The sequence below is a fragment of the Streptomyces sp. NPDC039609 genome, assembly GCF_055596705.1.
In genome coordinates this window covers 1-55994 of record NZ_JBVIUJ010000014.1, presented here as the reverse complement: position 1 = coordinate 55994, position 55994 = coordinate 1, and the positions used below count along the sequence as shown (strand labels likewise).

General features: G+C 70.3%; 53 protein-coding genes. 27 read left to right on the top strand and 26 right to left on the bottom strand.

What is annotated here, in order from left to right:
• Positions 1–28 precede the first annotated feature (28 nt).
• The 5 genes from atpA to ACZ561_RS33020 all read left to right on the top strand — a co-directional run bounded on the left by atpA (position 29) and on the right by ACZ561_RS33020 (position 5084).
• Positions 29–1627 (top strand): F0F1 ATP synthase subunit alpha, encoded by a 1599-nt coding sequence (atpA, locus tag ACZ561_RS33040; RefSeq protein WP_376433466.1) that lies wholly within the window; start codon positions 29–31, stop codon positions 1625–1627.
• 20 nt (positions 1628–1647) lie between these two features.
• On the top strand, positions 1648–2565 hold the full coding sequence (locus tag ACZ561_RS33035) for a F0F1 ATP synthase subunit gamma (protein ID WP_471002204.1): 918 nt from the start codon (positions 1648–1650) through the stop codon (positions 2563–2565).
• Positions 2565–4007 (top strand): F0F1 ATP synthase subunit beta, encoded by a 1443-nt coding sequence (atpD, locus tag ACZ561_RS33030; protein WP_471002201.1) that lies wholly within the window; start codon positions 2565–2567, stop codon positions 4005–4007. The genes ACZ561_RS33035 and atpD overlap by 1 nt, the downstream gene beginning before the upstream one ends.
• Before the next feature lie 111 nt (positions 4008–4118).
• A complete protein-coding gene (locus tag ACZ561_RS33025) occupies positions 4119–4493 on the top strand; it encodes a F0F1 ATP synthase subunit epsilon (RefSeq protein WP_352188973.1) in 375 nt (124 codons plus the stop codon).
• Between the two features lie 144 nt (positions 4494–4637).
• Positions 4638–5084, top strand: coding sequence for a DUF2550 domain-containing protein (locus ACZ561_RS33020; RefSeq protein ID WP_471002198.1), 447 nt, complete (start codon positions 4638–4640; stop codon positions 5082–5084).
• 114 nt (positions 5085–5198) lie between these two features.
• On the opposite strand, the gene ACZ561_RS33015 is transcribed toward ACZ561_RS33020, so the two are convergent.
• From ACZ561_RS33015 to ACZ561_RS33005, 3 genes are all read right to left on the bottom strand, one after another.
• Entirely contained in the window at positions 5199–7046 is a 1848-nt protein-coding gene (locus tag ACZ561_RS33015) for a glycosyl hydrolase family 18 protein (RefSeq protein ID WP_471002195.1), read from the bottom strand.
• A gap of 125 nt (positions 7047–7171) precedes the next feature.
• Positions 7172–7822 carry a response regulator gene (locus ACZ561_RS33010; RefSeq protein ID WP_471002192.1) on the bottom strand — a complete coding sequence of 217 codons (651 nt, stop codon included), beginning with the start codon at positions 7820–7822 and terminating at the stop codon, positions 7172–7174.
• Positions 7810–9027: a sensor histidine kinase gene (locus tag ACZ561_RS33005; RefSeq protein ID WP_471002189.1), complete on the bottom strand. Its 1218-nt coding sequence runs from the start codon at positions 9025–9027 to the stop codon at positions 7810–7812. The genes ACZ561_RS33010 and ACZ561_RS33005 overlap by 13 nt, the downstream gene beginning before the upstream one ends.
• Before the next feature lie 154 nt (positions 9028–9181).
• On the opposite strand from ACZ561_RS33005, the gene ACZ561_RS33000 reads away from it, so the two are divergent.
• Positions 9182–9808, top strand: coding sequence for a hypothetical protein (locus ACZ561_RS33000; RefSeq protein ID WP_471002186.1), 627 nt, complete (start codon positions 9182–9184; stop codon positions 9806–9808).
• Here ACZ561_RS33000 and ACZ561_RS32995 read toward each other — a convergent pair.
• Genes ACZ561_RS32995 through ACZ561_RS32985 form a run of 3 tightly spaced genes read right to left on the bottom strand, consistent with a single transcriptional unit; the run spans position 9728 to position 11845 of the window.
• Positions 9728–10300: a cob(I)yrinic acid a,c-diamide adenosyltransferase gene (locus tag ACZ561_RS32995; protein WP_376433482.1), complete on the bottom strand. Its 573-nt coding sequence runs from the start codon at positions 10298–10300 to the stop codon at positions 9728–9730. The two genes, ACZ561_RS33000 and ACZ561_RS32995, sit on opposite strands and share 81 nt — an antisense overlap.
• Positions 10301–10313: 13 nt before the next feature.
• Positions 10314–11063, bottom strand: a complete 750-nt coding sequence (locus ACZ561_RS32990; RefSeq protein ID WP_471002182.1) for an ABC transporter permease — start codon at positions 11061–11063, stop codon at positions 10314–10316.
• An 8-nt stretch (positions 11064–11071) separates the two neighbouring features.
• Entirely contained in the window at positions 11072–11845 is a 774-nt protein-coding gene (locus ACZ561_RS32985) for an ABC transporter ATP-binding protein (RefSeq protein ID WP_471002179.1), read from the bottom strand.
• A gap of 71 nt (positions 11846–11916) precedes the next feature.
• Between ACZ561_RS32985 and ACZ561_RS32980 the strand changes: the two genes are divergently transcribed.
• The 4 genes from ACZ561_RS32980 to ACZ561_RS32965 all read left to right on the top strand — a co-directional run bounded on the left by ACZ561_RS32980 (position 11917) and on the right by ACZ561_RS32965 (position 16864).
• Positions 11917–12552 carry a TetR/AcrR family transcriptional regulator gene (locus ACZ561_RS32980; protein ID WP_471002176.1) on the top strand — a complete coding sequence of 212 codons (636 nt, stop codon included), beginning with the start codon at positions 11917–11919 and terminating at the stop codon, positions 12550–12552.
• Positions 12553–12706: 154 nt separating this feature from the next.
• Entirely contained in the window at positions 12707–13555 is an 849-nt protein-coding gene (locus tag ACZ561_RS32975) for a 3-hydroxyacyl-CoA dehydrogenase family protein (RefSeq protein WP_384521828.1), read from the top strand.
• A gap of 127 nt (positions 13556–13682) precedes the next feature.
• Complete coding sequence (locus ACZ561_RS32970; RefSeq protein WP_024761898.1) at positions 13683–14006, top strand: STAS domain-containing protein; 324 nt, start codon at positions 13683–13685, stop codon at positions 14004–14006.
• Positions 14007–14290: 284 nt separating this feature from the next.
• Positions 14291–16864 (top strand): P-loop NTPase family protein, encoded by a 2574-nt coding sequence (locus ACZ561_RS32965; RefSeq protein WP_471002172.1) that lies wholly within the window; start codon positions 14291–14293, stop codon positions 16862–16864.
• 73 nt (positions 16865–16937) lie between these two features.
• Here the strand turns inward: ACZ561_RS32965 and nucS are convergent, their stop codons facing one another.
• Positions 16938–17609 (bottom strand): endonuclease NucS, encoded by a 672-nt coding sequence (gene nucS / locus ACZ561_RS32960; protein WP_329115828.1) that lies wholly within the window; start codon positions 17607–17609, stop codon positions 16938–16940.
• Between the two features lie 229 nt (positions 17610–17838).
• On the opposite strand from nucS, the gene ACZ561_RS32955 reads away from it, so the two are divergent.
• Positions 17839–18231 (top strand): SCO5389 family protein, encoded by a 393-nt coding sequence (locus ACZ561_RS32955; protein WP_017236120.1) that lies wholly within the window; start codon positions 17839–17841, stop codon positions 18229–18231.
• A gap of 89 nt (positions 18232–18320) precedes the next feature.
• Here ACZ561_RS32955 and ACZ561_RS32950 read toward each other — a convergent pair whose 3' ends face one another.
• Positions 18321–19355, bottom strand: a complete 1035-nt coding sequence (locus tag ACZ561_RS32950; protein WP_471002167.1) for an LLM class flavin-dependent oxidoreductase — start codon at positions 19353–19355, stop codon at positions 18321–18323.
• Between the two features lie 205 nt (positions 19356–19560).
• On the opposite strand from ACZ561_RS32950, the gene ACZ561_RS32945 reads away from it, so the two are divergent.
• Positions 19561–19887 (top strand): ATP/GTP-binding protein, encoded by a 327-nt coding sequence (locus ACZ561_RS32945; RefSeq protein WP_471002164.1) that lies wholly within the window; start codon positions 19561–19563, stop codon positions 19885–19887.
• Between the two features lie 10 nt (positions 19888–19897).
• Here ACZ561_RS32945 and ACZ561_RS32940 read toward each other — a convergent pair whose 3' ends face one another.
• From ACZ561_RS32940 to ACZ561_RS32930, 3 genes are all read right to left on the bottom strand, one after another.
• The gene (locus ACZ561_RS32940) at positions 19898–20716 is read right to left on the bottom strand and encodes an ABC-2 transporter permease (protein WP_471002161.1); all 819 of its coding nucleotides are present in this window, start codon (positions 20714–20716) and stop codon (positions 19898–19900) included.
• The gene (locus ACZ561_RS32935; RefSeq protein ID WP_471002158.1) at positions 20713–21807 is read right to left on the bottom strand and encodes an ATP-binding cassette domain-containing protein; all 1095 of its coding nucleotides are present in this window, start codon (positions 21805–21807) and stop codon (positions 20713–20715) included. The genes ACZ561_RS32940 and ACZ561_RS32935 overlap by 4 nt, the downstream gene beginning before the upstream one ends.
• A gap of 108 nt (positions 21808–21915) precedes the next feature.
• Positions 21916–22794: a hypothetical protein gene (locus ACZ561_RS32930; RefSeq protein WP_471002155.1), complete on the bottom strand. Its 879-nt coding sequence runs from the start codon at positions 22792–22794 to the stop codon at positions 21916–21918.
• A 222-nt stretch (positions 22795–23016) separates the two neighbouring features.
• On the opposite strand from ACZ561_RS32930, the gene ACZ561_RS32925 reads away from it, so the two are divergent.
• Positions 23017–23961 (top strand): hypothetical protein, encoded by a 945-nt coding sequence (locus ACZ561_RS32925; RefSeq protein WP_471002152.1) that lies wholly within the window; start codon positions 23017–23019, stop codon positions 23959–23961.
• A gap of 37 nt (positions 23962–23998) precedes the next feature.
• Here the strand turns inward: ACZ561_RS32925 and ACZ561_RS32920 are convergent, their stop codons facing one another.
• From ACZ561_RS32920 to mce, 5 genes are all read right to left on the bottom strand, one after another.
• Positions 23999–24778, bottom strand: coding sequence for an ABC transporter permease (locus tag ACZ561_RS32920; RefSeq protein ID WP_471002149.1), 780 nt, complete (start codon positions 24776–24778; stop codon positions 23999–24001).
• A gap of 3 nt (positions 24779–24781) precedes the next feature.
• Positions 24782–25753, bottom strand: coding sequence for an ATP-binding cassette domain-containing protein (locus ACZ561_RS32915; RefSeq protein ID WP_471002146.1), 972 nt, complete (start codon positions 25751–25753; stop codon positions 24782–24784).
• Between the two features lie 100 nt (positions 25754–25853).
• The gene (locus ACZ561_RS32910) at positions 25854–26792 is read right to left on the bottom strand and encodes a coiled-coil domain-containing protein (protein WP_329115809.1); all 939 of its coding nucleotides are present in this window, start codon (positions 26790–26792) and stop codon (positions 25854–25856) included.
• Between the two features lie 114 nt (positions 26793–26906).
• Positions 26907–31247 carry a polarized growth protein Scy gene (scy, locus tag ACZ561_RS32905; RefSeq protein ID WP_471002143.1) on the bottom strand — a complete coding sequence of 1447 codons (4341 nt, stop codon included), beginning with the start codon at positions 31245–31247 and terminating at the stop codon, positions 26907–26909.
• 174 nt (positions 31248–31421) lie between these two features.
• On the bottom strand, positions 31422–31862 hold the full coding sequence (mce, locus tag ACZ561_RS32900; RefSeq protein WP_471002140.1) for a methylmalonyl-CoA epimerase: 441 nt from the start codon (positions 31860–31862) through the stop codon (positions 31422–31424).
• A gap of 137 nt (positions 31863–31999) precedes the next feature.
• Between mce and ACZ561_RS32895 the strand changes: the two genes are divergently transcribed.
• Both ACZ561_RS32895 and meaB read left to right on the top strand, forming a co-directional pair.
• Positions 32000–33202: an acetyl-CoA C-acetyltransferase gene (locus tag ACZ561_RS32895; RefSeq protein WP_376439422.1), complete on the top strand. Its 1203-nt coding sequence runs from the start codon at positions 32000–32002 to the stop codon at positions 33200–33202.
• A gap of 25 nt (positions 33203–33227) precedes the next feature.
• Positions 33228–34184 carry a methylmalonyl Co-A mutase-associated GTPase MeaB gene (gene meaB / locus ACZ561_RS32890; RefSeq protein WP_329115802.1) on the top strand — a complete coding sequence of 319 codons (957 nt, stop codon included), beginning with the start codon at positions 33228–33230 and terminating at the stop codon, positions 34182–34184.
• Between the two features lie 58 nt (positions 34185–34242).
• On the opposite strand, the gene ACZ561_RS32885 is transcribed toward meaB, so the two are convergent.
• From ACZ561_RS32885 to ACZ561_RS32870, 4 genes are all read right to left on the bottom strand, one after another.
• Positions 34243–34719 (bottom strand): MarR family winged helix-turn-helix transcriptional regulator, encoded by a 477-nt coding sequence (locus ACZ561_RS32885; RefSeq protein ID WP_329115799.1) that lies wholly within the window; start codon positions 34717–34719, stop codon positions 34243–34245.
• A gap of 142 nt (positions 34720–34861) precedes the next feature.
• Positions 34862–35647, bottom strand: coding sequence for an AIM24 family protein (locus ACZ561_RS32880; protein WP_376439419.1), 786 nt, complete (start codon positions 35645–35647; stop codon positions 34862–34864).
• On the bottom strand, positions 35644–36294 hold the full coding sequence (locus tag ACZ561_RS32875; RefSeq protein WP_471002134.1) for an AIM24 family protein: 651 nt from the start codon (positions 36292–36294) through the stop codon (positions 35644–35646). The genes ACZ561_RS32880 and ACZ561_RS32875 overlap by 4 nt, the downstream gene beginning before the upstream one ends.
• Positions 36294–36932: an AIM24 family protein gene (locus tag ACZ561_RS32870; RefSeq protein ID WP_376439416.1), complete on the bottom strand. Its 639-nt coding sequence runs from the start codon at positions 36930–36932 to the stop codon at positions 36294–36296. Before ACZ561_RS32870 ends, ACZ561_RS32875 begins: the two co-directional genes overlap by 1 nt.
• A 118-nt stretch (positions 36933–37050) precedes the next feature.
• Here ACZ561_RS32870 and ACZ561_RS32865 point away from each other — a divergent pair, with 118 nt between their 5' ends.
• Both ACZ561_RS32865 and ACZ561_RS32860 read left to right on the top strand, forming a co-directional pair.
• Positions 37051–37395 carry a DUF3817 domain-containing protein gene (locus ACZ561_RS32865; RefSeq protein ID WP_471002131.1) on the top strand — a complete coding sequence of 115 codons (345 nt, stop codon included), beginning with the start codon at positions 37051–37053 and terminating at the stop codon, positions 37393–37395.
• A complete protein-coding gene (locus ACZ561_RS32860; protein ID WP_376439410.1) occupies positions 37392–37685 on the top strand; it encodes an MTH1187 family thiamine-binding protein in 294 nt (97 codons plus the stop codon). Before ACZ561_RS32865 ends, ACZ561_RS32860 begins: the two co-directional genes overlap by 4 nt.
• A gap of 45 nt (positions 37686–37730) precedes the next feature.
• On the opposite strand, the gene ACZ561_RS32855 is transcribed toward ACZ561_RS32860, so the two are convergent.
• Positions 37731–38729: an ArsR/SmtB family transcription factor gene (locus ACZ561_RS32855; protein ID WP_471002128.1), complete on the bottom strand. Its 999-nt coding sequence runs from the start codon at positions 38727–38729 to the stop codon at positions 37731–37733.
• A gap of 72 nt (positions 38730–38801) precedes the next feature.
• Between ACZ561_RS32855 and ACZ561_RS32850 the strand changes: the two genes are divergently transcribed.
• The 4 genes from ACZ561_RS32850 to ACZ561_RS32835 all read left to right on the top strand — a co-directional run bounded on the left by ACZ561_RS32850 (position 38802) and on the right by ACZ561_RS32835 (position 42773).
• On the top strand, positions 38802–40094 hold the full coding sequence (locus ACZ561_RS32850; RefSeq protein ID WP_471002125.1) for an MFS transporter: 1293 nt from the start codon (positions 38802–38804) through the stop codon (positions 40092–40094).
• A gap of 9 nt (positions 40095–40103) precedes the next feature.
• Positions 40104–40613: a MarR family winged helix-turn-helix transcriptional regulator gene (locus tag ACZ561_RS32845; RefSeq protein WP_376439401.1), complete on the top strand. Its 510-nt coding sequence runs from the start codon at positions 40104–40106 to the stop codon at positions 40611–40613.
• 55 nt (positions 40614–40668) lie between these two features.
• A complete protein-coding gene (locus ACZ561_RS32840) occupies positions 40669–41001 on the top strand; it encodes a DUF3817 domain-containing protein (RefSeq protein WP_471002121.1) in 333 nt (110 codons plus the stop codon).
• Between the two features lie 71 nt (positions 41002–41072).
• Positions 41073–42773 (top strand): acyl-CoA mutase large subunit family protein, encoded by a 1701-nt coding sequence (locus ACZ561_RS32835; RefSeq protein ID WP_384527704.1) that lies wholly within the window; start codon positions 41073–41075, stop codon positions 42771–42773.
• 52 nt (positions 42774–42825) lie between these two features.
• Here ACZ561_RS32835 and ACZ561_RS32830 read toward each other — a convergent pair whose 3' ends face one another.
• Both ACZ561_RS32830 and ACZ561_RS32825 read right to left on the bottom strand, forming a co-directional pair.
• Positions 42826–43236 carry a PPOX class F420-dependent oxidoreductase gene (locus tag ACZ561_RS32830; protein ID WP_471002118.1) on the bottom strand — a complete coding sequence of 137 codons (411 nt, stop codon included), beginning with the start codon at positions 43234–43236 and terminating at the stop codon, positions 42826–42828.
• Between the two features lie 5 nt (positions 43237–43241).
• Complete coding sequence (locus ACZ561_RS32825; protein WP_471002115.1) at positions 43242–43877, bottom strand: TetR/AcrR family transcriptional regulator; 636 nt, start codon at positions 43875–43877, stop codon at positions 43242–43244.
• A 253-nt stretch (positions 43878–44130) separates the two neighbouring features.
• Between ACZ561_RS32825 and ACZ561_RS32820 the strand changes: the two genes are divergently transcribed.
• From ACZ561_RS32820 to ACZ561_RS32805, 4 genes are all read left to right on the top strand, one after another.
• On the top strand, positions 44131–45105 hold the full coding sequence (locus ACZ561_RS32820) for a tetratricopeptide repeat protein (protein WP_471002112.1): 975 nt from the start codon (positions 44131–44133) through the stop codon (positions 45103–45105).
• A 584-nt stretch (positions 45106–45689) separates the two neighbouring features.
• Positions 45690–46343, top strand: coding sequence for a DUF6230 family protein (locus tag ACZ561_RS32815; RefSeq protein ID WP_376439386.1), 654 nt, complete (start codon positions 45690–45692; stop codon positions 46341–46343).
• A gap of 106 nt (positions 46344–46449) precedes the next feature.
• Positions 46450–47037: a DUF6114 domain-containing protein gene (locus ACZ561_RS32810; RefSeq protein ID WP_471002109.1), complete on the top strand. Its 588-nt coding sequence runs from the start codon at positions 46450–46452 to the stop codon at positions 47035–47037.
• A complete protein-coding gene (locus ACZ561_RS32805) occupies positions 47027–48328 on the top strand; it encodes a hypothetical protein (protein ID WP_471002106.1) in 1302 nt (433 codons plus the stop codon). Before ACZ561_RS32810 ends, ACZ561_RS32805 begins: the two co-directional genes overlap by 11 nt.
• A gap of 95 nt (positions 48329–48423) precedes the next feature.
• On the opposite strand, the gene pyk is transcribed toward ACZ561_RS32805, so the two are convergent.
• The 3 genes from pyk to pta form a co-directional block, all read right to left on the bottom strand.
• Positions 48424–49854: a pyruvate kinase gene (gene pyk / locus ACZ561_RS32800; RefSeq protein ID WP_384519989.1), complete on the bottom strand. Its 1431-nt coding sequence runs from the start codon at positions 49852–49854 to the stop codon at positions 48424–48426.
• A 74-nt stretch (positions 49855–49928) separates the two neighbouring features.
• A complete protein-coding gene (locus ACZ561_RS32795) occupies positions 49929–51173 on the bottom strand; it encodes an acetate kinase (RefSeq protein WP_471002103.1) in 1245 nt (414 codons plus the stop codon).
• Positions 51170–53257 carry a phosphate acetyltransferase gene (gene pta, locus ACZ561_RS32790; protein ID WP_471002100.1) on the bottom strand — a complete coding sequence of 696 codons (2088 nt, stop codon included), beginning with the start codon at positions 53255–53257 and terminating at the stop codon, positions 51170–51172. Before pta ends, ACZ561_RS32795 begins: the two co-directional genes overlap by 4 nt.
• Before the next feature lie 260 nt (positions 53258–53517).
• Here pta and ACZ561_RS32785 point away from each other — a divergent pair, with 260 nt between their 5' ends.
• The gene (locus ACZ561_RS32785) at positions 53518–54543 is read left to right on the top strand and encodes an ATP-dependent 6-phosphofructokinase (protein WP_471002097.1); all 1026 of its coding nucleotides are present in this window, start codon (positions 53518–53520) and stop codon (positions 54541–54543) included.
• Between the two features lie 366 nt (positions 54544–54909).
• Entirely contained in the window at positions 54910–55905 is a 996-nt protein-coding gene (locus ACZ561_RS32780; RefSeq protein ID WP_471002094.1) for an RICIN domain-containing protein, read from the top strand.
• Positions 55906–55994: the final 89 nt, after the last annotated feature.

The window sequence follows — 55994 nt, the reverse complement described above, 5'->3', positions numbered from 1 at the left end:
GGCCCAACAAGGAGAGCAGGGAACCCAGATGGCGGAGCTCACGATCCGGCCGGAGGAGATCCGGGACGCGCTGGAGACCTTTGTCCAGTCGTACCAGCCGGACGCGGCCTCGCGCGAGGAGGTCGGAACGGTCAGCCTGGCCGGCGACGGCATTGCCAAGGTGGAGGGTCTTCCCTCGGCCATGGCGAACGAGCTGCTGAAGTTCGAGGACGGCACCCTCGGTCTCGCCCTCAACCTCGAGGAGCGCGAGATCGGTGCGATCGTCCTCGGCGAGTTCAGCGGTATCGAGGAGGGCCAGCCGGTGCAGCGCACCGGTGAGGTTCTCTCCGTAGGTGTCGGCGAGGGCTACCTCGGCCGCGTCGTCGACCCGCTCGGCAACCCGATCGACGGCCTCGGCGAGATCGCGACCGAGGGCCGCCGCGCCCTCGAGCTGCAGGCCCCGGGCGTTATGGCCCGTAAGTCGGTCCACGAGCCGATGGAGACCGGCTACAAGGCCGTCGACGCCATGACGCCGGTCGGCCGTGGCCAGCGTCAGCTGATCATCGGCGACCGTCAGACCGGCAAGACCGCGCTGTGCGTCGACACGATCATCAACCAGCGTGACAACTGGCGCTCGGGCGACGTGAACAAGCAGGTCCGCTGCATCTACGTCGCCGTCGGCCAGAAGGGCTCGACCATCGCGTCCGTTCGTGGCGCCCTGGAAGAGGCCGGAGCCCTCGAGTACACGACGATCGTCGCCGCCCCGGCGTCCGACCCGGCCGGCTTCAAGTACCTGGCGCCGTACACCGGCTCCGCCATCGGTCAGCACTGGATGTACCAGGGCAAGCACGTCCTGATCGTCTTCGACGACCTGTCGAAGCAGGCCGACGCCTACCGCGCCGTGTCGCTGCTGCTGCGCCGCCCGCCGGGCCGTGAGGCCTACCCGGGTGACGTCTTCTACCTGCACTCCCGTCTGCTCGAGCGCTGCGCCAAGCTCTCGGACGAGCTGGGTGCCGGTTCGATGACCGGTCTGCCGATCGTCGAGACCAAGGCGAACGACGTGTCGGCGTTCATTCCGACCAACGTCATCTCCATCACCGACGGCCAGTGCTTCCTGGAGTCCGACCTGTTCAACGCCGGCCAGCGCCCGGCCCTGAACGTCGGTATCTCGGTGTCCCGTGTCGGTGGCTCCGCCCAGCACAAGGCGATGAAGCAGATCTCCGGTCGCCTCCGTGTCGACCTGGCCCAGTTCCGTGAGCTGGAGGCGTTCGCCGCCTTCGGTTCGGACCTGGACGCCGCGTCGAAGGCGCAGCTGGAGCGTGGTCAGCGCATGGTCGAGCTGCTCAAGCAGGCTCAGTACCAGCCGATGCCCACCGAGAACCAGGTCGTTTCCGTCTGGGCCGGCACCACCGGCAAGATGGACGACGTCCCGGTGGCCGACATCCGTCGCTTCGAGGCCGAGATGCTGGCGTACCTGCGCCAGAGCCACTCCGGTCTCATGGCCTCCATCCGTGAGGGCGGCAAGATGTCGGACGACACCCTGCAGTCCGTGGCCGACGCCATCGCGGAGTTCAAGAAGCAGTTCGAGACTTCTGACGGGAAGCTGCTGGGCGACGACGCTTCCGCTGCCGTCAACGTCTCGAAGTGACGACGGAAGGGACCTGACTCATGGGAGCGCAGCTCCGGGTCTACAAGCGTCGCATCAAATCCGTCACCGCGACGAAGAAGATCACCAAGGCGATGGAGATGATCGCCGCCTCGCGCGTCGTCAAGGCGCAGCGCAAGGTGCAGGCGTCGACCCCGTACGCGATCGAGCTGACCCGCGCGGTCACCGCGGTCGCCACGGGTGCGAACGACAAGCACCCGCTGACCACCGAGGCGGAGAACCCGACCCGTGCCGCGGTCCTGCTCCTCTCGAGCGACCGCGGTCTGGCCGGCGCCTTCAACTCCAACGCCATCAAGGCGGCGGAGAAGCTGACGAGGAAGCTGGAGAGCGAGGGCCGCGAGGTCGACATCTATGTCGTCGGCCGCCGTGGTATCTCGCACTACAACTTCCGTGAGCGCAAGCTGGCCGACACGTGGACCGGCTTCACGGATCAGCCGGAGTACGCGGACGCCAAGAAGATCGCGGCCCCGCTGATCGAGGCGATCGAGAAGGACACGGCCGAGGGCGGAGTGGACGAGCTCCACATCGTCTACACCGAGTTCGTCTCGATGATGACGCAGACGGCGGTCGAGGCCCGGCTGCTGCCCCTCAGCCTCGATGAGGTGGCGAAGGAGGCGGGCGAGCAGGACACGCTCCGTCCGCTGTACGACTTCGAGCCGTCGGCGGAGGACGTCCTCGACGCCCTTCTGCCGCGCTACGTCGAAAGCCGTATCTACAACGCGCTGCTCCAGTCGGCTGCCTCCAAGCACGCCGCCACGCGCCGCGCGATGAAGTCGGCGACCGACAACGCGGGAGACTTGATCAACAACCTCTCCCGACTTGCCAACGCGGCCCGCCAGGCCGAAATCACCCAGGAAATCAGCGAGATCGTCGGTGGCACCGCAGCCCTGGCCGACGCGACCGCGGGGAGTGACAAGTAATGACGACCACTGTTGAGACGGCCGCCGCCACGGGCCGCGTCGCCCGGGTCATCGGCCCGGTCGTCGACGTGGAGTTCCCCGTCGACGCGATGCCGGAGATCTACAACGCGCTGAACGTCCAGGTTCCGGACCCGGCCGAGGAGGGCGCGACCAAGACGCTGACCCTCGAGGTCGCCCAGCACCTCGGTGACGGCGTTGTCCGCACCATCTCGATGCAGCCCACCGACGGCCTGGTCCGCCAGGCCCCGGTGACCGACACCGGCACGGGCATCACGGTGCCCGTCGGTGACGTCACCAAGGGCCGCGTGTTCAACACGCTGGGTCAGGTGCTGAACGCGGACGAGTCCACCGTGGCCGACGCGCCGCGCTGGACCATCCACCGCAAGGCCCCGGCCTTCGACCAGCTCGAGTCCAAGACCGAGATGTTCGAGACCGGCCTGAAGGTCGTCGACCTTCTCACCCCGTACGTCAAGGGTGGAAAGATCGGTCTGTTCGGTGGTGCCGGTGTCGGCAAGACCGTTCTGATCCAGGAAATGATCGTCCGTGTGGCCAAGCTGCACGACGGTGTGTCGGTCTTCGCGGGCGTCGGCGAGCGCACCCGTGAGGGCAACGACCTCATGGTGGAGATGGACGAGGCCGGCGTTCTGGACAAGACCGCGCTGGTCTTCGGCCAGATGGACGAGCCCCCGGGCACCCGTCTGCGCGTGGCCCTGGCCGGTCTGACCATGGCGGAGTACTTCCGCGATGTGCAGAAGCAGGACGTGCTGTTCTTCATCGACAACATCTTCCGCTTCACGCAGGCCGGCTCCGAGGTCTCGACCCTGCTCGGCCGTATGCCCTCCGCCGTGGGTTACCAGCCGAACCTGGCCGACGAGATGGGTCTCCTCCAGGAGCGCATCACCTCGACCCGTGGTCACTCGATCACCTCGATGCAGGCGATCTACGTCCCCGCGGACGACCTGACCGACCCGGCTCCGGCCACCACCTTCGCCCACCTCGACGCGACGACGGTTCTCTCCCGTCCGATCTCCGAGAAGGGCATCTACCCGGCCGTGGACCCGCTGGACTCCACGTCCCGGATCCTGGACCCGCGTTACATCGCGCAGGACCACTACGACGCCGCCATGCGCGTCAAGGGCATCCTGCAGAAGTACAAGGACCTCCAGGACATCATCGCGATTCTCGGTATCGACGAGCTGAGCGAGGAGGACAAGCTCGTTGTCCACCGCGCCCGCCGTGTCGAGCGCTTCCTGTCCCAGAACACCCACGCGGCGAAGCAGTTCACCGGTGTGGACGGTTCGGACGTTCCGCTCGACGAGTCGATCGCCGCGTTCAACGCGATCTGCGACGGTGAGTACGACCACTTCCCCGAGCAGGCCTTCTTCATGTGTGGTGGCGTCGAGGACCTCAAGAAGAACGCCAAGGAGCTTGGCGTCTCCTGAGCCCCGTGCTCTCGTGAGGGGGGCGGGTGTGTCCCGTCCCCCTCGTCACGCCCATTAGAATTGACCCCAACACCCGGCACGACCGCCGGGTGGTGACCCGAGGAGCCACCCTTGGCTGCTGAGCTGCACGTCGAGCTGGTCGCCGCGGACCGGAGTGTCTGGTCCGGCGAGGCCACCTTGGTCATCGCACGCACCACCTCCGGCGACATCGGCGTCATGCCCGGCCACCAGCCGCTGCTCGGTGTGCTGGAGTCGGGCCCGGTGACCATCCGTACCAGCGAGGGCGAGACCGTCGTCGCCGCTGTGCACGGTGGATTCATCTCGTTCGCCGACGACAAGCTGTCTCTGCTCGCGGAGATCGTCGAGCTGGCGGACGAGATCGACGCCCAGCGCGCCGAGCGTGCGCTGGAGCGCGCCAAGTCGGAGTCGGACGCCGCCGCCGAGCGTCGCGCCGATGTCCGGTTGCGTGCGGTAGCGGTCCGCTAGCGGACCGCGCCGAGAGTTGTGCCCTCAGCCGCGGCACGGCTGGAATTCTCCAGACCGTGTCGCGGCTGAGGCGATGCATTTGCAGGTTGTATTCGGTTACGCCGGCGAAGCCGGTCACGGGACGCAGCGAGGAGGTCGGTGAAGATGTTCCTCGCTCTGCTCCTGTGCGGCCTGGTCGTCGCACTGGTGGTGATCGGGCTCTTCGTCTTCGGCTTGCGCCGCCGCCTGATCCAGCGTGCCGGCGGCACCTTCGACTGTTCCCTGCGCTGGAACGTCCCCGAGGAGCCGGATCTCTCCGGCAAGGGCTGGGTGTACGGCGTCGCCCGCTACAGCGGTGACCAGGTGTCCTGGTTCCGTGTCTTCTCCTACGCGCCCCGCCCGCGCCGCGTCCTGGAGCGCTCGGCGATCGAGGTCCTGGAGCGCCGGATGCCGGAGGGCGAGGAGGAGCTGGCACTGCTCTCCGACGCCGTGATCCAGGGCTGTATGCACCGGGGGATCCGTCTGGAGCTGGCGATGAGCGAGGACGCTCTCACCGGCTTCCTCGCCTGGCTGGAGGCGGCGCCTCCGGGCCAGCGGGTAAATGTGGCCTGATCGGCCCTGACTCGATGGGCCCCCGGACCAAGTCCGGCGGAGAATGTGGCCTGATACGGACATACGACGGCGGGGACGGTGTGCTGCACCGTCCCCGCCGCGTTTTCCGTCGGGCTAGTTCAGCCCGCTGTTGATGGCTCCGACCAGCTCGCCGTTGCCGCTGTCACCGCTGAACTCCCAGAAGAACGCGCCGCCCAGGCCCTGGTTCTTCGCCCAGCTCATCTTGGACGTGACCGTGGCCGGGGTGTCGTAGCTCCACCAGTTGGAGCCGCAGTGCGCGTACGCCGTACCGGCCACCGTGCCGTTGGCCGGGCAGGTGTTCCTCAGGACCTTGTAGTCCTCGATGCCCTGCTCATACGTGCCGGCCGCCGGGCCCGTCGCGCTGCCGCCCGGTGCGGACTGGGTGACGCCCGTCCAGCCGCGGCCGTAGAAGCCGATGCCGAGCAGCAGCTTGTTGGCCGGGACGCCCTTCGCCTTGAACTTGGCGATCGCCTCGGCGGAGTTGAAGCCCGCCTGCGGGATGCCGGTGTACGAGGTGAGCGGGGAGTGCGGGGCCGTCGGGCCCTGCGCCGCCCAGGCGCCGAAGAAGTCGTACGTCATCACGTTGAACCAGTTCATGTACTGCGCGGCGCCCGCGTAGTCCGCGGCGTCGATCTTGCCGCCGGAGGAGGCGTCGGCCGTCACGGCCGCCGTGACCAGGTTGTTCGCGCCGAACTTGGCACGCATCGCCTGCATCATGTTCTTGAACGAGGCCGGGCCGCTGGTGTCGCAGGACAGACCGCAGGCGTTCGGGTACTCCCAGTCCAGGTCGATGCCGTCGAAGACGTCGGCCCAGCGCGGGTCCTCCACCAGGTCGTAGCAGGACTGCGCGAAGGCGGTCGGGTTCTGCACGGCCTGGCCGAAGCCGCCGGACCAGGTCCAGCCGCCGAAGGACCACAGCACCTTGATGTTCGGGTACGCCTTCTTCAGCTTGCGCAGCTGGTTGAAGTTGCCGCGCAGCGGCTGGTCCCAGGTGTCGGCGACACCGTCGACGGACTGGTCGGCGGTGTAGGCCTTGTCGTAGTCCGCGTAGGCGTCACCGATCGTGCACCTGCCGCCGGTCACGTTGCCGAAGGCGTAGTTGATGTGCGTGATCTTGGAGGCGGAGCCGGACGTCACGATGTTCTTGACGTGGTAGTTCCGGCCGTAGACGCCCCAGTTGGTGAAGTAGCCCAGCTTCACGGTGGAGCCGGGGTTGGGGTTGCCCCCGCCGCCCGTGGTCCGGACGCTCGCGGCGCCGCTGGCCGGGCCGGTCTGGTCGATGGTGTCGCGGGCGACGACCGTGTAGCTGTAGTCGGTGCCGGCGGTCAGCCCGGAGTTGGTGTACGTGAGTCCGGTGACCGTGGCGATCGTGGTGCCGTCACGCTTGACGTCGTAGTTCTTGATGCCCTTGTCGTCCGTGGCCGCCGTCCAGGTCAGCTTGACCGAGGTGTTGGTGATGTCGGAGGCGACGGGGGTCCCGGGGGCGGAGGGCGCGTTGTCGCCGGGCTGGGTGCCTCCGTCGCAGGAGGCGCCGTTGATCTTGCAGCCGCTGGGGGCGCCGGAGCCGGAGCCGTTGAAGCCGAAGGAGACGGTGGCGCCGGGGGCGAGGGTGCCGTTCCAGCCGACGTTCTTGGCGGTCCAGTGGGTGCCGGAGCTGGTGACGGTGGCGTCCCAGGCGGAGGTGACGGCGGTGCCGGCGGGGTAGTCCCACTCGACGGTCCAGGAGGAGAGCGTGGTGGTGCCGGTGTTCTTCACCGTCCACTTGCCCTCGAAGCCGGAGCCCCAGTCGGAGACCTTGGTGTACGTGGCGGTGGCCGCGGCGGCGGCTTCGGCGGGTGCTGCGAGGCCGACCATGGCGGCCAGGGGCAGGATCAGGGCGGTCAGACCGGCGGCGGCCCGGTGTCTGAACCCTGTTCTGCGCGTCGGTGCTTGAGTGCTCAACGGTGCTCCTCAAGTTTGCGGACGGACAAGCTGGGGGTGGTCCGTGAACTGTGCGCGCGCCCCGAGAGCGTAGAAAGGTCTGGACCAACCGTCAAGAGGTCCAGACCAACGTCGGATCCGGTCCGTCAGACCCCCAACTCCTGTGCCAGCACGGCCGCTTGGACTCGGCTGCGCAGCTTCAGCTTCCCCAGCACCTTGCTGACATGGGTCTTCACCGTGGCTTCCGCCATGTCCAGGCGCACCGCGATCTCGGCGTTGGACAGACCCTTGCCCAGCGCGGAGAGCACCTCCCGCTCACGCGGGGTCAGTACGTCCAGTACGGACGGATCCGCCGCGCCCGGCGCACGCACCGGGGCGCGCGGCGCCGCGAACTCGGCGATCAGCCGCCGCGTCACGGCGGGGGCGATCAGACCCTCCCCGCGCGCCACCGTCCGTACCGCCTCGATCAGGTCCTTCGCGTCGGTGTTCTTCAGCAGAAAGCCCGACGCCCCCGCCCGCAGCGCCCCGAAGACGTACTCGTCGAGGTCGAAGGTCGTCAGGACGAGCACGTCGGCCAGGCCCTCGGAGACCACGAGCCGGGTCGCCGTCACCCCGTCCATCCGCGGCATCTGCACATCCATCAGGACCAGATCCGGGCGGAGTTCGCGGGCCAGTTCCACGGCGCGTTCGCCGTCCGCGGCCTCCCCGACCACCTCGATGTCCGGCGCGCTGCCCAGGATCAGGACAAGCCCCGCCCTGACCGCGCTCTGATCCTCGGCCACGATCACCCGTACCATGCCGGCGGCTCCCTGTCGCTCGTACCGACGGGCAGGACCGCCCGTACCCGCCATTCTTTCCGCCCCTCGTCCGCCGTCACCGGACCGGACTCGAACTCCCCGTCGAGCAGCGCCACCCGCTCCCGCATCCCGACCAGACCCGCCCCGGAACCAGGGGCCCGCGGGCCCGGCTGCCCGCCGAGCGGACTGGTCACCCCCACCGTGAGGGCGCCGTCCGGGCGGCGGACAGCAAGCTCCACCCGCACCTCGCCCGGGCCCGCGTGCTTGAGGGCGTTGGTCAGCGACTCCTGCACGATCCGGTACGCGGCGAGCTCGACCGGAGCCGGCAGCGCCCCGGCGTCCGGCTTCCGGCTGTCGTCGAGCGTGAACGTCAGCCCGCTCGACTCCCCGTTCGTCGCCGCCTGGGCCACCAACGAGTCCAGTCCGTCCAGGGTGGGGGCGGCCGCCGGCTCCGCGTCCCCGCTGCTGTCCCGCAGCAGCCCGATCAGCCGCCGCATCTCCGCGAGACCCTCCACGCTGTTCTCCCGGATCACGGTCAGCGCCTGCCGGGTGGTCCCGGGATCGTCGAGCGACAGCGCGGCCGTGGAGTGGATCGCGATGGCGGAGAGGTGGTTGGCGACCATGTCGTGCAGCTCCCGCGCCATCCGGGCGCGCTCGGCCACGACGGCCTGGCTGCGGTCCATCTCCGCGAGCAGCGCGGTCTGCTCCGCGCGGAGGCGGGCGGCGTCGGCGGCCTGGCGGTGATTGCGTACGACGGCTCCGGTGACGGCGGGCAGGAACGACACCATGCCGGTGATCAGGCCGACCAGCAGGGCGACCGCGTTCTGCCACCAGACGAGGAAGCCGATCGTCACACCGATCGTGATCAGCCCGGTCGTGTACGGGATGCGCCGGGCGGCGGCAGGCTTCCCGTAGACCACGGCCGCGTAGACCAAATCCGTGAACATCAGCGCGGTCACGAGGCTGCCGTAGGTGAACTGGTCCGCCACGAGAGCGACGGTGCCGACGGCCAGGGCGGTCTGCGGCATCGTGCGCCGCAGGGCCTCCATCGATGCCATCACGACGAGAGGGATCAGGGTCGCCCACCGCGCGGTGATCAGCCGGTCGGTCTGGGTGTGCAGCCCGAAGGACCACATCAGCAGGCCGATGGCGAGGCCGCCGGCGGCGATGAGCAGGTCGTCGCGGTGCGGTCGGGGGAGTGTCACGTTCCCATCCAACACGGCGGACGAACTCCGGGCCTCGCCGTCGGGGCCGATCCGTGTCTCCGTCGAAGGATGTAGTGGCACTTCGTCATCGGCGACGACGATCCGGCCGCATCGCCACGCGACGCTGGAGGGGAACCGAAAGGGGAGTACCGCCGTGATCGTCATGCTGATCGTGATCTGCGAAGTGGGCTTCTGGGTCCTGCTGGCCGCGGGTCTCGCCACCCGCTATCTGCTGAAGATGCCCCGGACGGGTCTCGCCCTGCTGCTCTGCGAGCCGCTCCTGGAAGTCCTGCTGCTCGTCGTCACCGCGATCGACCTCAAGAACGGGGCCGAGCCGAGCTGGCGGCACGGTCTCGCGGCGGTGTACATCGGCTACACCGTCGGCCATGGCCACCGCACCGTGAAGTGGCTGGACGGCCACGCCGCCCACCGGCTCGGCGGCGGGCCGCCGCCCGTGAAGCCGCCTCGCTACGGCATGGCGCGCGCCCGCCACGAGGGAAAGGTCTGGCTGGGCTCGGTGACGGCGGCGGCCGTCGCGTCCGGACTGCTGCTGCTCGCGACCTGGTACGTCGGCGACGACGGGAACACCGACTCGCTGCGCAGCTGGATCTACGTCGCCTGGCGGGCGGCCGGCATCCACGGCCTGATCGCGCTCAGCTACGCGATCTGGCCGAAGAAGACACCGGCCGGCAACCCGGAGTCAGCGGTCCCCGCCCGGGACCCAGAGCACGTCCCCGACCTCCTTGTTCGCGACGCGCGCAAGGATGAAGAGCAGGTCTGAGAGGCGGTTGAGGTACGTGGCGGTCAGCGGGTTCATGGTCTCGCCGTGGACCTCCATGGCCGCCCAGGTGGAGCGCTCCGCGCGCCGGACCACCGTGCACGCCTGGTGCAGCAGTGCCGCACCGGGCGTGCCGCCCGGCAGGATGAAGGAGCGCAGCTTCTCCAGCTCCTCCAGGAAGCGGTCGCAGTCCGCCTCCAGCTTGTCGATGTACGACTGCTCGACCCGCAGCGGCGGGTACTTCGGGTCCTCGACCACCGGGGTGGAGAGGTCGGCGCCCACGTCGAACAGGTCGTTCTGGACGCGGACGAGGACCTTCACGACCTCCTCGTCGAGCTGCCCGAGGGCGACGGCCGTGCCGAGGACGGCGTTGGCCTCGTTGGCGTCGGCGTACGCCGAGATCCGCAGATCGGTCTTGGCGGTCCGGCTCATGTCGCCCAGCGCGGTGGTGCCCTGGTCGCCGGTACGGGTGTAGATGCGCGTCAGATTGACCATGACCCCAGCGTAGTTACGCTCCGGCCCTCCGGAACGTCCGTGTGCCGACCGTCACGGCGAGCGCCGTGAGCGCGACCGCCACCAGGACGCCGTACAGCATGGTCGCCGTCGCGTATCGCCCCACGTACGCGTCCCGTACCGCGTCCACCAGATAGCGGAACGGCATGAAGTGCGAGAGCACGTCCAGCCAGCCGGGGGCGAGCGCCATCGGCAGCATCAGCCCGGACAGCAGCATCGCCGGCAGCGAGAGCGCGTTGATCGTCGGGCCGAACTCCTGCGGCGTACGGACCTTCATCGCCAGCGCGTACGAGAGCGAGGCGAGCGCGAAGGTGAGCAGGGCGACGAAGACGAAGCCGATCAGGATCCCGGCGAGCGGCGCCCGCAGCCCCATTGCCAGCGCGGCGATCACCAGCAGCACGGCCTGGAAGACGAAGAGCGAGGCGTCGCGCAGGACCCGGCCGAGGAGCAGCGCGAGCCGGCTGACCGGGGTGACGCGCATGCGCTCCACCACGCCCCAGTTCTTCTCCATGATGAGCGAGAAGCCGGCGAACGAAGCGCCGAAGAGGCCGAGTTGGAGCAGCAGGCCGGGAACGAGGATCTGCCAGGAGTCGCCCTCGCGGCCGAGCGGCAGGTCGGCGAGCAGCGGTCCGAAGAAGAGCAGGTACAGCAGCGGCATCAGTACGCCGAACAGCATCTGGAACTTGGAGCGCAGGGTCTGGCGGGCGTAGCGCCCGAAGATCAGCGCGGTGTCGTGGAAGAGCAAGGCGAGTCCTAAACGGCGACGGGGGAGAGGTCGGCGGGGGCCGGGCCGCGCCCGGTGATGGCGAGGAAGGCGTCCTGGAGGGTGGTGACGCTGTGCTCCGCCTTGAGGGCGGCCGGGCTGCCCTCGGCGACGACGACGCCCTTGTCCACGATCACCAGCCGGTCCGCGAGTGCGTCGGCCTCGTCGAGGTAGTGGGTGGTGAGGACGACGGTCGTGCCGAAGTCGTCGCGCAGCCTGCGCACCAGCGCCCACAGGTCGGCACGGCTCCCCGGGTCGAGACCGGTCGTCGGCTCGTCGAGGAAGAGCACATCGGGCCGGTGGGTGAGGCCCATCGCGATGTCGAGACGCCGCCGCTGGCCGCCGGAGAGCGCCGCGGTGGAGCGGTCCAGGAGGTCGGTGAGGCCCAGCTCGCCGGCCAGCTCCTCGGCGCGGGCCGTCGCGTCGGCCTTGGAGAGGCGGTAGAGCCGTCCCTGGGTGACGAGTTCGGAGCGCACGGTCTCCTGCGGGTCGACCCCGCCGGACTGGGCGACGTACCCGATCCGCTGTCGTACGCCGGCGGGGTCGGCGAGCAGGTCGTGGCCGGCGACGGTGGCCGCGCCGCCGGTGGGCGGGAGCAGCGTGGTGAGCATCCGCAGGGTGGTGGTCTTGCCGGCGCCGTTGGGCCCGAGGAGGCCGAGGATCTCGCCCGGCCGCACGGTCAGGTCGATCCCGCGCACGGCCTCCACGGGGCCGAGTTTCGTCTCGAAGGTCCGGGCGAGCCCGGCCGTACTGATGATTGGCATAGCGACTACAAAAACAGAGTCTCTGAAATTTTGCAACGACACCAAGTTTTCAGCGGCCCTAGGATGGGGGCATGGCTGAGGGGCTCAGGGAGCGCAAGAAGCGCGAGACGAAGCAGCGGATCTCGGACATCGCGACCGGGCTCTTCCTGGAGCACGGCTTCGTGACCGTGACCATCGCCGAGATCGCGGACGCCGCGGACGTCTCCGTCAACACGGTCTACAACTACTTCCCGGCCAAGGAGGACCTGTTCCTCGACCGGATGGAGGGCGTCACCCTCCGCCTCTCGCGGATGATCCGGGGCCGCGACCGCGGGGAGTCCGCCGCCCATGCCGTGCTGCGCGAGATGCGCGGGCAGATCGGCGCCGTCTCGCCCGCGTACGGACTCATGGACGGCTTCGACGCCTTCATGAACGTCATCGAGCACGCCCCCACGCTCAAGGCCCGGCTCTTCTACCTCCAGCAGCAGGTCCACGACGCGGTCGTCGCCACCCTGCGCGAGGAGACCGGGGCGGCCGAGGGCGACCCGCTGCCGCTACTCGTCGGCGGACAGATCGCCTGGATCGAGAACACCGCCGTCGGCTACATCACCCGTGAGATGACCGCCGGCCGCAAGGCCACCACCGTCTCCCGCGAGACCCTCGTCCTCCTCGACGAGATCGAGGAGCTGCTGAGCGAGCGGGTCCTGACATACGCGGTCCGCGGCTAGGGGGCGTCCGGTCACCCGGTCGGGGCCTGTCGTGAGTGTGACGTCCGTCAAACCGGGCGTGACGCGCATTACTTAGCGGTCACATGAAGCCTCACTCCCGCTAATCTCCGCCGGAGAGTCGGAGAAGTGAACAGGTGTTAAGGGGTGGAAGACCGTGGCCAGGAAGCTCGCCGTCATCGGAGCCGGACTCATGGGGTCCGGAATCGCGCAGGTCTCGGCCCAGGCGGGGTGGGACGTCGTTCTGCGTGACGTCACCGACGCCGCGCTGACCCGCGGCACCGACGGCATCAAGGCGTCGTACGACCGCTTCGTCGCGAAGGGCAAGCTCGACGCCGCCGACGCCGAGGCCGCCCTCGGCCGGATCACCGCCACCACCGAACTCGACGCGGTCGCCGACGCCGACATCGTCGTCGAGGCCGTCTTCGAGAAGCTGGAGGTGAAGCACGAGATCTTCCGCGCCCTCGACAAGACCGTCAAGGACGGGGCCGTTCTCGCCTCCAACACCTCCGCCATCCCGATCACCAAGATCGCCGCGGTGACGGAGCGCCCCGAGGCCGTCGTCGGCACCCACTTCTTCTCGCCGGTCCCGATGATGCAGCTCTGCGAGCTCGTCCGCGGCTACAAGACCAGCGACGCCACCCTCGCCACCGCGCGGGAGTTCGCCGAGTCCGTCGGCAAGACCTGCATCGTGGTCAACCGCGATGTCGCCGGCTTCGTCACCACCCGCCTCATCTCGGCGCTGGTCGTCGAGGCCGCGAAGCTCCAGGAGTCGGGGGTCGCCACCGCCGAGGACATCGACATCGCGTGCAAGCTCGGCTTCGGTCACGCCATGGGGCCGCTCGCCACCGCCGATCTGACCGGCATCGACATCCTGGTGAACGCCACGAGCAACATCTACACCGAGACCCAGGACGAGAAGTTCGCACCGCCGGAGCTGATGCGCCGGATGGTGGACGCGGGTGACATCGGCCGCAAGAGCGGGCAGGGGTTCTACAAGCACTGAGTTCCGACGGCCGTTTGGGCCATCACTCGACAGGGTGAATTCGGTATCAGTTCGCTTACAAGGCGCAACGCTTCTGCGCCGACGGCAGTCAGTTGATGAAAAGACGGAGCACTCCCGGGGAGCGCATATGCACATCAGGGGCGACCACGTCGAGCTGGTCGTCGGGGGCCGCCTCGACGTGCGCAGCGCGGCGGACGCCCGTACGGTCCTGCACTCGGCCGTCGACGACGGAGTCGGCGACCTGGTGCTCGACCTGACCGGTCTCGACTCCTGGGACGCCACCGGGCTCGGGGTCATCATGGGCGCACACCGCAGGGCCGGCCGCTGCGGCCGTCGGCTGGTGCTGCGCGGGGTCCCCCCGCAGATGCAGCGCCTGCTCGTGGCGACCCGGCTGCACCGGATCCTCGCCATCGAGGGCGGGCTCGCGGCGGAGTCCCTGCCCCGCGTCTGATCCTCGCCCCCGGCAGTGGGGCGGGGCGGACCATGGCATGAATCGACGCCGTACCGCCTGTGAAGCTGATGTGAGAAACCGGCGTCCCGGGTGAATCCTTAGCGGACCGTGACGTCTTGGGCGGGGTGGCACCCCACCTGTTCCCGGATACTCGAAGAACGTCTAGGGTTCGGTCGCCTGCCCATTGACGGACCCACCCGGCGGGCACCGGACCAGAAGCGACAGCGAGCGTGCAGATCGGCCGGAGGGGCTTCCGCACGCACCGCTTTTGGGGGGCTTGAACCATGGACCCGATGAACCGGGAGCCGGAAGAGTACGGCTTCGACCACGAGGGCGACGACGCCCGCGACACCCGTGGCGGTCTCCTGCCCGAGCGCGGCCCGTCCGCTCCCGCCCGGGTCCGCACCGCCCGGGTCGTCTCGGGCGACCTGCTGCTCACCGTCAACCCCGTCGACGGCAGCGAGATCGAGGCGTGCCCGCCGGGGGAGCAGCCCGCGCCGCCCCGCCGCCGTACCGCCCAGGAGCGCGTCGAGGCCGCCCGCGCGGTCGCCCCGCCCGTACCGCCGGGCCCCGCCGCCCCGCGACTGCCTCTCCTCGAAAGACAGGAGGAGCACGAGCGGCTCGTCCAGCTCCTCTCCCGCGGCCGCTCCGTCCGCCTCACCGGCCCCGCAGGCTCCGGACGCACCGTCCTGCTCGACGCCGCCGCCGCGGACTGCGCCGACCTCGCGCCCGACGGAGTCGTCCGGCTCTCCGGCCACCACCGGACCCCCACCGAGCTGCTGTACGAACTCTTCGCCATCGTCCAGCACGCCCCGGACCACCGGCCCGACCGCCCCGCCCTGCTCGAAGGGGTCCACGACATCGGCGCCGTCGTCGTCGTCGACGACCTCGAGTTCGGCGGCACCACCCTCGACGAGCTCCTCACCGCCGCCCCCGAGTGCGCGTTCCTGCTCGCGGCCACCCCCGACATCCCGGCGCCCTCGCCCGACGCCCATGTCGAAGAGGTCTCCCTCACCGGCCTCGGGCGGGCCACCGCCCTCGAACTTCTGGAGAGCGCCGTCGACCGGCCGCTCACCGACGACGAGGCCAACTGGGCGGGCGACCTCTGGTTCGAGTCCGAGGGCCTGCCGCTGCGGTTCGTCCAGGCCGGCGCCCTGCTCCGGCAGCGCGACCGGCTCCGGGTCACCCCCGCCGAGTTCGACGCCTTCGGAGCGCAGGAGGACGCCCCCTCGGAGTTCGACGCCTTCGGCGCCCTTGACGAAGCGTTCGGACCCACCGACGCGGCCCCCGTGGACGCCACCGACATCGAGCTGCGCGACATACCCCTGCCCAGCCTCGGCGAGGGCGCGGCCCCCGCCGCCCTGCTCGCCTCCCGGCTCAGCCGCTCCGCCCAGGAGACCCTGCGGTTCGCCGTCGCTCTCGGCGGCGAGGTGCCGCACCAGGCCCACCTCCCCGCCCTCGTCGGCGACACACACGCGGACGCCGCCCTCGGCGAGCTCATGACCTGCGGCCTGCTCACCCCGGTCGGCTCCCGCTACCGCCTCGCCGCCGGAGTCCTCACCCAGCTCCGCGCCCAGGGGTACGCAGGGACCGAGGAGGAGACCGCCGCCCGGGCCCACACCGTCGCCCAGCACTACGCCTGGTGGGCCGGACACCCCTCCGTGACCCCCGCCCGCGCCGTCGCCGAGTCCGAGGCCCTTCTCGCCGCCCTGACCGCGCTGCGACCCGGCACGAACCCCGACCACCCCGCCACCGCCGCGCAGCTCGCCCGCAGCGCCGCACCGGCCTTCGCAGCCGGACTCCACTGGGGCGCCTGGGAGCGTGCCCTGCGCAGCGGCCTGGAGGGCGCCCGGATCGCCGGTGAGGTGGCCGAAGAGGCGTACTTCCACCATGAGTTGGGCGTTCTCGCGCTCTGCTCCGGCAACCTGGAGCGGGCCCGCGCCGAACTCGAGGCGTCCATCGGGATGCGTGGGGTCCTCGCCGACAAGCGCGGCACCGTCGCCGGCCGCCGGGCCCTCGCCCTGGTCGCCGACCGCGCCGGCGGCCCCCTCGGCGGTGACCGCACCCCTGCGGGTGACGAACTGCCCGCCGCCCGGTACGAGGAGTCCGCCTCCCCGCCCCGCGGCATCCCGAAGCCCATCGTCCCCCTCCGGGCAGCCGCACCCAGGACCGCGCCGATCCCGGCGTTCCCGGACTTCGCCGACGAGGGCCCGACCCTCATCACCCGTTCCGACACCCCGCCCGGCGGCGGTACGAAGCCCGGCGGTACGAAGGCCGGCCGCTTCGGCATCATCGCCGGGGCCCGCCGCAATCTCGTCGCGGTCGGTACGGGAGCGCTCCTGGCCGCCGTGCTCGGCACCGTGGTGACGATCGGGGCCACCTCCGGCAACGCCGAGGACCCGGGCTCCAACCGCGTCACCTCCGACCGGACGGCCAGCGAGGACGGCGGCGACGACGGCCTGGAAGCGGACGAGCCGACCGACGACGCGACCGGCGACCCCTCGGACACCCCGAGCTCCCCGGGCCCCTCGGGCTCGGCGACGACCCCGGGCACGTCCGGCACCTCGGGCACCCCGTCGTCCCCGGACGGCTCGACGAGCCCGGCGGCCACGACGACGGGGGCGCCGTCGACGACGACTCCGGGCACACGACCGACGCCGACTCAGCCGACGAAGCCGACGCCCACCAAGTCGCCGTCAGGGACACCGTCGCAGAGCCCCACCGGGACTCCTTCGACGTCGACCTCACCGACCCCCACGCCCTCGGCGACGACGCAGGACCCCTCGAACTCCGCCTCGGCCACACTCAGCGGTGGGCCCAGCACCGGAGCCGCCACCACCGAAGGCACCCCCGCCTGACCGGCGACGACAACGGCCCCGGGTGCGTTCACCGCACCCGGGGCCGTTGACGTACATCCACAACGCGTTCGTACTAGAACAGCCTCAGCTTGTCGTCCTCGATGCCCCGCATCGCGTCGTAGTCGAGCACCACGCAGTCGATGCCCCGGTCCGTGGCCAGCACGCGCGCCTGCGGCTTGATCTCCTGCGCCGCGAAGACGCCCTTCACCGGGGCGAGGTGCGGATCGCGGTTCAGCAGTTCGAGGTAGCGGGTCAGCTGCTCCACGCCGTCGATCTCGCCGCGCCGCTTGATCTCCACCGCGACCGTCGCCCCGTCGGCGTCCCGGCACAGGATGTCCACCGGGCCGATCGCCGTCGGGTACTCGCGGCGGATCAGCGTGTGGCCCTCGCCGAGGGTCTCGATCCGGTCGGCGAGCAGCTCCTGGAGGTGCGCTTCCACGCCGTCCTTGATGAGACCAGGGTCCACCCCGAGCTCGTGCGAGGAGTCGTGCAGGATCTCCTCCATCGTGATGATCAGTTTCTCGCCCGCTTTGTTCACCACGGTCCAGATGCCGGCCTCACCGTCGACACCCTCCTTGAGGGTGCACGGCGGGGACATCCAGTTGAGCGGTTTGTACGCCCGGTCGTCCGCGTGGATGGAGACGCTGCCGTCTGCCTTGACCAGGATCAGACGGGGGGCGGAGGGCAGGTGGGCGGTGAGCCGGCCCGCGTAGTCCACGGAACAACGGGCGATGACGAGACGCATGGTCGGCAACGCTACAAGACGCACGCTCTTCCGCGCGATTCGGCTCTTAACGCCCGCCCAACCTCCGTCGGTTATTGGCCGGTTGTGTTCCCAATCTCCTGGTGCGCTCCGAAGGACGCGCTTACCGTGGAAGCAGGAGGTCGCCGTCCGTGCACGCAGCGTGTCGTGCGGGGGGCCCTTCATCCCTGCCCGTAAGACCCCGCCCGTCGGGGTCGCGAGAGGAGAACCCATGTCGCTCGACGTCTCACCGGCGCTGTTGGAACAGGCCGAGCGAGGCGAGGTCGACGAAGCCGACTTCGTCGACTGCGTCCGGACCTCCCTGCCCTACGCATGGGAGATGATCAGTTCTCTGGTGGCTCAGCTGAAGGTGGACGGTGGAGAGTTCGCCGACAACCAGACGCCGCCGCCGAACGAGCAGGCACGTGGTCAGCTGTTGCGTGCACTCGCGAGTGATGCGATCCGTGGTGCGCTGCAACGGCACTTCGGGGTGCGTCTGGCCTTCCAGAACTGCCACCGCGTGGCGGTGTTCCCGCTGGACCCCGCGGTGGACGAGCGGCTCGCCCGCTTCACCTCCGTACGGGGTCAGCTGCTCAACCAGTCGCCGGAACTGCGCGACTGCTGACACACGGTGCTGCCGCTCCGCATCGCGGGAGACGCGAACCATGCGAGAGGTGCCGGAGCGGCGGCATCACACCCGAACCACCCATGAACTCAGACCAGCAGGGGGAGCACCTCGGCCCCCAGCCGCCGTACGTTCTCCTCGGTGGCCGCGAGATCGCCCGTGCCCTCGGCGAGCAGTGCGAAGCGCGTGATGCCCGTACGCTCCGAGGTCGCCGCGAGCCGGTCCGCCGCGCGCCGGGGCGTACCCACCGGGTGCAGCCCGCACAGCAGCTCCGTGTACGCGACGGGGTCCCGCATCGCGCGGTGCCGGCCGTCCACCGTCACATGGGCGTCGAGGCCCTGCTTCAGCCAGCCCGGCATCGCCTTCACCAGGGCCTCGGCCGCGTCCGCCCCGCGGTCGGCGAGCTGGGCGACGCCCGCCGAGACATGCCCGGCGCCGATCCGCGCGATCTCGTCGGGTGTGCGCCCGGCCTCCCGCGCGCACCGCGCCCAGGCGGCCACCATCTCGGCCTTGTCCTCGTCCCCGCAGTGCATCCCGAGCAGCATCGGCAGACCGCGCTCGGCGGCCAGCTTGACGCTCTTGGGGGAGGTGCAGGCGACGACGACCTCGGGCGCCGCGTCTCCGCCGATGAGCTCGCCGGGGCGTGGCACGACGGCCACCTCGCGGAAGGTGAATCGTTCTCCCTCGGCCGAGACCCGGGGCTCGGAGAGCCAGCGCAGCAGCAGGTCGAGCGATTCGGGGAAGCCCTGCTCGTACGCCGGCAGACCGGCTCCGAACACCTCCAGATCGACCCATGGCCCGCCTCTGCCCACCCCGAGCGTGAAACGGCCGCCGGACGTCAGATGGAGCAACGCGGCCTGCTCGCCCAGCGCCACCGGATGGGCGGTCGGCAGCACGCTGACCGCCGTGCCGACCCGGAGGCGGCGTGTGCGGCCCAGCAGCAGCGCCGCCAGGGTCACGGCCGACGGACATACTCCGTACGGAACGAAATGGTGCTCGGCGAGCCAGACGGAGTCGAGCCCCGCCTCCTCGGCCACCTCGGCGGTCCGCACCGCCCGGTGCAGCGCCTCGCCCTGGCCCTGACCCGGGAACTGGGCGGCCAGAACAAACGTACCCACGCGCATCGCCTTCTGCCTCCTTGCGGCCGACGCGGTTCTCCCCCTCGTACTGGCAACAACGTCTGACACGTGCCAAAGGCAACGGCCTTGCATGAAGTTCTTGCGATTTTCCGCTGATTCGGCCTGGAGGGTGGACCGGGCCACCGTGTCGCGGCCCGTAGGCTGGAGAGAACCGTCCGTGTTCCTGCCCCCGGCCCCGTGAGGTGATTACGTGTCCCCGCGTCGCAACCGTCCCAGTGGCGGCGAGAAGCCCGAACCTCAGGCTGAGTCGGGCGACCGGTACGGGGGATCGCAGCGCAGCGAGACCTGGCAGGGCGAGGAGTGGTACGTCCGCCATGTCGCCGGCGCCAGCTCGCCCGGGAAGCGCTACCGCTGCCCCGGCTGCGACCAGGAGATCCCCGGCGGCGCGCCGCACGTGGTGGCATGGCCGGAGTACGGGGGAGTGGACGACCGCAGGCACTGGCACAAGGCCTGCTGGAACGCGAAGGACCGCCGCACCTCCAGGGTGCAGCGGTCCCGTAACGCGCCGAGGTACTAGGGGCTCTCGGTCAGACGTCCCGACTGTTCAGCAGGGCGTACGCGCCGCCCATCGTCGCGGCCGTGATGACCAGCAGGATCCACACCGGGTCCCAGCCCGCGGGCCCGGACTCGCTCATGGCCGCCTTGCCCGCGTACAGGGCGATGAGCTGGCTCGGGATCGCGTAGTCGAGCAGCCAGTCCTGCACCTTGGCCAGCGACTCCGAGAACATGAACATGGCGGCGACCAGCGGCAGCAGCAGTACGCCGATCATGATGGTGATCGCGCCCGCCGAGTGCCGGATGATCGCGCCGATCGAGAGCGCCAGCAGTCCGAGCTCGGCCATGAACAGGCCGACGCCGATCGTGGCCCGCAGCCACTCCCCGGAGGTGGGCTCCAGGGCCTGGTCCACCATCGCCACCTGCGCCATGGCGACGATGCCCGCCGTGACCGTGGTGATCGTGAAGACGAGCGCGAAGAAGACGATCGCCTTCGCCGTCAGCACCCGGGCGCGGCTCGGGCAGGCGGTGAGCGTGGTGCGGATCATGCCCGTGCCGTACTCGGAGGCGATGGTCAGCACTCCCAGCGTGATCACGCAGATCGAGCCGAGCAGCACGCCGAAGAAGCCGAGGCCGAGCGCCGACTCGCTCTCGGTCGGCACGTCCGACGCCGCCACGATCGCGGCGACGCCGAGACCGATGCCCAGCATCAGCAGCACCATCACCCCCAGCGTCCACATGGTGGAGCGCAGGGAACGGATCTTGGTCCACTCCGAAGCGATCGCGTCACCCAGGTGCGCCTTGCGCACGGGGATGGGGGAGACGTACGAGTAGGGGGCGGGGGCGGTCATCGGGCGTCCTCGTCGTTCTTGCCGGGCTCGCTCTGCGGGGTGGCGTAGGGGTTCTGTCCGGGCGGCGGCGGGGCGTACCAGCCCTGCTGCGGCACGTCCTGGACCACCGGCTGCGGCGGCACGGCGTACCCGTGTCCGTGCGGCTGGGGCTGCTGGAGGTGGGCCAGCTGGTCCTCGGTGGAGCGGTAGTCCACGGCGCCCTGCGTCAGCCGCATGTACGCCTCCTCCAGCGAGGCCTGGTGCGGGGACAGCTCCCAGAGCCGTACGTCCGCGCCGTGCGCCAGATCGCTGATCCGGGGCAGCGGCAGACCGGTCACGCGCAGCGCGCCGTCCGGCTCGGACATCACCTGGCCGCCGGCCTCGGTCAGCGCGGCCGTCAGCTTCTCCCGCTGCTGCGGCTCCGTCTGCGGGGTCCGCACGCGGGCGAAGTCCGCCGAGTTCGCCGAGATGAAGTCCTTGACGCTCATGTCGGCCATCAGCTGGCCGCGGCCGATCACGATCAGATGGTCGGCCGTCAGTGCCATCTCGCTCATGAGGTGGCTGGAGACGAAGACCGTCCGCCCCTCGGAAGCGAGCTTCTTCATGAGGTTGCGGACCCAGAGGATGCCCTCGGGGTCGAGTCCGTTGACGGGCTCGTCGAAGAGCAGCACCTGCGGGTCGCCGAGCAGCGCGGCCGCGATCCCGAGCCGCTGCCCCATGCCGAGCGAGAAGCCCTTGGAGCGGCGCTTGGCGACGTCCTGGAGGCCGACGACCCCGAGAACCTCGTCGACCCGCTGCGCCGGGATGCCGGCGAGCTGGGCGAGTGAGAGCAGATGGCTGCGGGCGCTGCGTCCGCCGTGCACCGCCTTGGCGTCCAGCAGCGCACCGACCTGGCGGGGCGCGTTCGGCAGCTGCCGGAACGGATGACCGCCGATCGTGACATGCCCGGACGTGGGCTGGTCGAGCCCGAGGATCATGCGCATGGTCGTGGACTTGCCGGAGCCGTTGGGTCCCAGGAAGCCGGTGACGGTCCCCGGCCGCACATGGAAGGAAAGGTTGTACACGGCCGTCTTGGCGCCGTAGCGCTTCGTCAGGCCGACTGCCTCGATCATTCTCCAGCCCCATCGACAGGTCAGGTCGTCGTCGGGGCTCCCGACTGGCGTAGCCCCCCGTATGAGCTAGGAGCTTATCGAGCCATTGACGGTTCCGGCGAAGTCCGATCAGCCGTTACCGGTTCGGTTCGGCAGGGAGCCCGCGAGCGGAGGCAGGTCGTCGTACGGCAGCAGCTCGGCGGACTCGTCGAGATAGGGGAGGAAGTCGGTCTGCGGAAGGACCCAGCCCTCCTCGCCGAAGATCTTCGTGCCACCCGCGCGTGTGCCCGGGTCCTGGCCTGCCCGGCCGACCCAGGAGCCGGCGTCCGGACCCAGCAGCTCCCGGAGCCGGGACGAGCCGGTGAGCAGCCCGCCGAGGAGGGTCGCCTGGTCGCCGCCGCCCGGCAGCGGACGCGTCCCGTCGGGGGCCAGCACGCCGTGCGCGCTGAAGTAGATGTACGCCCCGCTCAGGCGCTCTCGGGACGGCATCGTCATGTCGAAGAGGTCACCCGGCAGGATCGCGCGCCGGTAGTCCGGGAACTCGGTGTCGTCGACCGCCTTGAGCTGGCGCGCGTCGAGCCAGGTGACGACCAGCGTGGCGTGGGCGGTGTGATCGACGAACGGGGTGCCCGCCACGTACCCCGCGGGACTGATGTGGCCGGAGCAGCCGACTCCGATCCCGCTGACCCGCACCGGGACCATGGGGACGGACACCGGCAGGTTCAGCCGGCGCAGCTTGTGGCGCACCTGGCCGGGTGAGGCGTTGGAGCCGACGGCGATCACCGGATGACGACGCCCGACGGGCTCCTGCCCGTGCATCGTCAGGACCTCGTCGAGCCGTCCGCCCTGATCGACCGTCCAGTCGCCCAGGCGCGTCGCCCGGACGTCCAGCGGCAGCAGCTCGTCGTCGAGGAGGAGCGAAGGCTCCGTCACCGGGCGTCCGGGATAGATCAGGGGACGCTCGACGGCCACGTCGTCCAGGCCGAGGGCTGCCAGGCTGCGGTCCATCACATGAGCCCTTCGAGGTTGTGCAGGCGGGGCGGTGCACCGGCCGTGCCGGATCTGCTCCCGGAGAGCGTACGGGACGTGGGTCGTCGCGTATACCGGACACGCCTCCGCTCGGGCAGAATGAGAACGCTGCGTCAATTCACTTGGGGGGAAGTGGAGTTGATGGTGACGAGGAGTTGGATGGGGCGGGGGCGTCGTGCCCATCCCAGACGTCGCACGTCCGTGCGATGGTGGATCGCCGGGCGTTCGGTCCACGTCCTGATGGCCATGACGCTCGGCGCGCTGATGGCGCTCGCCGTCGTCATCGCGGCCGTCTGGACCCTCACGGAGTCGTCGCCGACCTCGCTGGCCGACCGGTTCGGTGACGTCGAGGGGCTGGTGAGCACCGCGCTCGAAGCGCTGCGGGCCTGCGTCGGCACGGACAACCTCAGCCCGCAGGACCAGAACCTGGCCCATCAGCTGCTGGCCTCCGTCGCCTCCGTGACCGGCGCGCTGGCGCCCGCCGTCGTGCTCGGCATCGTGCTGATCAAGCTCTTCGCGCTGCGGCCCTTCATCTGGCGGAAGCGAGCCAGCATCTCCCACGCCTGGGCGGCCGACTTCCCCGGATACGCGCGGGCCCACGCGGACAGCGAGGACGGCATCATCGCGGTGCGCTTCTACAACTACCTCGACAACCTCTCGGTGGTCGACCTGCGCGCCCGGGTGCACCTTCGCTACCTGGAGACGTCACCCCACGACGGCAGCCTCGTCATCTACAAGAAGTGGCTCAAGGTCCTCGACGAGAAGGGCGAGCCGGCCGACGAGCGCGCCTGGCTTGCGGTGGAGCGCGGGGCGCCCTTCACCGTGTGGATCCCGCTGGACGCACCCGCGGACACGCTCCCCTTCCGCGAGATCCAGGGCAAGGACCTCTCGGACTCGGTGGGCGTGAAGCTGCTGGTCCGGCTGACCGCGCGGACCGTCGGCCTCGGCACCGAGGTCGTCGACGAACGGTGGTTCGACCTGGACGGCGACGACTTCGAGCGCGGCCGCTTCGTGCCGCTCCACCCGGACACGGCCGTCGATGTGTGGGACTGGCGGGGCTGGCCGGAGTTCGACGAGGTCCTCGCCGACGAGGGCCGGCCGCCGGGCGTCCTCCCGGCCCCCCGGGACCCCACCGCGACGGGCTGAGGGCGCCGGAGACGGCCGGGGCGAGGGACCTACGGGTTCACGCGTCCCGCTTCTTCAGGACCAGGTAGCCGCCGAGCAGCGCGACCGCCACCCAGATCAGCATGATGCCGAGCCCGCCCCAGGGGCCGTACGGAGCCTCCTCCGTGTTCATGGCGTCCGGGACGACCTGCATGATCTTGGAGCCGGCCTGGTCGGGGAAGTAGAGCGCCACCTCCTTGGCCTTCGGCACTGCGGAGAGGATCTGCGAGACCAGGAAGAAGAACGGCACCAGGATGCCGAGCGAGAGCATCGAGGAGCGCAGCATCGTCGCCACACCCATCGAGAAGAGCGCGATCAGGCCCATGTAGAGGCCGCCGCCCACGACCGCCCGCAGCACGTTGTCCGCGCCCAGGGAGGTGCGGTGCTCACCCAGCAGGGCCTGGCCCAGGAAGAACGACAGGAAGCTGGTCGCGAGGCCCACCACCAGGGCGAGCACCCCGGCCACCGCGATCTTGCTGAAGATGAAGGTGGCCCGCTGAGGCACCGCCGCCAGGGACGTACGGATCATGCCCGAGCTGTACTCGGTGCCGACCACGAGGACGCCGAAGACCACCATCGCCAGCTGGCCGAGCACCATCCCGGAGAAGCTGACGAAGGTCGGGTCGAAGGTCGCCTGCTCGGCCTCGGAGAGATCCGAGAAGGTCGACTTCAGCAGGGCGCAGAGCGCGGCGCTCATCGCCACCGTCACCAGGAGCGCGCTCGCCAGGGTCCAGACCGTCGAGGAGACCGTCCGGATCTTGGTCCACTCCGACTGGAGGACCGCGGATACCGCTGCCATCGTTCAGGCTCCCTTGGTGTTCTCGCCCCAGCGGGGGCCGGCGGCGGGCGCGTCCGCGCCGTGTACGTCCGTGCCGTGCGCGTGGTACTCCACCGCGCCGGCCGTCATCTGCATGAACGCCTCCTCCAGGGAGGCGCGCTGGGAGCTCAGCTCGTGCAGCACCAGCTGGTTCTCGGCGGCCAGTTCACCGAGCTTCTCGGTGGTGGCCCCGTCCACCTCCAGCGTCCCGTTGCCCGCTTCGACGGGGGTGAAGCCATTGGCGTGCAGGAGGTCCCGCAGCCGCTCCTGCTGCGGCGAGCGCAGCCGTACATAGCTCCGCGAATTCTGGTGGATGAAATCCGCCATCGAGGTGTCGGCCAGCAGTTTTCCCTGGCCGATCACGATCAGATGATCGGCCGTCAGGGCCATTTCACTCATCAGATGGCTGGAAACGAAGATCGTCCGCCCCTCGGCCGCGAGCGCCTTCATCAGATTGCGGATCCAGTGAATTCCCTCAGGGTCCAGACCATTGACGGGTTCGTCGAACATCAGGATCTCGGGATCACCGAGCAGCGCCGACGCGATTCCCAGCCGCTGTCCCATGCCGAGCGAGAAGCCCTTCGACTTCTTGCGCGCGACCGCCGTCAGACCGACCAGATCGAGGACCTCGCCGACCCGGCTCGCCGGGATGCGGTTGGACTGCGCGAGACAGAGCAGGTTGTTGTACGCGGACCGGCCGCCGTGCATCGCCTTGGCGTCGAGCAGCGCCCCGATGTACTTCAACGGCTCCTGGAGCTCGCGGTAGTGCTTGCCGTCGATCCGGACCGTACCGCTGGTCGGGTTGTCCAGATCGAGCATCATGCGCATGGTCGTCGACTTGCCCGCGCCGTTGGGCCCGAGGAAGCCGGTGACCACGCCGGGCCGGACCTGGAAGGAGAGATGGTCGACGGCCGTCTTCGTTCCGAACCGTTTCGTCAGGGCCTCGAGCTCGATCATGCGACCACGCTACGGGTGCGCAAAACCCTCCGCCACTGGAATGGCGGAGGGTTTTGCGGTCGTTCGCGTTCCGGTTACCGGGACGGCGTGGACGCGGTGCTCACCGGGTCTGCTGCGCCGGGACGCCGCGGGTGGCCGGCTCGTCGTCGATCGGGGAGCCGGCGGCCGCCACGGCGGCACCGGTCAGCGTCGCCAGCATCTCGCGGACGTTGGTCAGCTGGGCGTTGATGGAGTCGCGGCGGTTCGTCAGCGCCGCCAGCTCGCGCTCCGATTCCGAGCGGATCCGGTCGGCCTTGGCGTTCGCGTCGGCCACGATGTCCTCGGCCTGGCGCTGCGCGGTCTCCACCGTCTGGCGGGCCCGGCGCTCCGCGTCCGTGCGCAGCTTCTCGGCCTCCAGGCGGAGCTGCTCGGCGCGGTGCTCGATCTCGGCGAGGCGCTTCTCGGCCTTGGCCTGACGCGAGGCCAGGTCGCGCTCCGACTGCTCGCGGCGCTTGGCCAGGTTGGTCTCGAAGTCCGCGGCGGCCTGGGCGGCCTTGGCGCGGGTCTCCTCGAAGAGCGCGTCCGCCTCCTCGCGCTTGGACTGCGCGTCCTTCTGCGCCTCGGCACGCAGCGAGTTGGCCTCACCCTGCGCCTTCTCGACGATCCGAACGCCCTCGTCCTCGGCCTTCGTCTTGCGCTCCGCGGCGAAGGACTCGGCGTCGTTGCGCACCTGCTGGGCGGCCGACTCGGCCAGCTCGCGGTGCTGCTCGGCGGCGCGACGGGCCTCCTCGCGCAGGTCCTTCGCCTCCTCCTCGGCGAGGCGGAGGATCTTCTCGACGCGAGCACCGAGGCCGGCGTACGACGGCTCCGCGTCGGTGACCTGGGCCTGGGCGTTCTGGGTCTCGAGGTGGAGCTCCTCGATGCGCTTTTCCAGAGAGGTGATTCGGGCCAGAGCACTGTCACGGTCGGCGACGAGCTTGGTAATGCGGTCGTCCACCTGACCGCGGTCGTAACCACGCCGCACGAGCTCGAAGCCGAAGGGGGAGGAAGTGTCGCTCATGGGGTTCCTGTCGAATGAGACCGGTGAGGTGTTAGGGGGAATCCTAGGGGCCGAAGCGGCGTGTCATCGAGCGGATGCCCGTTTGATATGGAGAATGTCCAGCCTTTTGAGTGGCTAGCCGTCGGAGGACTTGCCACTCGAACGTGTTGCCCCCGCCGACGCACCCGCCTTGACATCCCTCGCCCCGGCGGACTTCGCACCCTCGGACTTCGCTCCGTTGGCCGGTGTCTCGAAAGACTCCAACGCTTCGAGGACGTCCTGGACACGGGAGATCTCGGCATTGATGTCCTCGCGACGGCGCACGAGCACATCCAGGTCCCGCTTGCCCTCGGAGATCATCTGCTCGGCCTCGGTCTCGGCCTCCGCCTTGATCCGTTCCGCCTCGCCGACCAGCGAGGCCTTCTTCTGCTCGGCCTCCTTGAGCAGCGCCTCAGCCTTCCGTACGGCCGCGATCCGGACCTTGCTGGCCTCCGAACTCGCCTCGGAGAGCATCTCCTTGGACTTCTCCTCGGCCTCGGCCTGCTGCTCGGTGGCGGCCTTCACCAGCTTGTCGACGCGCTCCCCCGCCGTCTTCATCTGCTCGGCCGTCTCACGCCGCGCCCGCTCGTGCAGCTCCTCGATCTCGCCCTCGATCCGGCCGCGCAGCTCCTCGGCCCGCTCCCTTATGGCCGTCGCGTCACTGCGGGCGCCCACCAGGAGCTCGTCCGCGTCCGTACGCGCCTTCTCCACCAGAGAGTTGCCCTCGACGGTCGCCTCGGCCACGATCCGCTCGGCCTCCTGACGGGCCGCGCCGACCATCGTGTCCGCCTGCGACTCCGCCTCGGTGGTGGCGCGCAGCGCCTCCTCCTGAGCCTTCGCCATCAGCTGGTCGGCCTGCTCGGCCGCGTCCGAGCGGCGCTTGGCACCGGCCTCGCGCGCCTCGTCCAGCGTACGGTCGGCCTCGGCCCGCGCCTCGGAACGCATCTGCTCCGCCGCCGCCTCGGCCTCCGCGCGCAGCCGCTCGCCCTCGGCGCGGATCCGCTCGACGGCCTGCTGCGCCTGCCCCACGTTGTCGGCGGCCTCGGCCCGCAGCCGCTCCGCCTCGTCGCCGGCCTCGGAGGTGATCCGCTCGGCCTCGCTCGTGGCCTCCGCGATGAGGGAGTCCGCCTGCTCGGCCGCGTCCGCGCGCCGCTTGTCGGCGGCCTTGCGGGCCTCGTCGAGGACCTGCTCGCCGTCCGCCCGCGCGGCCGCCCGCAACGCCTCGGCCTGCGCCTCACCGTCCTCCTTGACTTGCTCGGCCTCGGTCCGCAGCCGCAGCGCGTCCTGCTCGGTCGACTCCAGGAGCTCGGCGGCCTCGGAGGTGATCCGCTCGGCCTCGCTCGTGGCCTCCGCGATGAGGGAGTCCGCCTGCTCGGCGGCGTCCGTACGCCGCTTGTCGGCGGCCTTGCGGGCCTCGTCGAGGACCTGGTCGCCGTCGGCGAGGGCGGCGACCCGCAGCGCCTGTGCGTGCGCCTCGCCGTCCGTCTTGAGCTGCTCCGCCTCGGCGCGCAGTTCGGCCGCCTCGGTCGTGAGCCGCTCGGCCTCGCTCGTGGCTTCCGTGACGAGAGTGTCCGCCTGCTCGGCGGCGTCCGTACGCCGCTTGTCGGCGGCCTTGCGGGCCTCGTCGAGGATCTGCTCGCCCTCCGTGCGGGCAAGCGTGACCAGCTCCTCGGCCTCGGCCGTGAGCCGGTCGGCCTCCGTCGCCGCCTCGGAGCGGATGCGGTTGGCGTCCTCGCGGGCGTCCGCCCGGGTGCGGGCCGCGTCCTGCTCGGCGGCGCCCAGCGCGTCCGACGCCTCGGTCCGTACCCGCTGCGCGTACTCGGCGGTGTCCGCGCGCAGCTTCTCCGACTCGGCGATCGCGTCCGCGACCGTCCGCTCGGCCAGCGCATTCGCGGCCTCGGACTCCTCCTGGGCGCGCGTACGGACGCGGTTGGCGTCCTCGGTGGCCCGCTCCCGCTCCTCGTACGCGTCGGCGCGGACCCGGTCCGCCTCCTCCTGCGCCTCGGTCCTGGTGCGCTCCGCCGCGTGCTCGGCGGCGCTGCGCAGACCGGTGATCTCCTCCTCGGCCTGCTCGCGCAGACCCGCGACCGAATCGCGGACCTCCTGCGCGGCTCGCGAGGCCGCGGACACCGTCTCCGTGGCCCGCCGGTCCGCCTCCTCTACCAGGCGGTGGGCCTCGGTCTGGGCCTCCTCCACCCGCTTGCGGGCGGAGGCGAGGAGATCCTCGGACTGCTCGCGGGCGTGCTGACGCTCGCGGTCGGCCTCGGAACGGGCCGACTCCAGCGTCTCCTCGGCCTCCCGACGGCGCCGGTTGGCCTCCTCCTGCGCCGCGGCCAGCGCCTCGGCGGCCTCGGTGGCGACCCGCTCGGCGGCGGCCCCGGCCTCGGCCCGTACCCGGTCGGCGGTCTCCTGAGCCTCCGACTTCAGCCGCTCGGCCTCCGTCGAGGCCTCCGTCCGCAGTCGTACGGCCGCGGCCTCGGCCTCGGCGCGCGACGTGGACGCGTCCGACGCGGCCTCCGTGCGCAGCCGCTCGGCCTCCTGCTCGGCCTGCGCCTGGAGCGTACGGATACGCTCCGCGGCCTCCGTGCGGAGCCGCTCGGTCTCCTCCGCGGCCTCGCGCCGGAGCCGTTCGCTCTCGGCGCGGGCGTCGGTCAGCGCCTGCTCGGCGGTCTCGACCCGCGTCTCGGCCTCGGTGTGCAGCCGGGTGAGCTCGTCGGCGGCCTCCGCGTGCCGGGCCTCGGCCGCCCGCTCGGCGTCCTCGCGCAGCGTGGCCGCGTCCCGCTCGGCGGCCTCCTTGACCGACTCGGCCTGCTCCTCGGCCTCCGTACGCATCCGCTCGGCCTCGGCGCGGGTGCGCTCCAGCGTCTCCTCGGCCTGGGTGCGCAGCGTCTGGGCGCGCTCCATCGCCTCCGAGCGGACCCGATCGCCCTCGGCGCCCGCGCTCGCGCGCAGCTCGTCGGCGTCGGTACGGGCCTTGGTCAGCAGCTCCTCGGCGGTCCTGGCCGCCTCCTCGATCTGCTGGACGGCCTCGCGCCGGGCCTCGCCGCGGATCTTCTCGCCCTCGGCGATCGCCTCGGCCCGCAGCTGCTCGGCCTCGCCGCGCAGCCGGCGCGCATCCTCCTGCAGCTCGACCGTCCTGGCGCGGTACTCCTTGGTGTCGTCCTTCGCCGAGCCGAGCACCTCGTCGGCCTGCTCCTCGGCCTGGTTGCGCAGCCGGTCGGCCTCCGCCTCGGCCTCGCGGCGGATGCGGTCGGCCTCCTCCGAGGCCTTGCGGGTGGTCGCCTGGGCGTCCTCGGACGCCTTGGTGAGGACCTCCTCGGCGGTCCTGGCCGCCTTGGCCAGGGCGGCGGCGGAGTCCTCGGCCGCGACCGTGCGGGCCTTGTCGGAGGCCTCGGAGACCAGCTTCTCCGCCTCGGCGGTCGCCTCGCGGAGCTTCTCCTCGGCCTCGGCCTTGAGGGTCTCGGCCTCCTTGGTCGCCTCGCCGACGAGCCGGGCGATCTCCGCCTTCGCGGTACGGGTGCGCTGCTCGTTGACGGACTCTGCGGACGACAGCTGCTTGGCGGCCGCCTCCTTGGCCTCGGACAGCGCCTTCTCGGCCTCCGCCCGGGCCTCGCGCAGTCGGTCCTCGGCCTCCTGCAGCCGCTGCTCGGCGGCGCGGGACAGCTCGGTGGCCTGCTGACGGGCCTGCTCGGTCTCGACGGTGGTGGAGGAACGCAGCTGTTCGGCGTGGCTGGTGGCCTCCTGCGCCTGCGTGGACGCGGCGTTCAGGAGCCGCTCGGCGTCCTTGCGGGCGCGCAGCAGAATCGCTTCGGCCTCGGCACGGGCGGCCTCCGCCTCCGAGCCGACCCGCTGCCGGGTCTCCTCGGCGAGCCGGGTGGCCTCGGCGCGTGCGCCGGCGAGCGACTGCTCGGCTTCGGCGCGGGACTCCTCCATCAGGCGGCGGGCCTGGGACTCCGTACGGGCCCGCAGCTGCTCGGCCCAGGCGACGTTCTCGTTGACGTGCGCCTCGACGGTCTGGCGGCGCTCCGACAGCTCCTGGTCGAGGCGCTGCCTGCGCTGGACGGCCTCGGCGTGCAGCTCGGCCTGGAGCCGGGCCTGGTGCTCGGCGTGCTCCTGCAGGATGCGCTGGGTCTGGGCGCGGGCCTCGCGCAGCTCGCGCTCGGCGTCCTGGCGCAGCTGGTCGGCCTGGATCTGCGCGTTCCGCAGGAGCTGCTCGGCCTGGTAGCCGATGTCCGCGCTGTCGAACGCGGGGCGGGATGCGATGGTCCGGCGCGCCTCGTGGAGCTTGGCACGCAAGACCTCGACCTGGTAACCGAGGTCCTCGGCGTGCTGGACGGCCTTCTCCCGCTCGGTCTTCAGCCGGTCCATCTCGGCTTCGAACCGCGAAAGATGGTCGTCTTCAGCTCGGTGGCTCTCCTGGTGTTCGTAGCCCCGCACTGCGCGGTCCCATCCGTCCCCTGGTCGCAACACTCCAACGAGCACCGTTCCCCGGAGAACGGCCCCCCGGGAATCGTGGCAGATCGGATACCCCGACTTCGACGCCGCATGGCATGCGGCACCGACCGACCCCGGCCCGGAGCCGCCCACTCTACCGGGCCAGGAATCCGGAGGTCAGTGCTCCGTTGAGGAGGGGTCGGCAGAGGTGACCAGTTCGGTCAGTACGCCGTGGCAGTCCTTGGGGTGCAGGAAGGTGATGCGGGAGCCCATGGAGCCGGTCCTCGGCTCGTCGTAGAGGACCCGGACGCCCTTGGAGCGGATGTCCGCGGCGTCCCCGTCGACATCGGCGGTGCCGAAGGCGATGTGGTGCACTCCCTCGCCGTTCTTGGCCAGCCACTTGCCCACCGCGGAGTCCTCGCGGGTGGGCTCCAGGAGCTGGAGGTACGAGGCGCCGCCGTCGGAGGTGTCGTTGATCTTGAGCATGGCTTCGCGGACGCCCTGCTCCTCGTTCACCTCGGAGTGGAACACCTCGAAACCGTAGGTCGCACGGTAGAACTCGACGGTCTTGTCGAGGTCGAAACAGGCGATCCCGATGTGGTCGATTCGCGTCAGCATTTCTCCAGTGCAGCGCTCCGGCCATGGTTACGCAACGTGCGCGCCGTCACACCGGCTGGCCGGTGACCAGCCGCGGCACCGCTCAGTACATTGGCGGTAAACCCTCGTTCACTCCTCATCTCAAGGGGCTGTGCCTCATGTCTGGAACGACCGGTACCACCTCAGTGATCGTCTCGGGCGCCCGCACGCCCATGGGACGGCTGCTCGGTTCCCTCAAGTCCTTCTCCGGCGCGGAGCTGGGCGGCTTCGCCATCAAGGCCGCGCTCGACCGGGCCGGCATCGGCGGCGACCAGGTGCAGTACGTGATCATGGGCCAGGTGCTCCAGGCGGGCGCCGGCCAGATCCCCGCCCGCCAGGCCGCCGTCAAGGCCGGCATCCCGATGAACGTCCCGGCCCTCACCATCAACAAGGTGTGTCTGTCCGGCCTCGACGCCATCGCCCTCGCCGACCAGCTCATCCGCGCGGGTGAGTTCGACGTGGTCGTCGCCGGCGGCCAGGAGTCGATGACCAACGCCCCGCACCTGCTGCCGAAGTCCCGCGAGGGCTTCAAGTACGGTGCCATCGAGATGCTCGACGCCATGGCGTACGACGGCCTGACCGACGCCTTCGAGAACATCGCGATGGGCGAGTCCACCGAGAAGCACAACACCCGCCTCGGCATCGCCCGCCCCGAGCAGGACGAGATCGCCGCGCTGTCGCACCAGCGCGCCGCCGCCGCGCAGAAGAACGGCATCTTCGAGGCCGAGATCACCCCGGTCGAGATCCCGCAGCGCAAGGGCGAGCCGGTCGTCTTCTCCAAGGACGAGGGCATCCGCGGCGAGACCACCGTCGAGTCGCTCGGCAAGCTCCGTCCGGCCTTCGCCAAGGACGGCACCATCACCGCCGGCACCTCCTCGCAGATCTCGGACGGCGCCGCCGCCGTGGTCGTGATGAGCAAGGCCAAGGCGGAGGAGCTGGGCCTGGAGTGGATCGCCGAGATCGGCGCCCACGGCAACGTGGCGGGCCCGGACAACTCGCTCCAGTCGCAGCCGTCCAACGCGATCCAGCACGCCCTGAAGAAGGAGGGCCTGGGCGTCGAGGACCTCGACCTCATCGAGATCAACGAGGCGTTCGCGGCCGTCGCCGTCCAGTCAATGAAGGACCTGGGCGTGACCCCGGAAAAGGTGAACGTCAACGGTGGCGCGATCGCCCTGGGACACCCGATCGGCATGTCCGGCGCCCGAGTGGTGCTCCACCTGGCCCTGGAGCTCAAGCGGCGCGGCGGCGGCGTCGGCGCGGCGGCGCTGTGCGGCGGCGGCGGTCAGGGTGACGCTCTGATCGTTCGCGTACCCGGCAAGTAGTCCCGGAAGCAAGGAGCGGTTGAACATGGTGGACGTCCCCGAACTGGTCGCCCAGGCACGGGAGGGCCGGCCGCGCGCCGTGGCCCGGCTGATCTCGCTCGTGGAGGGGGCGTCCCCGCAGCTGCGTGAGGTGATGGCGGCGCTGGCGCCGCTCACCGGTGGCGCGTACGTGGTGGGCCTGACGGGCTCGCCCGGCGTCGGCAAGTCCACGTCGACGTCCGCGCTGGTCGCCGCCTACCGGCGGGCGGGCAAGCGGGTCGGCGTCCTGGCCGTCGACCCCTCGTCCCCGTTCAGCGGGGGAGCGCTGCTCGGCGACCGGGTCCGGATGTCGGAGCACGCCTCCGACCCGGGCGTCTACATCCGCTCGATGGCGACCCGCGGCCACCTGGGCGGGCTCGCCTGGTCGGCCCCGCAGGCGATCCGCGTCCTGGACGCGGCGGGCTGCGACGTGATCCTCGTGGAGACGGTGGGCGTCGGGCAGTCGGAGGTGGAGATCGCCTCCCAGGCCGACACCTCGGTGGTGCTCCTCGCTCCGGGCATGGGCGACGGGATCCAGGCCGCGAAGGCGGGCATCCTGGAGATCGGCGACGTGTACGTGGTGAACAAGGCGGACCGGGACGGCGCGGACGCGACGGCCCGTGAGCTGAACCACATGCTGGGCCTGGGCGAGGCGCGCGGGCCGGGCGACTGGCGGCCGCCGATCGTCAAGACGGTCGCGGCGCGCGGCGAGGGCATCGACGAGGTCGTCGAGGCGCTCGAGAAGCACCGTGCGTGGATGGAGGAGCACGGGGTCCTGGCGGAGCGCCGCCGGGCGCGTTCGGCGCGCGAGGTGGAGACGATCGCCGTCACGGCGCTGCGCGAGCGCATCGGCGATCTGCACGGCGACCGCCGCCTGGACGCGCTGGCGGAGCGGATCGTGGCGGGTGAACTGGACCCGTACGCGGCCTCCGACGAGCTGATCGCGAGCCTGACGGGCAACTGACGCGACGCACGCGAAGAAGGCCCGGTACGCCGACGCGTACCGGGCCTTCTCCATGTCGCTACGGCTTGCCTCGGCGGCCCCGCAGCTGCTCCGCCACCGGCTTCAGCGACTCGTGGAGGTCGCCGAGCGCCTCGGAGCTGAGCTGGTCGATGAAGTGCTTGCGCACCGATTCGACGTGGTGCGGCGCCACCTTCCGCATCGTGTCCATGCCGTGGTCGGTCAGGACCGCGTACAGGCCGCGGCGGTCCGACTCGCAGTTCTCACGGCGGACGAGCCCCGCGTTCTCCATGCGGGTGATCTGGTGCGAGAGCCGGCTCTTGGACTGCAGCGTCGCGGTCGCGAGGTCGCTCATGCGCAGGCGCCGTTCCGCCGACTCCGACAGATTCACCAGAATCTCGTAGTCGTTGATGGTCAGGCCGAAGGGCTGGAGGTCCTTCTCCAGCTGGTACGTCAGCATCCTGTTGACGTCCAGATACGTGCGCCATGCACACTGCTCGGCGTCGTTGAGCCAGGGGGTGGCCGTCTCGGTCTCCATATATGGATTCTACCTAAGAAGTTGAATGCTGGACGAAATGAGGGAGTGTGACGCCGGGCACCCGGAGCCCCGACGCGGCGGGTGCGGAGAATCGAACGGCGCTCGACGCCGTTCGATGACGTCACACTCCGCAGACTACCGGCTACAGCCCGAAGCGACGCTGGAGGTCCCCGAGCTGACCGGGAAGGCGCGGTACGGATCCGCCCTGACCATGGCCGGAACCGAGCGGTCCATGGCCACCCGGCACCCCTGCCTGCGCCGGCGTCTGACCGATCGCCCGTTCGGCCATCAGCAGCTCCGTCGACTGGAGCAGTACCGTACCCGCCCCCACGAACTCGAACTGGTGCTCCTCGCCCGAGGTGCCGCCGATCCCCGTCAGCGCCCGTACGCCGCCCATCACGCCGGTCATGTAGCCGTGGTCGTAGTGGTGGCACGGGGACGGGCAGTCGGCCCAGCCCACCAGCGCCTGCGGATCCACCCGCATGGGCGGCTCCATGAAGACCACCGGCCCGTTGGACGCCGCCACGAACTTGCCCGTGCCGATCAGGGTCACGAACCCCGGCACGATCGACTGCTTCAGCGCCAGCGTCGGCTGGTACGCCAGCAGATTGCCCGAGCGGATCGTCAGATTGCCCTCGTCCAGGTCGAACGAGTTCACGTCGAAGGCCCGGTCGGCGAGCAGCATCTTGCCGCTGCCCTCCGCCACCACCCAGTCGCTCGCGTGCAGCGGTGAGTGGAACGACGTACGGACCAGACGGTCCAGGCGGCCATGGCCGATGCCGTTGAAGTCGATCCGCCCGTAGTAGGCGATCATCTTGCCCTTCTGCAGGAACCACTGGGAGCCCTTGAGCTCCACGCAGAAGGTGTACGGATTGACGTTGTCGTCGGACGGGAGCGAGTGCGGGTCGAGTACGACGGGACCGGTCACAGCTTCTCCTCCGACGCCTGCACGTACACCGCACCACTGCCGCTCAGCTCCAGCTGGAACGCCTCGCCCGAGCCGCGCCCCACCATGTCCCGCCAGCCGAGCGCGGTGGAGAGCTTGTTCCGTACGTCGCCGTGGTGGGCGACGTACGCCTGCGGGTCCACGTGGACCGCGCGTCCCGGTGTGATCGGCAGCTCGATCACACCGCCGTGCGCCATGACCGCGACCGCGCCGTGGCCCTTCAGCGTCGTCGTGAAGAGGCCCTGGCCGGTCACCTGGCCGCGCACCATGCCCATGACGCCGCCCTGGGAGCCCATGAACATCGTGCCCTGCTCCAGGGTGCCGTCGAAGGCGAGGAGCCGGTCGGCCTCGACGAAGAGGGTGTCGCCGGTCAGCTGGATCACCTGGATGTGGTGGCCGCCGTGCCCGAACATCACCGTGCCGTTGCCCTCGACGGTCATCAGCGGGGTCGCCTCGCCCGCCACCCGGCGACCGATCATCGACATCACACCGCCCTGGCCACCCGCGATGTTCGGCGTGAAAGTGACGTCGCCGCGGTACGCCAGCATCGCGCCGCGCTGGCTGAACATGCGCTGTCCAGGCACCAGCTGGGCCTCGACCATCTTCGAGTTGATCTCGCGGAACGGCATCAGACGTCACCCCCCACCGTGTTGCGCTCGCTCGGCTGTACGTAGACGAGTCCGTCGCCCTCGAAGCGGATCTGGAACGCCTCGCCGCCGCCCTCGCCCAGGAAGGTGCGGAAGGTCACACCGGACTGGAAGCTCTGCTGGAGGTTGCCCTGGTGGGCAACGTACGCACCGGGGTCGACGGAGAGCGGGTACTGCGGCGTCACGCGCAGCACCACCGCCGGGCCGTCCGACATGATCGCCGCCTGGCCGGTGCCCTCGATCGTCGTCGTGAAGAGGCCGTTGCCGGTCGCTCCGCCGCGCAGCCCGGTGAAGCTCGTGCCGGTGCGCAGCCCCGCGTCGGTGCAGAGCAGATTGCTCGCCTCGACATAGAGCTTGTCGGCGTGCAGGGAGACGAGGTTGATCTCGGAGGCGCGGTCGGCGAACCAGCAGGTTCCCTGGCCCTTCACCTCCATCACCTCCATCTGCTCGCCGGTGAGCCGACGGGTGACCATGCCGCGCAGGCCCTCACCGCCGCCGGACATCTTCTTGAAGGCCATCTGGCCGTCGTACGCGACCATCGAGCCGTTCTTCGCCTTGACGGCGTCACCGGTCATGTCGACGGCCAGCACTTTGCTGCCTTGGAGTCGAAACGTTGCCACGGAGCGAGGTTACGGGGCCCCCGGACAAAGGGACAGCAAAGTCGGGTGCCACAATGAGGCGACGCTTGTGCATCCATTCACAAGATCACCGGCCCCCTCCCACCCGAAGGTGACCCCCGTGGACATCAAGACCGCCTCCTCCCTCCAGCGCCTCCGACTCGTCTCCGCTCCGGAGGCCGTCTCCTTCCTGCTTCTGCTGGTCTGCTCCGTGCTGAAGCGGACGACGGAGTTCAACGCGGTACCGGTCATGGGAGCGATCCACGGCATTCTCTTCATCCTCTACGTGCTCTTCTGGCTCGACGCCTGGAACCGCACCAAGTGGAACCTCAAGACGGCGGCGCTCTACTTCGTGCTCTCCGTACTGCCCCTCGGCGGCTTCTTCGCCGAGCGCAAGCTCAAGCGCGAGGCCGAGGACGCCGTCATCGCCTCCCGCGCCCGCCACGAGGGCACGGTGAACGCGTGATCGTCGCCTTCTCGGTCACGCCGCTCGGAGTCGGCGAGGAGGTCGGCGAGTACGTCGCCGACGCCGTCCGGGTCGTACGGGAGTCGGGGCTGCCGAACCGTACCGACGCGATGTTCACCTCGATCGAGGGGGACTGGGACGAGGTGATGGACGTGGTCAAGCGCGCCGTCGCCGCGGTGGAGGCCCGGGCCCCCCGGGTCTCCCTGGTCCTCAAGGCCGACATCCGGCCGGGCGTCACGGACGGTCTCGCCTCCAAGGTCGCGACCGTGGAACGCCACCTGGAAGGCTGAACACCCGCAGCGAAGCCGAGCCCCCGCCCCCTCCGGGTCGGGGGCTCACTCGTGCGCGCCGCCGGAGGCGGTCAGGGCGATGCCGAGCGGTGTGCGCTCGTAGAGCACCTGATGGCCGTAGCGGCGGGAGGTCAGCAGGCCGGCCTCCCTCAGTACGGACAGATGCGCCGACACGGAGGAGGGGGCGAGTCCGAGGCGGTGCGCCAGCGCGCTCGTACCTGCCGGATCGTCCAGGGCGCACAGCACGTCCGCGCGGGCCCGGCCGAGCAGCCGGGCGAGCGCATCGGGCGTCCGGTCGCGGGCCTCGGTCCACAGCCCGCCGATCCCACGCGCCGGGTAGACGACGGTCGGCTGCCAGGGCGGGTCGAAGCCGCTCACCACATCGGGCCAGGTGAAGACGGACGGCATCAGGACCAGGCCCTGCCCGTCCAGGGCGCGGACGTGCTCGCCGCGGTAGGCGACGGTGAGGGTGGCGCTGTCGGCGGCCCAGTCGAAGCCGGGGTGCAGCTCGCCGAGGAGACGCTCCAGGCCACCGTCGGCGAGCCGGCGGGAGTGGTAGGCGACATCGGCTTCGAGGAGGGCGCGCAGCCGGGGCCACACGGGCGCGATCAGGGCGTCCCAGGCGCGCTGGAGCAGATCGGCGAGCCGCTGGACGGCGCCCGCGGGGTCGGCGAGCATCCGCCGCCCCTCGTCGGTGGCCGCGGCGCCGGGGGTGTCGGCGAGGGCGCGCGCGAAGTCGTCCAGGGCGAGCGCGGGATCGGTCTCGCGTACGGCCGCGATCTCCTCCTCGAAGGAGGCGGCGGGCCCGAGGGGCGGCGGATAGAGGAAGTCCGGGCTGTGCCCGTGCAGGGGCATCAGCAGATGGAGCGGGCCGAGGTCGATCCCCTCGGCCGCGCCGCGGATCCGCCGCAGCCAGGGCAGGTGGTACCCCTGCTGCCGGGGCCGCGCGAGCACCCGCACGGCGGACTGCGTCTCCCAGAGCGGCGAGAGCGCGAACCGGATCCGAAGGGGGTCGGCCTCGCCGAACTGAAGGTGATAGGGCATGGCTCCCCACGAGAGATTCGGCTGGAGCCGAAAGTCTAGGGCGGGGGCGGTCACCGGGGTGAGTCTCGCCCCATGCCGAAGGAGAACCCCGGAACCACCCCTGCGCCCAGCGCAACACCCGACCCGGTCCGCGTGCCCGAACGGACAGCCGGCCCCGGCTACCGTGCCGTGTTCGCCGTGCGGGAGTTCAGGACCGTGTTCGTCGCGCACCTGCTCTCGCTGCTCGGGGTCGTCGTCAGCGAGATCGCGCTCACCGTGCTCGTCTACGACCTCACCGGGTCGCCGCTGCTCTCCTCGCTCACCTTCGCCCTGGGGTTCCTGCCCTATCTGCTCGGCGGCACCCTGCTCGCCGGTGTCGCCGATCGGTATCCCGCGCGGCGCGTGCTCGTCGTCTGCGATCTCGTCTGTGCCGGCTGCGTCGCGCTGATGGTCGCGCCCGTGACCCCCGTCGCCGGACTGCTCGTGCTGCGGTGCGCCGTCGCCGCCGTCGCGCCCGTCTTCAACGGGACCCGGATGGCGACCCTCGCCGACATCCTCGGCGAGGGCGACCTCTTCGTCCTCGGCCGCTCCCTCCTCCGGATCGTCTCGCAGAGCGCGCTGCTCGCCGGGTTCGGTGTCGGCGGTGTGCTGCTCACCGTCGTGCCGCCGCGCGGCGCCATCGCGATCACCGCCGTCACCTTCCTCACGTCGGCGCTGCTGCTGCGCTTCGGCACCACCGACCGTCCGGCCCGGGCGGTCGGCGGTGCCGGGCGTCAGGGGCTCGGCGGGACGTGGGGCGTCCTGCGCGACCGCCGGATCCGCGCGCTGATGCTCATGTTCTGGATCCCGCCCCTCTTCGTCGTCACCCCCGAGGCCCTCGCCGCCCCGTACGCCCGCGAGATCGGCGCCTCCACCGCCGCCCTGGGCCTTCTGATGTGCGCGATGCCCGTCGGCACCATCGCGGGCGAGCTCTTCGCCGGCTCCGCCCTCAGCGCCCGCGTGCGCGAGCGGATCGTCGTCCCGCTCGTGGCCGTGGGGCTGCTGCCCTTCCTGCTCTACGCCGTCGAGCCGGGCATCGCCCTCGCCGCCGTCGCCCTCCTCCTGGCCGGCGCCACCGGCGCGTACACCCTCGGCCTCGACGCCTGGTTCGTCGCCGCCGTCCCCGAGGAGCAGCGCGGCCGGGCCATGACCCTGATGACCGCGGGCATGATGACGATCCAGGGCGTCGGCATGGCCGGAGCCGGTCTCGCCGCCGAGTTCCTCCCCGTCCACCTCGTGGTCGTCGGCGCGGGCGTGCTCGGCACGGTCTGCGTCCTGGCGGTCGTCGCCGAGGTCCGTGCGACCGAAGTTCGAGACGGGGCTGACCACCATGTGACCAGTGGGTAAGGTCGACGCGTGCCGAAGCCGCTCAGTCTCCCGTTCGACCCCATCGCCCGCGCCGACGAGCTCTGGCAGAACCGCTGGGGGCCCGTCCCGTCGATGGCCGCGATCACCTCGATCATGCGGGCCCATCAGATCCTCCTCGCGGAGGTGGACGCCGTGGTCAAGCCGTACGGGCTGACCTTCGCGCGTTACGAGGCCCTCGTGCTGCTGACCTTCTCCAAGGCCGGTGAGCTGCCGATGTCCAAGATCGGTGAGCGGTTGATGGTCCACCCCACGTCCGTGACGAACACGGTGGACCGGCTCGTGAAGTCGGGTCTCGTGGACAAGCGGCCCAACCCCAACGACGGGCGCGGAACCCTCGCCTCCATCACCGAGAAGGGCCGCGAGGTGGTCGAGGCGGCCACCCGCGATCTGATGGAGATGGACTTCGGCCTCGGGGTCTACGACGCCGAGGAGTGTGCGGAGATCTTCGCGATGCTGCGCCCGCTGCGGGTGAGCGCGCACGACTTCGACGAGAGCTGACCCGAGGCCGGGCCCGCCCGAAGATCGCCCGGAACGTGCCGTTACGCTCGACGGCATGAAATCCAGCGTGCTGACCCGTTACCGCGTCATGGCGTACATCACCGCCGTCATGCTGCTCGTGCTCTGCACGTGCATGGTCTTCAAGTACGGGTTCGAGATGGGCGAGGACGTGACCTTCGCGGTCTCCCAGACCCACGGCGTCCTCTACATCATCTACCTGATCTTCGCCTTCGACCTGGGCTCCAAGGCGAAGTGGCCGTTCGGCAAGCTCCTGTGGGTGCTGCTGTCCGGGACGATTCCCTTCGCCGCGTTCTTCGTCGAGCGCAAGGTCGTCCGCGAGACGCTTCCGCTGGTCAGCGGCGCGCAGCCGACCCCGGTCAAGGCCTGAGGCACACCCCCGCACGGATGTGCGGGGGTTTCCCATCGACATTTACTAGGACGTCCTAGTAAATTTGAAGCATGGACGCTGACGCGATCGAGGAAGGCCGCCGACGCTGGCAGGCCCGCTACGACAAGGCCCGCAAGCGCGACGCCGACTTCACGACGCTCTCCGGTGACCCGGTCGAGCCCGTCTACGGGCCGCGGCCCGGGGACACCTACGAGGGCTTCGAACGCATCGGCTGGCCCGGTGAGTACCCCTTCACCCGCGGCCTGCACCCGACGGGCTACCGCGGCCGGACCTGGACCATCCGCCAGTTCGCCGGCTTCGGCAACGCCGAGCAGACCAACGAGCGGTACAAGATGATCCTGGCCGCCGGCGGCGGCGGGCTCTCGGTCGCCTTCGACATGCCCACCCTCATGGGCCGCGACTCCGACGACCCGCGCTCGCTCGGCGAGGTCGGTCACTGCGGTGTCGCCATCGACTCCGCCGCCGACATGGAGGTCCTCTTCAAGGACATCCCGCTCGGCGACGTCACCACCTCGATGACCATCTCCGGGCCCGCCGTGCCCGTCTTCTGCATGTACCTGGTCGCCGCCGAGCGCCAGGGTGTCGACCCGGCCGTGCTCAACGGCACGCTGCAGACCGACATCTTCAAGGAGTACATCGCGCAGAAGGAGTGGCTCTTCCAGCCCGAGCCGCACCTGCGCCTCATCGGCGACCTCATGGAGCACTGCGCGCAGGGCATCCCCGCGTACAAGCCGCTCTCCGTCTCCGGCTACCACATCCGCGAGGCCGGGGCGACGGCCGCGCAGGAGCTCGCGTACACCCTCGCCGACGGCTTCGGCTATGTGGAGCTCGGCCTCTCCCGTGGCCTGGACGTCGACGTCTTCGCGCCGGGCCTCTCCTTCTTCTTCGACGCGCACCTCGACTTCTTCGAGGAGATCGCCAAGTTCCGCGCCGCCCGCCGGATCTGGGCGCGCTGGATGAAGGAGGTCTACGGAGCCAAGACGGACAAGGCCCAGTGGCTCCGCTTCCACACCCAGACCGCCGGTGTCTCCCTCACCGCCCAGCAGCCGTACAACAACGTCGTACGCACCGCGGTGGAGGCGCTCTCCGCGGTCCTCGGCGGCACCAACTCGCTGCACACCAACGCCCTCGACGAGACCCTCGCGCTCCCGAGCGCGCAGGCCGCCGAGATCGCGCTGCGCACCCAGCAGGTGCTGATGGAGGAGACGGGCGTGGCCAACGTGGCCGACCCGCTCGGTGGTTCCTGGTACGTCGAGCAGCTCACCGACCGGATCGAGGCCGACGCCGAGAAGATCTTCGACCAGATCAAGGAGCGCGGCCGCCGGGCTCACCCGGACGGGCAGCACCCGATCGGTCCGATCACCTCGGGCATCCTGCGCGGCATCGAGGACGGCTGGTTCACCGGCGAGATCGCCGAGTCCGCCTTCCAGTACCAGCAGTCCCTGGAGAAGGGCGACAAGCGCGTCGTCGGCGTGAACGTCCACCACGGCTCGGTCACCGGCGACCTGGAGATCCTGCGGGTCAGCCACGAGGTCGAGTGGGAGCAGGTCCGCGTCCTCGGTGAGCGCAAGGAGCGCCGCGACGACGCCCGGGTCCGCGCCGCGCTGGACTCGATGCTGGCGGCGGCCCGCGACGGCTCCAACATGATCGGGCCGATGCTCGACGCGGTCCGCGCGGAGGCCACCCTCGGCGAGATCTGCGACGTGCTCCGCGAGGAGTGGGGCATCTACACGGAGCCCCCGGGCTTCTAGCCGTACGGGAAGGGGCGGTACGGGATCTCCCGTACCGCCCCTTCCGCTTCGGCTACTTCGCGGCCGTGCCGAGGACCTTCGTCGGCGTGATCCGCACGACCACCCGCACCACCTCCGGCGGCAGGTCGAGGTACTCCTGGCCGGCGCCCGGACCCTCGTACCGCTCCTCCATCGCGACCGCGACGGCCCGGCCCACGTCCTCGGTGACCGTGGCCGTGCCCCGTATCTCGGCGTACAGCTGAGGGTCCTTGCGGTCGTACACGATCAGGCTGACCCGCGGATCGGCCTGGATGTTGCGTATCTTGCGGCGGCCGTCCTGGCTGGAGATCACCAGCTCGTCACCTTCCCTGGCCACCCAGACCACCGAGGTCTGCGGAGAGCCGTCGGGGTGAACGGTGCCCAGGATCGCCGGGTTGATGTCGTCCAGAAGCGCGCGTACGGCGCTGTTCAGAGTGATCGTCACGACCGTCACCCTAGGGGTGTGGCCGCCGCCGCGCCCAGACCGCCGATCAGGAGGGCGGTGAAGCGCTGGACCCAGGCCTCGTCGACCGGTTCCGCGCTCACCAGGGCGCGGTGGACCACGGCGCCCGCTATCACGTCGAAGATCAGGTCGTCGGTGTCGTCGATCGACATCGGGTCCCGGTCGGTGGGGAGTTCGCCGCGCTCCTGGGCGCGCTGGCGACCCTCCAGAACCAGCCGCTTCTGCCGGTCGACGATGGAGCTGCGGATGCGCTCGCGCAATGGCTCGTCACGGGTGGACTCCGCCACGACCGCCATCAGGGCCGTCTTCGTCTCCGGCCGCTGCAGCAGCGCGGCGAACTGCAGCACCACGTTCTCGATGTCGGCCTGGAGGGAGCCGAGGTCCGGGAGTTCGAGTTCGTCGAAGAGGACGGCGACGGCGTCCACGACCAGCTCGTTCTTGCTCGCCCAGCGCCGGTAGAGCGTGGTCTTGGCGACGCCCGCCCGGCCGGCCACATCGCCCATCGTCAGCTTGGACCAGCCCAGTTCGACCAGGGCGGCACGGGTCGCCTCGAGGATCGCGGCATCGGCCGCGACGCTGCGGGGGCGTCCGGTACGGCTGCGGGAACTGGTGCGGCTACACATGGGGATCGACCATACCCGCCGGTAGGTATTGCGCCAGAGTCGCGTGATGTGAGCCAGTTCACCGGTCGGATCTGTCCATCGATCGGGCGGGAGAGTTACGCTACGACCCGTAGCGAAAGGCTTTGAGCGGCCCGAGCGACACACCACACGCACCAGGTGGGGACCTGGTGCAACAGAACGCGGACCGTGCACTTCGGTGCACGGTTCAGCCATGACGTACCGGTCACGCGCGCGGAAGGGGGAGGATGTACTCATGCAGCCCAGAAACATGTCCATGAGCGGCGTCGTCGACCTCGCCGCGGTGAAGGCGGCCGGAGAGGCCAAGGCGAAGGCGGAGCAGGCGCGTGCCGAGGCCGCCCGGCAGGGGGGCGTGACGGCGGTCTCCCCCTCTGCCCTGGTGATCGATGTCGACGAGGCCGGCTTCGAGCGCGATGTCCTTCAGCGCTCCGCCGAGGTTCCGGTCGTCATCGACTTCTGGGCCGAGTGGTGCGAACCCTGCAAGCAGCTCGGCCCGCTCCTGGAGCGGCTGGCCGTCGAGTACAACGGACGCTTCCTCCTCGCGAAGGTCGACGTCGACGCCAACCAGATGCTGATGCAGCAGTTCGGCATCCAGGGAATTCCGGCCGTTTTCGCGGTGGTCGCCGGTCAGGCGCTGCCGCTCTTCCAGGGCGCGGCTCCCGAGGCCCAGATCCGGCAGACCCTGGACCAGCTGATCCAGGTCGGCGAGGAGCGCTTCGGACTCACGGGCATCGCCGTCGACCCGGACGCCGACACTTCCGGCGAGCCCGCGCAGGCTCCGGTGCCCGCAGGCCCGTACGACGCGCTGCTGGAGGCGGCGATGTCGGCGCTCGACGCCGGTGACCTGGCCGGCGCCGTCCAGGCGTACAAGAACGTGCTCGCCGACGACCCCGGTCACCCGGAGGCCAAGCTGGGCCTGGCCCAGGCCGAGCTGCTCGCCCGCGTGCAGGACATGGACCCGCAGGCGGTGCGGAAGAACGCGGCCGACAACCCGGCCGACGTCACCGCGCAGATCGCCGCCGCGGATCTCGATCTGGTGGGCGGTCACGTCGAGGACGCCTTCGGCCGGCTCGTGGACGCCGTTCGGCGCACGGCCGGTGACGACCGGGACGCGGCGCGGCTGCGGCTGCTCGAGCTGTTCGAGGTCATCGGCCCCGAGGACCCCCGGGTCACGGCGGCCCGTCAGGCCCTCGCGCGGGTGCTGTTCTAGGCGCGTTGCAGGGGCGCCGAATCGCGCCGATTTGGCGACACAGTGACATTTCGCGGCCGCGCTTTACCAAAACTTGGTAAACGCGGCCGCTGTTACTTGCAGTAAATCGAACCCGGCATTCTGTCCGGCTTTCATCCTCAACATCCTGATGTACGGCCCCGGTGAACTGCACCCTGTGTGGCCGGGCGACATCGCCCTGTCGTGGCGTGGTTATCCACCCGTTACTAGCCGGTAACGAACCCCCTTGTGCCCCGGCCCGTAATGGACCACGATCGGCGACGCTCGGTCCGATACCGCACCAGCCCGGCAACCAACCGGGTTCGCGGCGAGGGTCCCCACCGAGTGGGTCGACGACAGTGGCGTCGGCCGTGGACAGGGGGGTTCCTGCCTTCACCGGCGGGGCCTGTCCAAGGAGGTTGCGCGCAAGGCGTGGCCAGTGGTTGTCGCTCGGGGGTGATCGCCGGTGAATCGGACGCGGGTCGCGCCCGATGTTCGGCGCTCCTTCCCGAGGACGTAGCACTTCTCCCATCCCAGGACGGGCCCTGGGCCCATCCGGAGATGTACGTCCGAGAAGGAGGATTCTCATGAAGTCCCAGGTTCGTGGCGGGACCAGATGGAAGCGGTTCGCCGTTGTCATGGTGCCGAGTGTGGCCGCGACGGCCGCGATCGGTGTCGGCCTGGCTCAGGGTGCGCTTGCCGCGTCCTTCAGCATCTCCGGCCAGGAGTTCAAGGTTAAGGCCGACAGCCTTGTCGGTAAGGACTTCGTCCAGTACGGCAACGTCGTCTCGGGCAAGGACCTCGAGGGCAAGCCGTTCGCTCAGCCGGTCGGTGTCTCGGGCTTCTCCGAGGCCTGGATCACCAACATGTGCCAGTCCGTCGTGACGCCGAACGTGCCGTTCCTCGGCAACGTCTCGCTGGAGCTGCGGGCCGGTACCGACAAGCAGAACCCGGTGTACGCGAAGGACATCTACCTTGATGTCTCGTCGCTCGACGCGGACGCCGAGTTCGGCAACATCGACATCGGTGTGGCCGCGGGCGCGCTCCCGAAGGCCGACGGCAAGCCCGGCATCCAGCCCGGCACCAAGGCCAACCCATACGGCTTCTCGCAGCGTGCCGAGACGGCCAAGCTGACGGACGTGAAGCAGAAGGCGTGGGCGACGACCGCCGCCACCTTCAAGCTTCCCGACCTCAAGCTGAAGCTGCACACGGGCGCTCCCAAGGAGTGCTTCACCGAGTAGTACGCACCCGGCGGGTGGGGTCGTTCCGTACGGCCCTGCCCGCTCCGGTCCGTACCGCCGTTCACCACCTTTCTTACGCAACACCGCTTCCAGGGAGCTGTTTTCCATGAGCGCCGAGTCCACTGCTTCCCGCGGAGTCCCGAGCGAGAACCGTTTCCGTACCTGGCGGGGCCAGCGGCCCTTCTGGGCGGGTCTGCTCACGATCCTCGGCGGCGTACCGATCGCGTATCTCCCGTACGGCGACATGCGACTCGGCAACATGACGATCGCCATCGCCACCACGGCCGGAGCCGGTGCGCTGATCATCGGCGTCCTGCTCATCACGCTCGGTCTCACGATGTGGTTCCAGCCCATCGTGCGGGTGTTTGCCGGCGTCGCGGCGATCGTGCTGGGGCTTGTCTCCATCCCGGTGTCGAACTTCGGCGGCCTCGTCATCGGATTCCTGCTCTCCCTGATCGGCGGCGGGATGTCGATCGCCTGGGCGCCCGGCGTCCCGGTGGAGGAGACGGCCGAGGCGGAGGCCCTGCGGGGCGAGCACGAGAACGACGGTCAGCCGCACGGAGACGAGGCTCAGGAGGAGACCCAGCCGGTCGCCTCCGAGAAGGCCCCGGTCCCGGAGCAGCGTGCTGCGGAGGACGCGCAGGCGACCGAAACGACGATCGACGCCAACGGCGGGAGGAACAGTGCGGGGTGACGAAACACAGTCGCCGCAGTCGGCGACGGCTGCGGACGGCGCCACTCTGGCAGGACGGGGTCCGCGGCACGCGGCTCCTCGCAAGTCCCTGCTGAACAAGATCCAGGGTCCCGCGGGCAAGGCGATGGCCCTGGCGGCCATGCCGACCGCGGTGCTCATGGGCATGGGCATGGCGCCCAAGCTCGCCCTCGCCGACGAGAAGGACATCCCCTTCGCACCCGGTCCGTGCGTGACCCGCTCGGACGAGCCGGTGGCCGAGGAGTCGACGAAGCCCGCCGCGACAGAGAGCCCGAAGCCGACCGCGAGCGCGTCCGCCTCGCCGAAGCCGGAGGAGACCAAGGAGCAGGAGTCGCCCAAGCCGACGTCCAGCCCCTCGGCGACCGCCGGCACGGAGCAGGGCACCGCGACGCAGCAGCAGGCCGACGCGCAGCAGGCCCCGGCCCCCGCGCCCACCGCGACGAAGAGCGTCAACCCGCTCGACCCGCTGGGTCTCGGCGACAAGATCAAGGACCTGTTCGACGGGCCCGACGCGGAGCCGACGACCACACCGTCGACCGCACCGGCGCCGACCGCCCCGGTGAGCGAGAAGCCGGCGACGACGGCTCCGAAGACGGACACGGCGAACAAGGCCGACGCCGCGGAGAAGGCCGACACCCAGGCCGAGACCGCCGCCGACAAGACCAAGGCCGCCATCGAGGAGGCCGCCGGCAAGGTCGGCGCCAAGGTCGAGGAGCTGCCGGAGGACGCCAAGGGCCTCGACGCCAAGAAGGACGAGGACATACCCGAGGGCGCCAAGCCGCGCTTCCCGTGTCCCGAGCCCGACCCCGAGGCGCTCGCCGCGGCGGACCTGGAGGCGGGCATCCCGCTGCTCCCGGACGAGCCGTGGATCCTGAACAGCACGAAGCTCACGCTGAAGGGTCTGAAGTACCACGGCATCGTCGAGGTGAAGACGGGCAGCGGGAAGATCAAGAAGGTCCTGAAGTTCACCGCCAAGGACGGCGTGGACATCAGGGACCTGCACCAGCGCACCGTCCACTCGGCCGGCTACACCGGGCACGTCAGGTCCGACAAGGGTTCGACGTCGACCATGAGCAACGGCACGGTGACCATGTACACGGAGAAGCTGAAGGGCAACCTCTTCGGCATCATCCCGGTCACCTTCAGCCCGGAGACCCCGCCGCCGCTCGACGTACCCTTCGCGATCTTCACGGACGTCGAGGTCACCCAGGCCGGTCAGTTCGGCGGCACGCTCACCGTTCCCGGCCTGCGCAACACGGTCGAGCCCAACTGATCGCGTAGAAAGCCCGTCAGGGAGCCGCACATGACGAGGGCCCCCGTCCGGATCGGACGGGGGCCCTCGTCATGCCAGGAGGCAGGCGGCGCGTGTCACGCGTGCTCTCCGCCGCCCAGGTGGTGCACCCGGACCATGTTCGTGGTGCCCGGGACGCCGGGGGGCGAGCCGGCCGTGATGACCATGGTGTCGCCCTCGCTGTAGCGCTGGAGCTTCAGCAGCTCCGCGTCGACGATGTCGACCATCGCGTCCGTGGTCTCCACGAACGGGACGAGGAAGGACTCCACGCCCCAGCTCAGCGTGAGCTGGTTGCGGGTGGACTCGTCCGTGGTGAAGGCAAGGATCGGCTGGATCGTGCGGTAGCGCGAGAGCCGCCGCGCGGTGTCGCCGGACTGGGTGAAGGCGATCAGTGCCTTGCCGCCCAGGAAGTCCGCGATCTCGCAGGCCGCGCGGGCGACGGAACCGCCCTGCGTACGCGGCTTCTTGCCCGGTACGAGCGGCTGCAGGCCCTTGGAGAGCAGCTCCTCCTCGGCCGCGGCGACGATCTTCGACATCGTCTTCACGGTCTCGATCGGGTAGGCGCCCACGGAGGACTCCGCCGAGAGCATGACCGCGTCCGCGCCGTCCAGGATCGCGTTGGCCACGTCGGAGGCCTCGGCGCGCGTGGGGCGGGAGTTGGTGATCATCGACTCCATCATCTGGGTGGCGACGATGACCGGCTTGGCATTGCGGCGGCACATCTCCACGAGGCGCTTCTGCACCATCGGGACCTTCTCCAGCGGGTACTCCACGGCGAGGTCGCCACGGGCCACCATGACGGCGTCGAAGGCGGCGACCACGTCCGCCATGTTCTCCACCGCCTGCGGCTTCTCCACCTTGGCGATGACCGGGACCCGACGGCCCTCCTCGTCCATCACCTTGTGGACGTCCTTGACGTCGTCGGCGTTGCGGACGAAGGAGAGGGCGACCATGTCGCAGCCCATGCGGAGCGCGAAGCGGAGGTCCTCGACGTCCTTCTCGGACAGGGCCGGGACGTTGACCGCCGCACCGGGCAGGTTGATGCCCTTGTGGTCGGAGATGACACCGCCCTCGATGACCACGGTCTTGACCCGCGAGCCCTCGACCTCGACCACGCGCAGCTCGACGTTGCCGTCGTTGATCAGGACCTGGTCGCCCTTGGAGACGTCACCCGGCAGGCCCTTGTACGTGGTGCCGCAGATGGACTTGTCACCGGGGACGTCCTCGGTGGTGATGGTGAACTCGTCACCGCGCACCAGCTCGACGGGACCCTCCGCGAAGGTCTCCAGACGGATCTTGGGGCCCTGGAGGTCGGCGAGCACGCCGACGGCGCGGCCGGTGTCCGCCACCGCCCTGCGGAGACGGTCGTACCGCTCCTGGTGCTCTGCCTGGGTCCCGTGGCTCATGTTGAATCGGGCCACGTTCATACCGGCCTCGATGAGAGCCTTCAGCTGCTCATACGAGTCGACGGCGGGGCCCAGCGTGCAGACGATTTTGGAACGGCGCATGAGGCGGATCCTATCGGTTTGTTTCACTGCGGAATATTCCGTCTGGTGGAAAGTACAAATGGGCGCGGGGGCGCTCAGGCGTTCACTCCTCCGAGCGCTTCTCCGCGCACCAGAGCGAAGGCCTGACGGGCGATCTCCAGCTCCTCGTCCGTCGGCACCACCGCCACCGCCACCCGCGCGTACTCCGGCGAGACGAGCCGTGCCTCGTCGGACCGTACGGCGTTCAGACCTGCGTCCACCGTCAGGCCCAGCTCCTCCAGACCGGCGATCGCAGCTTCCCGCACCGGAGCCGCGTTCTCACCGACACCCGCCGTGAACGCCACCGCGTCCACCCTCCCGAGTACCGCGTAATACGCCCCGATGTACTTCTTCAGCCGGTGGATGTAGATGTCGAAGGCGAGGGCGGCCCGCTCGTCACCCTCGTCGATCCGGCGACGGATCTCCCGCATGTCGTTGTCGCCGCAGAGCCCGACCAGACCCGACTTCTTGTTGAGCAGGACGTCGATCTCGTTCTCGTCCATCCCCGCGACCCGCTTGAGATGGAACGTCACCGCCGGGTCGATGTCGCCCGAGCGGGTCCCCATGACCAGACCCTCCAGCGGGGTGAGCCCCATCGAGGTGTCCACACACAGCCCACCCCGGACGGCCGAGGCGGAGGCCCCGTTGCCCAGGTGCAGCACGATCACGTTCACCTCCTCCGGCGCCTTGCCGAGCAGCTTCGCCGTCTCGCGCGACACATAGGCGTGCGAGGTGCCGTGGAAGCCGTACCGCCGGATCCGGTGCGCGTCCGCGGTCTCCACGTCGATCGCGTACCGGGCCGCCGACTCCGGCATCGTCGTGTGGAAGGCGGTGTCGAAGACCGCGATCTGCGGAAGGTCGGGACGCAGCGCCATCGCCGTACGGATGCCGGTGAGGTTCGCCGGGTTGTGCAGCGGCGCGACCGGGACGAGCCGCTCGATCTCCGCGAGAACCTCGTCGTCGATCACGGTCGGGGCGGTGAATCTCAGCCCGCCGTGCACCACCCGGTGCCCGATCGCGGCCAGTTCGGGGGAGTCCAGGCCGAGCCCGTCCGCCGCCAGCTCCTCGGACACCGCCTTCAGCGCGGCGGCGTGGTCGGCGATCGGACCGCTCTTCTCGCGCTTGACCCCGCCTCCACCCTGGAGCGGGGTGTGGACCAGGCGCGAGGTCTCCTCGCCGATCCGCTCCACCAGACCGACCGCGAGCCGGGAGTGCTCCTTCATGTCGAGGAGCTGGTACTTCACCGACGAGGAGCCGGAGTTGAGGACGAGAACGCGCGTCGCGTTGTCGGTGCCTGTCATGCGGGGAGCTCCTGAGCCTGGGACTGGATCGCCGTGATGGCGACCGTGTTGACGATGTCGCTGACGAGCGCGCCGCGCGAGAGGTCGTTCACCGGCTTGCGCAGGCCCTGCAGCACCGGGCCCACGGCCACGGCGCCGGCCGAACGCTGCACGGCCTTGTAGGTGTTGTTGCCGGTGTTGAGGTCCGGGAAGATCAGCACGGTCGCCTGCCCCGCCACCTCCGAACCCGGCAGCTTCGTCGCGGCGACGGACGGCTCGACCGCCGCGTCGTACTGGATGGGCCCCTCGATCCGCAGCTCCGGATGGGACTCCCGTACCAGCTTCGTCGCCTCACGGACCTTGTCGACGTCCGCGCCCGATCCCGAGGTGCCGGTGGAGTACGACAGCATCGCGATCCGCGGCTCGACACCGAAACGGGCCGCGGTGGCCGCCGACTGGACGGCGATGTCCGCGAGCTGCTCGGCGTTCGGGTCGGGGTTGACCGCGCAGTCGCCGTACACCAGCACCTTGTCGGCCAGGCACATGAAGAAGACCGAGGAGACGATGGACGCTTCCGGCTTCGTCTTGATGATCTCGAACGCCGGGCGGATCGTCGCGGCCGTGGAGTGCACGGAACCGGAGACCATGCCGTCGGCCAGGCCCTCCTGCACCATCAGCGTCCCGAAGTAGTTCACGTCCGAGACGACGTCGTACGCCAGCTCCACCGTCACGCCCTTGTGGGCCCGCAGCTCCGCGTACTTCTCCGCGAACGAGTCGCGCAACTCGGAGGTCTGAGGGTCGATCAGCTGGGTCGACGGAGAGGACAGGTCGACGCCGAGGTCGGCGGCCTTCTTCCGGATGGTCTCGACGTCCCCGAGCAGCGTCAGGTCGCATACGTCGCGGCGCAGCAGGACATCGGCCGCGCGCAGCACGCGCTCCTCGGTGCCCTCGGGCAGGACCACGCGACGGCGGTCGGCACGGGCCTGCTCCAGGAGGTCGTGCTCGAACATCATCGGGGTGACCCGGCCGGTGCGCGCCACCGAGATCCGCTTCAGCAGATCGGCGGTGTCCACGTGCCGCTCGAAGAGCCCGAGAGCCGTCTCGGCCTTGCGGGGCGTGGCGGCGTTCAACTTCCCCTCGAGGGAGAACAGTTCGGTCGCCGTGGTGAAGCTGTTGCCGGGGACCGATATCACCGGCGTGCCGGGCGCGAGGCGGTGGGCCAGGGTCAGGATCTCCTCACTGGGCCGCTCGTTCAGGGTGAGCAGCACACCGGCGATGGGCGGGGTGCCGGCGGAGTGGGCCGCGAGCGCGCCCACCACCAGATCGGCGCGGTCCCCGGGGGTGACCACCATGCAGCCCGGGGTCAGCGCGTTGAAGAAGTTCGGCAGCATCGCACCGCCGAAGACGAAGTCCAGGGCGTTGCGGGCAAGGCCCGAGTCGTCGCCGAGCACCACCGAGGCGCCGAGCGTGTGGGCGATCTGGGCCACGGTGGGGGCGGCGAGGGAGGCGTCGTCGGGCAGCACGTAACAGGGCACGGGCAGCCGGACCTTGAGCCGCTCGGCGATGCCCTCCCGGTCCTCGCCCGCCACCCGGTTGACGACCATCGCGAGGACGTCGCAGCCGAGCCCGTCGTACGCCCGGAAGGCGTTGCGAGCCTCCGCCCGTACGGACTCGGCGGGCTGGCCCTTGCCGCCGACGACGGGTATCACCGAGGCGCCGAACTCGTTGGCGAGGCGCGCGTTGAGCGCCAGCTCGTCGGGGAGCTGGGTGGCCGAGTAGTCCGTACCCAGGACGAGTACGACCTCGTAGTCGCGGGCCACCGTGTGGAAGCGGTCGACGAGCCGGGAGACCAGTTCGTCGGTACCCTTCTCGGCCTGGAGCGCGGAGGCCTCGTGGTAGTCCATGCCGTAGACGGTCGACGCGTCCTGGGAGAGCCGGTACCGGGCCCGCAGAAGATCGAATAGACGGTCGGGGCCGTCGTGCACCAGGGGCCGGAACACTCCCACCCGGTCCACCTGGCGGGTCAGGAGTTCCATGACTCCCAGCTCGACGACCTGCCGGCCGTCCCCGCGGTCGATCCCGGTCACGTACACGCTGCGCGTCACGCCGTGGTCTCCTGTCCAGTCCTGTCCGCCCGGTCTCGTCAACCGAGTGTGTTCAAAAAACCCCGCAAGGGTGGCAATGCCCTCTTGACAATACCTCTCGGGGTGGGTAGGACGCCCGCCGGGCGAGGGGCCTGGAACGGCGGGACGAAAGGCCCCTGGCGGCCGGGCCGCGGAGTAGCAGGGAGCGCGGGGGTGCTGCCGGGCGTGGGAGAATCGACAGAGCTCACATATGCCACTCACCGAGCAGGAGACACAGCACGATGCGCATCGGAGTTCTCACCGCAGGCGGCGACTGTCCCGGCTTGAACGCAGTGATCCGGTCGGTCGTGCACCGGGCCCTGACCGGCCACGGCGACGAAGTCATCGGCTTCGAGGACGGGTTCAAGGGTCTCCTCGACGGGCATTACCGGCCCCTCGACCTCAACGCGGTGAGCGGCATCCTCGCCCGCGGCGGCACCATCCTCGGCTCCGCCCGCCTGGAGCGCAACCGGCTGGCCGAAGCCGCCGAGTCCGCCCAGGAGTTGGCGAAGCTGCACGGCATCGACGTGCTCATCCCGATCGGCGGCGAGGGCACGCTGACCGCCGCCCGGATGCTCGCCGACGCCGGGATGCCCGTGGTGGGCGTCCCGAAGACGATCGACAACGACATCTCCTCCACCGACCGCACCTTCGGCTTCGACACCGCCGTGGGCGTCGCCACGGAGGCCATAGACCGTCTCAAGACCACCGCCGAGTCCCACCAGCGCGTGATGGTCGTCGAGGTGATGGGCCGGCACGCCGGCTGGATCGCGCTGGAGTCCGGCATGGCCGGCGGCGCGCACGGCATCTGCCTGCCCGAACGCCCCTTCCAGGTCGACGACCTCGTCAAGATGGTCGAGGAGCGCTTCGCACGCGGCAAGAAGTTCGCCGTCATCTGCGTCGCCGAGGGCGCCCACCCGGCGGAGGGCTCCATGGAGTACAAGAAGGGCGCGATCGACCAGTACGGCCACGAGCGCTTCCAGGGCATCGGCAACCGGCTCGCGGTCGAGTTGGAGCGGCGCCTCGGCAAGGAGGCGCGGCCGGTCATCCTCGGTCACGTCCAGCGCGGCGGCACGCCGACCGCGTACGACCGGGTGCTCGCGACCCGCTTCGGCTGGCACGCGGTGGAGGCCGCGCACCGCGGCGAGTTCGGGAGGATGACGGCGCTGCGCGGCACGAACGTCGAGATGGTGCCGCTTGCCGAGGCTGTGACGCAGCTGAAGACGGTTCCGGTGAGCCGGATGTCCGAGGCCGAGTCGGTCTTCTGACCCGACCGAGGGGGACCTTGGTCCCGAGATTGTCCCGACGTCGGACGTGGGACGGCGGACGTCGGACGGCGGACGTGGGACGTCGGATGTCCGATGTCCGGATGACCTGGCACTCCGACGTCGTCCCGACGCCGTTCCGATGTCCGGGCGCGGTCCCGCCACCCACCGGGACGCCCTTTGGACGTCGGAAGCGCCCCGATCGCCCCCCGTGGACGATCGGGGCCCTTCCCCCGTGATTCCCCCGTGACGATTCCGGCCCGGGCCGGAATTGCCGATTTCCACTCTTGAGTCGAACGGCTCGATCAACAAGGCTTGGGCCTGTCCCGGACATGTCCCAACCCGGTCCGGGGGAGGTGGGGAGCGCGTATGACCGAGGGTTACGCCGGCGGGCGCAGCGCGCCCGACCCGCGAGAGGCCACCGATGCCGCCTCCTTCATCGCGCAGCTCCAAGCGCTCAAGGATTGGTCCGGACTGACCTACCGCGAGCTCTCGGCCCGCGCCTCCGCGCTCGGCGACGTCCTGCCCCGCTCGACCGTGGCCAACATGCTGGCTCGCTCGACCGTCCCCCGTGAGGAGCTCCTGACCTCCTTCGTCCGCGCCTGCGGAGTGGACCCGGGAGCGTTGGAGAGCTGGCAGACGGTCCGCAAGGAGCTGGCGGCTCGGGGTGTGTACGAGCCCTCCGGGAGCGACGTCTCCGCTACGGACGAGGAGACCTCCACCGCCCCGTGGCCCACCGCGCCCGAGCCCGCCCCCGAGAGCCCGCAGCCCGGCCCCCGGTCACGCGTGTCCCGAACACTCGTCACGGTCGTCGCCGTCACCGGACTCGTCCTCGCCGGGGTCAGCGTGGTCGTCGCGCTGGTCAGGGACGGCGACGGCGGCGGGACGGGGACGGGCACCCCGACCGCGCCCGCCGCCGGGGACGTACAGATACGGGTGATCGGCTCGGACCTCTGCCTGAACGAGCGGCGAGGCGGCCGCAGCGGCCAGATCCACCAGCGGAAGTGCGCGGGCGCCGACGTCCCCCGCTACTCCCTCATGGATCTCGGGGCCGGCGCCTGGCGGATCGTCTCCGACCACCCGGACTACGGCCCCGGCTGCTCCGGCATCCCCACCGGCGGCCGCATCGCCGACGCCGCGTTCGAGGACTCCGAGTGCGGCGACCCGACTCGCGTCGAAAGGTTTCGCCTGGAGCCCTTCGGCAGCCCCGTCTCGGGCTACCGCATCGTCCCCGTGGACTCGGCGACGGCCGACTCCTGCGTGACCGTGACGGGCGACCGCGCGGCGGAATGGGCGAAGCTCGCCCAGGCACCCTGCCGCCCGGACGCTCAGGGCCAGCTCTTCAGCTTCGACCGCAGGACCTAGGACCTGTCCGGTCGATCACGGTCTGGGCTGCTCCCGGGATGTGAGTCGCCGGCCCCAGCGGTCGGTCTGCTGACCACGGCAGGTCCTAC

What these genes read in the sequence shown, in the direction of transcription:
- atpA (WP_376433466.1), top strand. Translation starts at nt 29, where the DNA reads ATGGCGGAGCTCACGATCCGGCCGGAGGAGATCCGGGACGCGCTGGAG.
- ACZ561_RS33035 (WP_471002204.1), top strand. Translation starts at nt 1,648, where the DNA reads ATGGGAGCGCAGCTCCGGGTCTACAAGCGTCGCATCAAATCCGTCACC.
- atpD (WP_471002201.1), top strand. Translation starts at nt 2,565, where the DNA reads ATGACGACCACTGTTGAGACGGCCGCCGCCACGGGCCGCGTCGCCCGG.
- ACZ561_RS33020 (WP_471002198.1), top strand. Translation starts at nt 4,638, where the DNA reads ATGTTCCTCGCTCTGCTCCTGTGCGGCCTGGTCGTCGCACTGGTGGTG.
- ACZ561_RS33010 (WP_471002192.1), bottom strand. Translation starts at nt 7,822, where the DNA reads ATGGTACGGGTGATCGTGGCCGAGGATCAGAGCGCGGTCAGGGCGGGG.
- ACZ561_RS32995 (WP_376433482.1), bottom strand. Translation starts at nt 10,300, where the DNA reads ATGGTCAATCTGACGCGCATCTACACCCGTACCGGCGACCAGGGCACC.
- ACZ561_RS32985 (WP_471002179.1), bottom strand. Translation starts at nt 11,845, where the DNA reads ATGCCAATCATCAGTACGGCCGGGCTCGCCCGGACCTTCGAGACGAAA.
- ACZ561_RS32980 (WP_471002176.1), top strand. Translation starts at nt 11,917, where the DNA reads ATGGCTGAGGGGCTCAGGGAGCGCAAGAAGCGCGAGACGAAGCAGCGG.
- ACZ561_RS32970 (WP_024761898.1), top strand. Translation starts at nt 13,683, where the DNA reads ATGCACATCAGGGGCGACCACGTCGAGCTGGTCGTCGGGGGCCGCCTC.
- ACZ561_RS32965 (WP_471002172.1), top strand. Translation starts at nt 14,291, where the DNA reads ATGGACCCGATGAACCGGGAGCCGGAAGAGTACGGCTTCGACCACGAG.
- nucS (WP_329115828.1), bottom strand. Translation starts at nt 17,609, where the DNA reads ATGCGTCTCGTCATCGCCCGTTGTTCCGTGGACTACGCGGGCCGGCTC.
- ACZ561_RS32955 (WP_017236120.1), top strand. Translation starts at nt 17,839, where the DNA reads ATGTCGCTCGACGTCTCACCGGCGCTGTTGGAACAGGCCGAGCGAGGC.
- ACZ561_RS32950 (WP_471002167.1), bottom strand. Translation starts at nt 19,355, where the DNA reads ATGCGCGTGGGTACGTTTGTTCTGGCCGCCCAGTTCCCGGGTCAGGGC.
- ACZ561_RS32940 (WP_471002161.1), bottom strand. Translation starts at nt 20,716, where the DNA reads ATGACCGCCCCCGCCCCCTACTCGTACGTCTCCCCCATCCCCGTGCGC.
- ACZ561_RS32935 (WP_471002158.1), bottom strand. Translation starts at nt 21,807, where the DNA reads ATGATCGAGGCAGTCGGCCTGACGAAGCGCTACGGCGCCAAGACGGCC.
- ACZ561_RS32930 (WP_471002155.1), bottom strand. Translation starts at nt 22,794, where the DNA reads ATGGACCGCAGCCTGGCAGCCCTCGGCCTGGACGACGTGGCCGTCGAG.
- ACZ561_RS32920 (WP_471002149.1), bottom strand. Translation starts at nt 24,778, where the DNA reads ATGGCAGCGGTATCCGCGGTCCTCCAGTCGGAGTGGACCAAGATCCGG.
- ACZ561_RS32915 (WP_471002146.1), bottom strand. Translation starts at nt 25,753, where the DNA reads ATGATCGAGCTCGAGGCCCTGACGAAACGGTTCGGAACGAAGACGGCC.
- ACZ561_RS32910 (WP_329115809.1), bottom strand. Translation starts at nt 26,792, where the DNA reads ATGAGCGACACTTCCTCCCCCTTCGGCTTCGAGCTCGTGCGGCGTGGT.
- mce (WP_471002140.1), bottom strand. Translation starts at nt 31,862, where the DNA reads ATGCTGACGCGAATCGACCACATCGGGATCGCCTGTTTCGACCTCGAC.
- ACZ561_RS32895 (WP_376439422.1), top strand. Translation starts at nt 32,000, where the DNA reads ATGTCTGGAACGACCGGTACCACCTCAGTGATCGTCTCGGGCGCCCGC.
- meaB (WP_329115802.1), top strand. Translation starts at nt 33,228, where the DNA reads ATGGTGGACGTCCCCGAACTGGTCGCCCAGGCACGGGAGGGCCGGCCG.
- ACZ561_RS32885 (WP_329115799.1), bottom strand. Translation starts at nt 34,719, where the DNA reads ATGGAGACCGAGACGGCCACCCCCTGGCTCAACGACGCCGAGCAGTGT.
- ACZ561_RS32875 (WP_471002134.1), bottom strand. Translation starts at nt 36,294, where the DNA reads ATGCCGTTCCGCGAGATCAACTCGAAGATGGTCGAGGCCCAGCTGGTG.
- ACZ561_RS32855 (WP_471002128.1), bottom strand. Translation starts at nt 38,729, where the DNA reads ATGCCCTATCACCTTCAGTTCGGCGAGGCCGACCCCCTTCGGATCCGG.
- ACZ561_RS32850 (WP_471002125.1), top strand. Translation starts at nt 38,802, where the DNA reads ATGCCGAAGGAGAACCCCGGAACCACCCCTGCGCCCAGCGCAACACCC.
- ACZ561_RS32840 (WP_471002121.1), top strand. Translation starts at nt 40,669, where the DNA reads ATGAAATCCAGCGTGCTGACCCGTTACCGCGTCATGGCGTACATCACC.
- ACZ561_RS32835 (WP_384527704.1), top strand. Translation starts at nt 41,073, where the DNA reads ATGGACGCTGACGCGATCGAGGAAGGCCGCCGACGCTGGCAGGCCCGC.
- ACZ561_RS32825 (WP_471002115.1), bottom strand. Translation starts at nt 43,877, where the DNA reads ATGTGTAGCCGCACCAGTTCCCGCAGCCGTACCGGACGCCCCCGCAGC.
- ACZ561_RS32820 (WP_471002112.1), top strand. Translation starts at nt 44,131, where the DNA reads ATGCAGCCCAGAAACATGTCCATGAGCGGCGTCGTCGACCTCGCCGCG.
- ACZ561_RS32815 (WP_376439386.1), top strand. Translation starts at nt 45,690, where the DNA reads ATGAAGTCCCAGGTTCGTGGCGGGACCAGATGGAAGCGGTTCGCCGTT.
- ACZ561_RS32810 (WP_471002109.1), top strand. Translation starts at nt 46,450, where the DNA reads ATGAGCGCCGAGTCCACTGCTTCCCGCGGAGTCCCGAGCGAGAACCGT.
- pyk (WP_384519989.1), bottom strand. Translation starts at nt 49,854, where the DNA reads ATGCGCCGTTCCAAAATCGTCTGCACGCTGGGCCCCGCCGTCGACTCG.
- ACZ561_RS32795 (WP_471002103.1), bottom strand. Translation starts at nt 51,173, where the DNA reads ATGACAGGCACCGACAACGCGACGCGCGTTCTCGTCCTCAACTCCGGC.
- ACZ561_RS32785 (WP_471002097.1), top strand. Translation starts at nt 53,518, where the DNA reads ATGCGCATCGGAGTTCTCACCGCAGGCGGCGACTGTCCCGGCTTGAAC.
- ACZ561_RS32780 (WP_471002094.1), top strand. Translation starts at nt 54,910, where the DNA reads ATGACCGAGGGTTACGCCGGCGGGCGCAGCGCGCCCGACCCGCGAGAG.